Origin of the sequence: Pontibacter mangrovi (assembly GCF_006385705.1) — a bacterium.
Classification (GTDB): Bacteria; Bacteroidota; Bacteroidia; order Cytophagales; family Hymenobacteraceae; genus Pontibacter; species Pontibacter mangrovi.
On sequence record NZ_VFRQ01000017.1, the window covers coordinates 1 to 56423 of the forward strand.

The following is a 56423-nucleotide window of genomic DNA, read 5'->3' on the forward strand; positions in this document are numbered from 1 at the left end:
CTTGTCTTTATAGAAACTGTTCCCCTAGAAATTCGGCTATGCATGCACATAGTTATTATGCACCAAACATTGGGTATCCAATATCGATACTAGTAGATAAACGTCAACAAATGCTTACCTGCACTACATGCGAAACTACTGATTTTTACTTTCCCTACACCATCACCAACTCCTCCTTCATACTTTCCTTCCGTTTCCATGCCAGCACAATGGCCAGCACCACCAGCGCGCGCACAATGGTGAAGATCAACTCGCCGGTTGGCTCCAGGTTGGTGGGGTAGGCCATGTTGGCGAGCAGGTGCAGGAGGATAGCGCCAAGTATACTTCGGTTGGTGTTGTTGTATACCCAGGTGAAGATGAAGGAAAGCGTGATGAGTTGGAAAGACCAGGACCAGAACTGGTAACCGAAGCCTTTGGCGTGCTGCGACGTGCCCTCGATAAAGAACAGCGGCAGGTGCCACAGTATCCAGACAACGCCAAGTATAAAGCTGCCAACTGTGGGGCCATACTTTTGCTGCAGCGGGTCCAGCACGTAGCCGCGCCAGCCCAATTCCTCCGATACCGGCCCAGCCACAAGCATCACGAAGGCAAACAGAAGTATAGCCGAAGGCGAATCAAGGCCGCTGAACAGGCTGGCCACCGGCGGCTGCACGCCTCCGAAGAAAGTATACATGTAGTAGCCCAGCAGGTAGATAGCGGGCATGATCAGCAGGATAACCAGCCACCACACGATACCGACACGTTTCACGCTGAATACCCGGCTCCAGAAGTCACGTTTAGCGGCTGCGTTGCCGTAGCGCTGCACCAGGTAAATGGCCGAAAGCGAAGGCCCGAATGCACCGAGGATCAGCAGCGGCAACATCAGGTTCTCGGGGAGCGGCAGTGCCAGCATGGCGCCCCACACCAGCCACGAAAAGATAAAGCTCAGGGCAAAGAAGCCCCAGATAACGGAGAGGCTGGTTTCTTGTATGGCAGGTTTCTCCATAAAAGTCAGGTTGTGTTGTAAAAGTGATAGAGGAACATTAAAACACAATATAGTAAATATTGTATATACTTCCGCTGCAGCCGCTCTCAAAAACATTATACTCTTAAACAAAGTAGCTTATGGCTATGGAACATCATGTATCTATCTGGCCGGTGCTGGTGCTGGCAATCATTCACTTCTTCGGGACCAGGCTTCGGTTTTTGGCGGGCGTGCCGCGCAGCGTATGGCTTTCCATAGCTGGCGGCGTGTCGGTGGCGTATGTTTTTCTGCACTTGTTTCCGGAGCTAAGCGAGGGGCAGGAGCAGGTTTCTAAGCTTAACTGGGCAGAGAAGTTTTTGAGCCACCACGTGTACCTGATGGCGCTGATAGGGTTGGCCGTGTTTTATGGCCTGGAGCGGATTGTGGTAGAAGAAAAGTATAAGCAACGGAAAGAGGGTACGCAGGAGCCCCCTCATCAGCAGGGCGTTTTCTGGCTGCACATCGGCTCCTTTGCCATCTATAATGCCCTCATCGGGTATATTCTTTTTCAGCGGGAGGAGGGCTCTTTGCAGAACCTGATGTTATTCTCCATCGCCATGGCCCTGCACTTTATAGTAAACGATTTTGGCCTGCAGGAGCACCATCATGACAGTTACAGACGCATGGGCCGCTGGGTATTGGTGGCTGCGCTGGTGGCAGGCTGGGGCGTTGGGTATGTGGTAGAGCTGCCCGAGGCGCTGGTGGTGTTGGTGATGGCCTTCGTGGGCGGGGGCGTGATTATGAACGTGCTGAAGGAAGAACTGCCCGAGGAGCGCGAAAGCCGCTACTGGGCCTTCGCGCTCGGGGCAGGTTTGTATGCTACTTTACTGTTATCTCTGTAGGTGGGTGCAACTGGCCCTCGGTGCGTGCCACCAGCATCGACACGGTAGCGTCGCCGGTTACGTTTACGGTGGTCCGCAGCATGTCCAGCAGCCTGTCGGGGGCAAGTATAAGTGCGATGCCCTCTACCGGAATACCGGCCTGCTGCAGCACGATCACCAGCATAACAGTACCGGCGCCAGGCACAGCGGCAGCCCCGATAGAGGCCAGGGTAGCGGTCATCACAATGCCTAACTGTGCCGTCAGGCTCAGGTCTATGCCATAGGCCTGGGCTATAAACACAGCCGCCACTGATTGGTAAAGGCTGGTGCCGTCCATGTTGATGGTGGCGCCAAGGGGCAGCACAAAGCTGCTGATCTCCTTGTTGATGCCCAGGTTCTTCTCGGCACACTCCATGGTTACAGGCAATGTGGCCGCACTGGAGGAAGTAGAGAAGGCCAGCATCTGGGCTGGAAAAATCCCTTTCAGGAAGTGGCCATACTTTGTTTTGCCGATCGTCACGACCAAAACCGGGTACACCACAAAGATCATCAGGCCCAGGCCAATAGCCACTACCAGGCAGTAATAGCCCAGCACCAGCAGCAGCTCCAGCGCAGCGCTGGGGTCGTCGCCGGCAAACTCCACTACCAGACCTCCCAAAAGGGCAAACACGCCGTACGGGGCCGCCATCATAATAATGTCCACAATTTTCAGGATGGCCATGTTCACGCCCTCAAAGAAGTCGTTTACGGGCTGGGCCTTGTCCGGAGGGATCAGGATGAGGGAGATGCCGAAGAGCAGGGCAAAGAAAATAACCTGCAGCATGCTGCCATTGTCGGTCATGGAGTTGAAGATGTTGCTCGGAACGATATCTATGAGTGGCTGCAGCGGGCCCTGCTGTTCCACAGAGGCCGCATCCGTTGACTTTTGGCTGGTGGTAGAGGCAAACTGCTGCTTAAACTCTTCGCGCTTTTCCGGGGAGAAAGCCTTGCCCGGCTCAAAAGCGTTTACCAGCACCAGTCCCAGTACCACTGCTATCACTGTAGTGGTCAGGTAGAGGGCAATGGTTTTGGAGCCGATGCGCGAGAGCCTGCTAATATCGCTGAGGCTGGTAACGCCCGTGATCAGCGACACCAGCACCAGCGGCACGGCAATCAGCTTAAGCAGGTTGATAAAGATAGTGCCGAAAGGGCTGATCCAGTCTAGGGTAAACTCGACGAGACCCAGGGAACTGGCGAGCATCCCCCAAAGCACGCCTAAGGTCATGCCTATCAGAATTTGCCAGTGTAGTGCTAGTTTCTTCATACGTGGTTAAGCGGGCAGTACGTTTGCCGCAGTAGTAGCGGCCTATCGCACAGTTAGTTAGTGATCAAATCCAACCCTTGCCTTAGTGAAGCAGGCGAAACGGCTAGGTTATGCTTTAGAAGCCAAACGGCTGTTAGGTAAAAATAAGCATAATTAGCCAGTAAGCGCAGCTTGTACCGAAAATATCCCGAATAAAATTGATTTAATCCTGCGTGTGCGACAAGGCCAGGGTGCCAGGGGCGCTAAAACTAGCAAGGCCTTCTCTGCAACTGCAGAGAAGGCCTTGCCTTAATGTTCTAATTTAGCGCAGCACTAGGCTTCGTTCACCACAATCTTTTCGATACGATCGTTGGCACGGATCTGGTCGATCACGTCTTCGCCTTCCACTACTTTGCCGAACACGGTATGGTTGCGGTCGAGGTGGGCCGTGTTTTTGCGGCTGTGACAGATAAAGAACTGAGAGCCACCTGTGTTACGGCCAGCGTGAGCCATGCTCAACACGCCGCGGTCGTGGTACTGGTTCTCGCCTGTCAGCTCACAATCGATCTTATAGCCGGGGCCGCCGGTGCCAGGCACGCCTTTAGCGCCCTCGCGGGTGTTCGGGCAGCCGCCTTGTATCACAAAGTCAGGAATAACGCGGTGGAAGGTAAGGCCGTCGTAGAAGCCTTCTTTGGCCAGTTTTATAAAGTTTTCTACCGTTTTTGGAGCGTCTTTCTCGTAGAACTCAACTTTCATTACTCCTTTGGCGGTATGGATGTCTGCGGTTTTCATGTATGGTTTTGATTTAGTTTACATATTGTACCAGATAACAAAAGTACGCAATTTATAGTTTAAGAGAACAATAAGCAGACCTTACGCAAGGCTGCAAGCAATTACAAACGCGACAACTACGACTATGAAAACACTTAAGCATTTAGCGCTGGCCGTGGCGCTGTGCGGCAGCGCCGCCATGGTAAGCTGCGGCACACGCGACGACAACGCAGCAAACGAGCTACAGGAAGAAACCAAGCCTAACCCAGGAGGGCAGGAAGAAGCGAAAATGACCAACCCGAACACGCCGGGCAAACAGGCAGGAGAGGGCGAGTTGGGCGGCGATCCGGTAGACGCTTCCATGACAGGCGTACAGGTGGGCGGCCAAGAAATGGTGCCTTCTAAAAACATCGTGCAGAACATCAGTTCCGACAGCAACCTGCAAACCCTGGCCGCAGCCCTGCGGCAGGCTGGCTTGGTAAACACGTTAAACGGGAGTGGCCCCTACACCATATTTGCGCCAACTAATGATGCCTTTAAGGCTATGCCGGAAGATGAACTGGAGAAACTGATGGAGGCCAGTAACAAAGACCAACTGGCAGCGCTGCTTAAAAACCATGTGGTGGCCGGCAAACTTACCGCTGCAGACCTGACGGAAGGCACCACCCTGAAAACACTTGGAGGGCAGCAGCTAAACGTAACAGCGAAAGGCGATGACATTATGGTGAACGGCGCTAAAGTGGTGCAGGCAGATGCCATGAGCCAGAATGGCGTGATCCATATAGTGGAGAAAGTGCTGACGGAAGAGAAAATGTAACCAAACTGGTAACCTGTAAAAGCGGCCTGTGCAGCTACCGTAGCGGTTGGCTGCACAGGCCGCTTCTGTTTTTGGGGTTTTTTTAAAAAGGATTAGTGGCCCACACAGAATGCTCCGGTATAAAGCCGCGGTTATCCATCTGCAGCGCACTTTTGATGGCCCAGGCAATCTCCTCGCCGCGCAGCTTGTTGTGTTGGCTCTCGCGCTCCTGCCGGTCCGGCTGGCCAAAGGCGGTAGTTACCTCGCTGGGGTTTATCAGCATCACGCGCACGTTATACTTGCGCAGCTCCGCCTGCCAGCTTTGCGTCATACTTCTGAGCGCCGCCTTGGAGGAGGCATACACAGAGCCGCCTTCATACCCTTTTAGTGCAGCCGTAGAGCCGATGTTGATGATGTTGCCGTAGTTCTGTTTCTTGAAGATCTCCGCAGCACGGCCCGCCATCATGGCCGCCCCAAACACATTCACGCTGTAGATGCGCTGGAAATCCTCCACCGTCAGTTCCTCCACCGGTTTAGAAACCCCGATACCCGCATTGTTGATCAGCACATCCAGTTTGCCGTACTCGTTCAGGAAAGCTTTGAACGTGCGCTTCACATCGTCGGGGTTGGCCACGTCGGCGGTGATGGGCATGGCGCCCAGGTCGCGGGCAGCCTTGTTCGTGCGTTTCTCGTCTCGGCCGGTAATGGCCACGTTGGCTCCTTTCTCTATCAATAGCTTTGCTGTGGCATGGCCAATGCCCAACGTGCCGCCCGTGATCAGGATATTCGCGTTTTCGAGTTTCATAGTATGATTCTTTGGTTCTGAAGTATAAATCCTTGTAACGGAGCGGGTGAGGGATTGGTTAGTGGGTTCATCTGGTGCAAGTATTTATACTTGTGTCTTATCACGATGTTGAGTTTCCCTGAAATGCTTCGGGGCAGGGTAACTCAATTGAATAGTATAGCCATAGCTTATACTTTGGCTATACTTTTAATTGTGATTTTACACTTTCATAGCCACTTTTCCTGCAGCTTCAATCAAGCTATCCTTACTAGCTCCCGTTCATCCTCCAGACTCATTTGCCTTTTGTTTCATCTCATACTTTCTGCCCTCCCAGGCCGGGGGCCTCGTCTTCCCGCATCGCGCTGTGTGCCTGAAGCTGCCTTCGCTCTGCTCCGGCTGCCGCAACCGCGGCACCGCAACATGCACAAGGCGCTCAACCCAAAGGCTGGGATCAGATCCGATAGCCACCGCTGACGCAGCTTAAACAGAATTTCTCTCCTTGGCTAAGGAGGGGCAGGGGTGGTTTGACAGGGTTGGGGTGAGGTAAATTCCCCTCCTCGGAGGGGCTAGGGGTGGGTTTACACCTGCACGCGCTATAAGTGAAGCCATGGATTTATACTTCAGCAACAGGAATTTCAGATTCCCCTCCTTAGCTAAGTCGCTGATCCCAGACTTGTTTCGGGATAGGGGTGGTTGGCCTCGGTAAAAGCCATAGATCTGGTAGCAAAAGAAAAAGGCGCAAAGTATTGCGCCTCTACAAGTATAACTTTCTAACTCCCAAACTCTCTACCTCTCTAACTCCCAAACTACTTCCGGTTGTCCTGGCCGTGCAGCATGCTCAGGTAGCTTTCGTAGCGGCTTAAGGAGATTTCGTTCTGGCGGACGGCCTCGATGATGGCGCAGCCGGGCTCGTTGAAGTGGGTGCAGTTGTTGAAGCGACACTGGTTCAGGCGCTCGCGCATCTCCGGGAAAAAGTGACTCAGCTCCGCCGGCGGAATGTCCACAATGCCCAGCTCTTTGATGCCCGGCGTGTCGATGACGAAGGTTTCCGGATCGATCTCAAACATTTCGGCGAAGGTGGTGGTGTGCACGCCTTTGTCGGAGAAGCCGGAGATCTCGGAGGTTTTCAGTTCCAGGTCGGGCACGATGAGGTTGATGAGCGAGGATTTGCCTACGCCGGAGTGGCCGGAGAGGAGGGTGGTTTTACCGTGCAGCAGCGCCTTTATCTCGTCTATACCCTCGTTGTTCAGGGCCGACACCGCCAGGCTCAGGTAGCCGATCTTCTCATACATGTAGCTGATCTGGCGCTGGTATTCCTTTACATCCTCATCATACAAATCTGTTTTGTTGAAGATGAGCATGGCCGGGATATCGTAGGCCTCAGCCGTAACCAGGAAGCGGTCTATAAAGCCAAAGGAGGTGCGCGGCGACACCAGCGTGACGATGAGCAGGGCCAGGTCCAGGTTGGCGGCGATGATATGGGAGTGGGCGGATTTGTGCGTGCTCTGACGGATGATGTAGTTCTCGCGGTCCTCGATCTTGTAGATCACGGCTGTGTCCTCGCCGGTGGTTTCTACTTCAAACTCCACGCGGTCGCCAACGGCCAGTGGGTTGCTTACCTTCAGGCCTTTTATCTTGAACTTGCCGCGCAGGCGTGCCCGGTGCAATTTGCCATCCTCGTCGCGCACCAAATACCACGATCCCGTCGATTTTACTACTACTCCTTTCATTCCGTCTATTTCAGCAATTGGGTTACGTCGGCCATGATCTTAGCCGTGGCGCCCGCCTGCTCTTGTACGTATTCTTTTTCCTTGTCGGTTATACTTTGGCGCAGCCCCGGCGTGGTGTGCACCCGCTCAAATGCCTGCAGCAGCTCCTCCGCGCTCTGCACCGGAAAAGCACAGCTCAGCGCCACCAAATCCTTTGCCTCCTGAAACTTATCATACTTCGGGCCGAAGAACAGCGGCAGCCCGAACACGGCAGCTTCCAGCGTGTTGTGCAGCCCTTTGCCAAAGGCGCCGCCGATGTAGGCGTAGGTGCCGTAGCTGTAAAGCGAGGAGAGCATGCCGATGTTGTCGATCACCAGCACGTTATACTTGGCCGCGTCTGTTTCAGAGGTCTGCGAGAAGCGCACGGCTCCCTCGCCCAAGCTTTGCATTACCACGTTTATACTTGCCTCGTTCACCTCATGCGGCGCGATGATGAACTTTATACTTGGTTTATACTTTTGGATCAGCGGGAGCAGCACTTCCACATCGGCAGGCCAGCTGCTGCCCACCATAAACACCTCCTGCCCGGCGGCAAAGGCCTCCACCAACGGTATAGTTTTTATACTTGCGGCTGTCTGCAGCACCCTGTCAAAACGCGTGTCGCCGGCGATGCTGGCGTTAGTGATATTTATACTTTGCAGCAGCTCCAGCGAGCTTTGGTTCTGGGTGTAAATGTGCGTGAAGCGGCGCAGGATGTTGCGGTAAAAATAGCCGTAGCCCTTAAAGAACATTTGCTCCGGCCGGAAAATGGCCGAGATAGAAAGTACAGGTATACTTCGCAGCTCCAGCTCCTGCAGGTAATAATGCCAGAACTCATACTTCACGAACACGGCCAGCTTCGGCTGGGTAATCTCTAGGAAGCGTCTGGCGTTGCCGGCGCTATCCAGTGGCAGGTAGAAAATATAATCGGCACCCGCGTAATTTTTGCGCACTTCGTAGCCGGAAGGGGAGAAGAAGGTGAGCAGCACTTTATACTTCGGAAATGCCTCCCGGAACGCCTCGATCACCGGCCGGCCCTGCTCAAACTCGCCCAGCGAGGCGCAATGGAACCACACCAGCGGCGCCTGGTTCTGCTGCAGCGCCTCCTGCAGCCGCTCAAACTGCCGCTCGCGCCCCTGCCGCATCAGCCTGGCCTTCTCGTTAAAAGGCGCTACCAGGGCAATGGCGGTTCTGTAAGCCTTCAGGCCGATGTCGTAGAGTAGCTTCAAAATTTATACTAGGTTGAGACGCTCACAGGTCTAGAAGACGCTGTGAGCGTCTGGTTCTGCTGCAAATATAGCGCTTTGCGTAGGGATAGTTGGTAAGGGAGGTGTGATTACTTGGTGAGTTACTGTTATCTGCTATATTTGGTTAGAAAAACGTATGTTGTAACGTTTAGCAGTTAGTTACCAAGTATAAAAATCATGAAGAAGTGGATGTTTATTATAGCCTCGTCAATTGTGATACTTCATAGTTGTACAAGTGCAGAATCTAAAACAGAAGAAATAGTAAATGAATATCCATCTATAGCTCCTGGTTCTCTCTCTCAACAGTTATCAATAAATGATGCCAAAGAACTTGTTAACATCTACATTGATTCCCTTACAAATTTAAGTGTAGTAACAGCAACCTCGATACAGGAAGAACAGCCTTTTAGAGAAGGATTTGCCTACGGCTATGGAATCTTTGCAGACAAAAAAGACTCTACAAGATACTATCTAATATTAGAAGAAACTGTAGAGACTTCTACAACGAATCCACGACCAAATTGGAAAATTATAGATGCCTTATCTATCTCTAACTGGGCTGATAATCAGATGAACTACAGTCTGAATACAATGTGCAAGGAATCAGAATTTTCTTACTTTACTATCGTAGATAGATATACTGAAGATAAGCCCAAGATATTACACGCTTATCGACTTAACCATAAAAAAGGAAAAATAGAATTGGTAGATAAACCAGTAATCAAATGTGTACAAATCGGGTGTGGTGATGATGAAGATTGTGATTAAAAATGAAATTTGCTAACCACACCTTTACCATAGCTACGCCATGGCAAAGCCCAGTCCGTTAGGTGTAATTTTATGAACCGCAAAAGCCTATTAAACCAACTTGAATTAGCCTACGCTCCTTTGACAGCATACGAATTCGCTATAGTCAAGGACGATAAATTGGTTGAAAGAGCACTTGAAAAAGCAAGCCTATATCTAATTGGGCAAAGACCTGTTATTACTTTTGAGAATTTTATTCCTGACACAGCCATATATCAATTAAACTTTGAAATTCATCAAAGAAACAATCCCAACATATTGAAATGTAAGTTGCCATTTGACCAAGAAGTATTTGGGTTGATGGAGGACAATGTTGTTGATGTGGCATTTAATTATTTAGAAAATTCGACTAAACAGGATAAACTACTGTTCAAAAATATTCATGGCTTCTCCTTAGTTAAGCACAGGCAAGAAGGAAAAGAGTTTATTATTTGGTTTTCCCCAGAAAAGCTTCTCCAGAACTGGTGGAAAGGAAGTATAGATTGTGAAATTGAGGGGGATTGGCAATCCTTTATACAATACAAGGTGCATTATGTTGGAAAAGCAACTAAGCAAAGCATACTAAGACGCCTGACAGGACATTCAACATTTCAAGATATTCTTTCATTAGAATCACCTGTTACTGAAAAACAATTACCAGCAAATGAAATTGTAATCCTTCCTTTTGAGTTCCAAAACAATTTGCAATTTCAATCATTCGGAGATGGAGCTGATGCGAAAGCTATGGTTGCTGCTTTGCTTGGTGAAAATTACCCTCATCAAGAAAAAGTATTTCTTGATGCTGAAAAGGCTCTAATAAAAGCCATGCAGCCAGCATATAATAAGGAAATGTTTAAGAGCTATCCAGTTAGTAAAGACGGACTATACAATGACAATTACGATGCTATTTCATACACATTTATCGACCCGATTGTGTTGCTTTATAACGATGGAGAAATCAAAGGAGGTTTGAACTCGATCGGTGGTGATGCTATCATCATACTTGACAATAGTGACTTTAAGCTTGTGAAGCATGAGTAAAGCTTTACATAACCACACCCATAAGCCAGCTACGCCACCGCAAAGCCAAGTACGTTGTTCAAAAGCCTCTCATACAATACGCACAGCCACTCAACAAAAAATCTACAACATTAAGCCACCCACCTTTCACAATTCTAAATTATAACAAATCCAACTCCTGTCCTTATTTTTGCAGCGCAGAAAGCACCCTAAGATAGTATAGAATTGAGCAAGAGTATAAAGCAGTACAGCGAAACCGATACGCTGCAGAAAGTCATTATCGGGAGGTACGAAAATTACAGCGAGGCGCCGGCTTATGTGGAGCTGGTGAACGAGGATCAGAAGAACGGATTGCCGCCAAAGGAGCAGCTGAAGGAGGAGTTCGACACTTTCCGGCAGGTGCTGACCGAGGCAGGCGTGGAGGTGCTGGTGCCGGATTACGTGGGCAAGTTCGTGTACGACCAACTCACGCCGCGCGACCTGGGCATGGTAATAGGCGAGAAGTTTTTGCTCTGCAACATGGTAAAAAGGAGCCGCCGCTACGAAAGCGCAGGCATTTTTCGCTACCTGCACGACATTCCCGGTCACGAGGCCAACATCATCATCCCCGACTCACCCACCTGTTTTATAGAGGGCGGCGACATACTGGTTGACAAAGGGAATATCTTTGTGGCCGTGTCGCAGCGCACGAACCAGGAGGGCGTGGCTTTTCTGGAGGAGCAGTTTGGCAGTGATTTTAACGTAGTGCCGGTAGAGGCGCGAACCTTGGCAGAAGGCGAGAACGTGCTGCACCTGGACTGCATGTTCAACCCCGTGGGAGGCAAGGCGGCGCTTATCTATGAGGAAGGCTTCAAGCAGGTTCCACGTGAGATTCTGGATAACTACGACCTGATCCGGGTGAACAAGGAGCAGCAGCGGGAGCTGGCCACCAACATTCTTTCCCTATCGCAGGACCGGGTCATCAGCCGCGATCATCCGCTGTGCAAGCCCATCAATGCGGAAATCCGGAAGGCAGGTATAGAGGTAACAGAGATTACCTTTGATGCGGCCCCGGCCACTGGCGGCTCGTTCAGGTGCTGCAGTTTGCCTTTGCTGCGAGGCTGATTCGTGTATAAGTATAAAAAGGAGTTCAGCGGAATATCAAACAAAAGCAATTTTGAGTAGCTTACTCCCTCAAAGTATAAAAGCCATGCCCCTCACCACCCGTCCCATCCAGCCCACCGACAACGAGCCACTGGCATCGCTGATCCGCACGGTTTTCCGGGAGTTCAAGATCGACAAACCTGGCACGGTGTACACCGACCCGACCACCGATGCTTTGTACCAGCTGTTCCAAAACCCAGCCAGCGCCTACTTTGTTGCTGAAGAAGATGGTGTGCTATTAGGAGGTTGCGGCATGTATCCTACCGAAGGTCTGCCTGAAGGCTGTGCGGAGCTGGTTAAGTTTTACCTCGCTGCCGATGCCCGGGGCAAAGGCATTGGTAACAGACTGATGGAGCAAAGTATAAAAGTGGCCCAGGAACTTGGCTATAAGCAGTTATACCTGGAATCGTTCCCCGAACTGGCCAGAGCCGTATCTATGTATGAGAAAGCAGGTTTCCGGCCCTTGCCGCATGCGCTCGGCAACTCCGGCCACTACGCCTGCACCATCTGGATGCTGAAAGAACTATGAGCATAGAACAAGCCTACAACCGTTGGGCCCCGCAGTACGACACCAACAAGAACCGCACCCGCGACCTGGAGGCCGTGGCCCTACGTACCACGCTGGCAAGTATACCTTTCGAGACTTGCCTGGAGATCGGCTGCGGCACAGGCAAAAATACCGAGTGGCTGGTGCGCAAGGCGCTGCACGTTACCGCCGTGGACCTTTCGGGGGAGATGCTGGAGCGGGCCCGAAAGAAGGTAAGCTCCAACAAGGCGGAGTTTATACTTGCCGATATCACCAAAGATTGGAACTTTGTAACGCAGCCCTACGACCTGGTAAGCTTTAGCCTGGTGCTGGAGCACATCGCCGATCTGGATCATACTTTTAAACAGGCGGCGGAGATGCTGAACCATGGCGGGCATGTCTACATCGGCGAGCTACACCCTTTTAAGCAGTACGTTGGCACTAAAGCCCGCTTCGATACGGAGGAGGGGAGGCAGGAGGTGGAGTGCTACGCCCACCACGTCTCGGACTTTGTGCAGGCCGCCAAACAGCACGGCCTGAAGCTGGTAGACCTGAACGAGTACTTCGACGAAAACGACCGCACAGGTATACCGCGCATACTTGCTATACTTTTTCAGAAGATTTAAATCTCGATCCTTTACCTGTAACTATTGCTTCAGGAAACTATAGCCGACACCTGCTCCTATCCATGGCAAAACCGGCAGGTAGGAGTTTGTGATAAGTATAGGCTGCGTGTTGATGTGGTAGAAAAACCCGTTGCCGTCTTTAGGGTAATGCTTAAAACCAAGGTAAAGCGTGAAAGGAACTATTGTAGAGAAGTCCCCTTCGCAGTCAAAACAGTTATTTAGCCTGTTACTGAAATACTCTTTTGTAGTGATAAAACCAGCTAAGCCAAACTCAAACTTATTGTTGCTGCGGCCCAGGTTGGCCCCGACGAACAAGGGCAGTGAGGGAAGCCAATCATCATTGGTGCCCAGTACAGCACCTATGCCCGCACCATAGTGCAGACTCAGTGTTCTATCTGCATTCGGGTTACGCTCATAGAGTACAGCCGCTCCAGCTATGCTTTTGCCCATTAATTCAAAATTTATAGTGTGCCTGGTTTGGGCGGTTGCCCATGAGGCGGCACAGCAAAAGGCGAGCAGGAGGAGGACTTTTTTCACACATAAGTATAGTGAAAATATGTATGAATATAAAGTGTGTGAGGTTACCAGCTATAAACGAGAATAAATATCCTAGTTTTTCCGGGAGGTGCCGGGATAGGGCCAAAACCTTTAGTAAATGCTCTTCCGGACATCCTTGTCCGGAAGCAGACTGCCGAGGATTTCCTAATCCCCGTGTTGCTGTAGAACGCGGACTAAGAAGTCCGCTGCAAACTTGGTTTCGGACAGGGACGTCCGAAACAGCAAAGTTTGGTGAAGCGAGGCACAAGCGGACGCTTGCGCCAGAAATAAACTAGTATAAAAGTATCGCCAAAGTATAAAGTATGACTCGTTGAGCCAGTCGAGTCACAGACTCGACATCATTGGTAGGACACGGGTTGCAAACCCGCGCCAGCGAGAGAAATTCCCCTCCTCGGAGGGGTAGGGGTGGGTTTACACCTGCGTAGGGGCAGGCAATTATCACTTGAATCATAAAAACAAAAAGCCCCGACTTATGCCGGGGCTTTTCTATAATCAAGCTTTTTAAGCTTAGTGCTTTGCAAGGTAGCTAGAAACGCCTTCTTTCGTAGCCTGCATCGCCTCTTTGCCTTCAGACCAGTTGGCTGGGCAAACTTCGCCTTTCTCTTCGAAATACTGCAGGGCGTCTACCATACGCAGGGCCTCGTCGATAGAGCGGCCAAGCGGCAGGTCGTTTACAACCTGGTGACGAACTACGCCTTCTTTGTCGATCAGGAACAGACCGCGGTAAGCAACCGGCTCACCTATGAAAGTAACCTCACCTTCTTCGTTGTAGTCATAATGACCAGCCAGCACGTCGTAGTTCTGGGCGATGGTCTTAGACGCGTCTGCTACAAGTGGGTAGTTAACACCCTCGATGCCGCCCTGGTTGCGCGGCGTGTTCAGCCATGCGAAGTGAGAGAAGTGCGTGTCGGTAGAGCAGCCTACTACGGCTACACCTTTGCGCTCAAACTCTTCCATTCTGTCCTGGAAGGCGATGATTTCTGTTGGGCATACAAACGTGAAGTCCATTGGATAGAAGTAGAAAAGTACGTGCTTCTTGCCAATGTACTGCTCCAGTGAAAAGTTCTCTACAAATTCTCCGTTTTCAACGGCTGTTGCTTTAAAAGAAGGTGCTTTTTTACCTACTAATACTGCCATGTGTTATTTAGTTTTTAGTTTTTGAAAAATCTATTTTGAAACTCGTGTAATGCTGATTTGTTTGTCGGGCTCCACCTTGTTCCCCGTCAGCTGCACCGAAACGCCTTTTATCTCGAAGTTCTCCAGCTTGCGTTTGCTGAAGAACTCTGTCAGCAGCTGCTCCAGCTCCGCATCCTCAAAATCGACGATCTCCTTAGTTTTGCTGCAGAAAATGTGGTTGTGCACGTGCGTGTTGGCGTCGTAGCGCTTGCCGCCCTCCTCTGAGAGCGCCCTTTTGATCAGGCCCCTCTCCACAAAGGTATCCAGCGTTTTGTAAACCGTGCCCAAGGATATACTTGGGTTGGCCGGCTTCAGGCGCTGGTACACATCCTCGGCGGTAGGGTGGTGCCCATGCAGCCCCATCACCGACTCGAACACAACAATGCGCTGGTGCGTGGCTTTGAGGCCACCCTCCAACAGGCGCTGTCGCAATTCGTCTCGTGTCAGGTTTTGCTGCATACCAGATAAGAATGTTTCTTAACTAGGAAAAGTTCCTGCAAAGATAGAAGGAAGTTAGAAAGTTAAAAAGTTAGAAGGTTAGAAAGTTTGGAGTTGGCGTTATATAGCGCAGGCAGCCGCAAGCTAGCACTGAGGTCATACATCCTGGCTCCGGCATACTAGCTGGAAGGTGGTGCGGGTGCGCTGCTCCAGTAGCACCCGCTTGCCCTGCAGTATGCGGTTTATACTTGCGGCATCGTAGTTCTTAACGGTGTACAGGCGCAGTTCCGTGTTGTAGTGTATCACAAACTGGTCGCGCAGCGTCTGGATGAGCAGCTGGAGCTTTTCGGGGTTGTCGTCGGTGCAGATGGAAAAGGAGATGGCCGAGTTCTGCATCAGGTTGATCTTTATCCGCAGCTCCGACAGGGCGTTAAAAATAGTGCCCAGGTTCTTCTCCGAGATAAACGTGAAGTCCTTTACCCCGAACGACACCAGGCACTGCCGCTCTTTAATGATATAGGCCGGAGCCGTTACCACAAAGCGGCAGTCGCAGATCTGGGTGCCCTCTCCCTCCGGGTTCAGAAACGACTTTACGTAGAGCGGGATCTTTTTGGTGGCCAGCGGCTTTAGGGTTTTAGGGTGGATGACCGAAGCGCCGTAGTAGGCCATCTCGATCGTTTCCTGGTAAGAGATCTCCGGGTAGCGCACTGTGTCGGGGAAGTATTTGGGGTCGGCGTTGAGGAGGCCCTCCACATCCTTCCAGATGCTCATGCTTTCGGCGTCGAGGCAGTAGGCAAAGATGGCAGCGCTGTAATCGGAGCCCTCTCGGCCCAGCGTGGTGGTGAGGCCGTTGTTGGTACCCCCCAGAAAACCCTGCGTTATCACCAGCCCCTCCTGCAGCAGCTGGGGCAGGTCGCGCCGGACCAGCCGCTCCGTCCAGGTCCAGTCCACGCGGCCCTCGCGCCAGTTGTTGTCCGTTTGTATATATTTCCTGCTGTCTATCAGATGGTTAACCAGCCCTTGGTCTGCCAGAAAATGGTGCAGAATGGCAGAAGAAAAAAGTTCGCCAAAACTTACCGTTTGATCGTATACCTTATCAAAATTGCTGCCGGAGGCAATGCGCTGCAGCTGGTGGCGCAGCAGCTCAAACAAATGCTCCAGCCGCTGGTGCACAGGGTGCTCTTGCTCCGGAAACAGCTCTTGCAGCACCTGCAGGTGGTATTCTTTCAGTTCAGCAAGGCCGGGGGCCACATCCTGCTGTTGGTATGCCTGCCCCAGCAGGGCCTCCAGCGCGTTGGTGGTTTTGCCCATGGCAGATACCACCACCAGTAACCGCTGCCGGCCACCATGCGTTTGAACGATGCGGGCAAGGTTGCGGAACGCTTCGGCGCTTTTAACGGAGGCGCCGCCAAACTTGAAAACTTTTATCCTTTCTGTACTCATACGTTGGTAAAATTAGGCATCATTCGGAATATAGCCTAAAAACGATATTTTTGTAATAAACTAAACTAATACTAGGTTAAACTCATCTTTATGAACGACAAACTCGGACTGCCTGTAGGCACTACGCTGGACAGGTTTATCATGAGAAAGCAGGAAGACTTCCCCTTTGCCACAGGAGAGCTGTCTCAGCTGCTGCGCGACATTGCCTTGGCGGCCAAGATCGTAAACCGCGAAATTAACCGGGCCGGCCTGCTGGATGTAACCGGTGCCTACGGCCAGCAAAACGTGCAGGGCGAGGACCAGCAGAAACTGGACGTGATCGCAAACATCCGCTTTATACGTGCCCTGCGCAATGGGGGCGAGGTTTGCACCATCGTTTCGGAAGAGGAAGACGACGTGATCCAAACGGGCAACACCAAAGGCAAGTACATCGTGGCCATCGACCCGCTGGACGGCTCCTCCAACATCGATGTGAACGTGTCGATCGGCACGATCTTCTCGATTTACCGCCGTGTGTCGGATAACTGCACCGACGGCACCATGGACGACTGCCTGCAAAGCGGTACGCGCCAGGTGGCGGCGGGTTATGTCATCTACGGCTCGTCTACCATGATGGTGTATACGACGGGCAACGGGGTAAACGGCTTTACCTACGACCTGACGCTGGGCGAGTTCTTCCTGTCGCACCCGAATATCTGCACCCCTAAAACAGGTAACATCTACTCCATCAACGAGGGTAGCTTTAACTCGTTTCCGGAGGGCGTGAAGCAGTACGTGAACTACTGCAAAGACAACAGCTACTCGGCCCGCTACATTGGCTCGCTGGTGGCAGACTTCCACCGCAACCTGCTGAAGGGCGGCATTTACATGTACCCGCAAACGGCCAAAGCTCCCAACGGCAAGCTGCGCCTGATGTATGAGTGCAACGCGCTGGCCTTTATTGTGGAGCAGGCGGGAGGCAAGGCAACCAATGGCTCGCGGCGCATCATGGAGCTGGTGCCAACCGAGCTGCACCAGCGCTGCCCGCTGTTTATCGGCTCTACCGAAATGGTGGAGAAAGTGGAAGAATACCTGAAGGCTGAGGTAGAAGTAAACTAAGCCCGCACCCAACCAAAATCTGGAATTAACTAGCAAAAAAGCATCAAAGGCAGAGGGCCGTTAGCGCCTTCTGCCTTTTTTATGTGCCGTACTTATACCAATATCGACTGAATAATGCGTATGGACCAGCTCAACAGTTTTCTAACAGCCTAGGACCCACCCCTAGCCCCTCCGAGGAGGGGAATCTGCCTGTAGATCTGTAAAAGGTACTGCGCACGAACTAGCTGATAGGGGTATTACACTTGTGGCTTAGCTGCTGTAGCGCAGCCGTATCTCCGTTTTCTGGATTTCCCGTTTGAGTATGAGGCGGGCGATGCGGGTAGCGATGATCTCCTCGTCGGCATCTATCATAGCCTCTTTTACTTTGCGCTCATCCACATCTATGCGGTAGAGGATATGCAGCAGGCGGTTAAAGTCGTGGCGCAGCAACTGCTGCACCAGGTGGGCAATCTTGTACTCCAGTGCCTCAAGGTCGGCGGAGGGCAGCTTCTCTACCTCAAAAATTCGCTGCAGGTGGTTGGTGGTGCCGGTAAGTATGGCAGGGGAGTAAGGCATCTGGCAAAAGTTTATACTTGGTAACTGGGCCGCTGCAGGTATAAAACGGCAGTAGCAAAGGTTTATACTTTTATACCTGTGCGCAAGTATAAAAGTATGGAAGTATCTGCAAATAAAAAGCCCTCCGGCGAGGGAGGGCTTTTCATACTTAGGCTTCTTTTTCAGTTTTCTTCTTAGAAGCCTTTTTCTCGGCAGGGGCTTTCTTTTCAGCGCCTTCCTTGGCCTCAGCCTTTGTCTCAGACTTGGCAGGCTCTGTAAAACCAACATACTGCTTCACTATGGCATACCAGTTGGCCAGCTTCTTCATGTCTGACACATACACGCGGTCCTCATCGTAGTTTGGCAACACGTCGGCCATAAAAGCCTTGTAATCCTCGTTGCTTGGCTTGTCGCCCAGCGGCAGCTTGTCGCCATACTTCTGGTTAACGCGGTCAAACACCTCGGCCAGCGGCACAGTGCCTTCCTCGTCGGTAGTGTAGATCGAAATCTCGTCCAGAAGCGACATGCGGTGGCGCGCCTGCGCTACCAGCGTCTTCGGAGTTTCCTCCAGGCTCTCCATAATCACACCAGTGCGTGTTGGTTTAACTACACGGTACAGGCCGCTCTGGCCAGATACTGCTGCAACTTGTCTTAGATCAATAGGCATAGGTAATATGTCTGTTTCGTTTATAATTTAAATACGATCGGTATGCTGGCGTCTACGCCATAGCCAGGCGATTTAAACCTCAGGAGCTTCACTACCCGCAGCGCCTCCTCGCCGGTGCCGGCACCCGCGTTGCGGAGCACCTTAAAGTTAGAGGTAGAGCCATCCGGGTTAATGGTAAAGCTGATGATGCAGTCGCCCTGCACGCGGTTGCGCTTGGCCAGCATCGGGTACTGCAGCTCTTTGTAAATGGCCTTATACATGGCCTCCTGGCCGCCCTCGTAAAACTCCGCTACCGGCAGCGCCTTGTCCGGCATCCAGGTTACTTCTTCTGCCGTTGCCTGCGCTGTAGCTTTGCTGCCGTCCTGGGCTTTTGCCGTTATGGCCGCAAAGGCAAATAAAATAAACAAAAATGAAATTCTGGTTCTCATAAGGGTAAACATTTAAAATTTCCTACATCACGGGCGTTGCCTCCACACAAATTAAACGTAAACCACACGGCACCTTATTGCGGATGCTGCACCTGCGCGTTCACCCCTTCAATAAAGTTGAGGATCTCGTCGCGGCCGATCTGCTTTTCTGAGGAGGTGCGGAACATCTGTGGCAGCTCTTCCCATGTTTCACGCAGTTTACGCTTCCAGGCTGCTATGGTTGAGTCTGTCTTGATAGAGGACTGCTTGTCCAGCTTTGTAAACGCAATCACGAAGGGCACACCTATGGTGCCAAGGTGGTTTATAAAGTCCAGGTCCTGGGCCATAGGCTCGTGGCGGCTGTCTATCAGCACAAAAACGCAGGTCAGGTTCTCGCGCTTCTGCAGGTAAAAGTTAATCATGCGGCGCCACTCCTCGCGCGAGCTTTTGCTCACCTTGGCATAGCCGTAGCCCGGTAAGTCTACCAGGTACCACTCCTCGTTGATGAGAAAATGGTTGATGAGCTGGGTTTTGCCCGGCTGCCCCGACGTTTTGGCCAGCTTTTTCTGTTCTGTAAGCATGTTGATGAGCGATGACTTGCCCACGTTTGAGCGCCCGATAAAGGCGTACTCCGGCTTGTCTGGCGTGGGGCAGGCCTCCACCTTTGTGTTGCTCATCAAGAACTTGGCTTCTTTTATTACCATGCTGATATCGTTTTTGGTTTGGCGCCGCTAAAGTATAAACTAGCGCCGGGGCCGGCTTCTGCGGGTTAGCGGCCCTTCTGATAAACCCCAAAGATAGCAAATTAATTCGCCATGGCTTTTCTTATAACGCCCAAAGCCCGAAAGCAGTATACTTGGGGCGGCGGCAGGGGCGGCGTATTGGCTAAAGACGGCAGCAGCCGCGATATGAACTTTCAGGCAAAGGAATATTATTATTTGTAAATATTAATATTTGCATATATTTGCCAATTCAATTATTTGTAAATTACTTTATACTTAGCAGTAAAAGCGAAAGCTTGTAAAAGATAACCTTTTACTGCAGGCCAGACGTATGCAAGCCCAAAGTCCGGTAAAGAATATGCATTTAGAGATATACTTTAATTAATATATCTCGTATAGTAGCTGGAGATGGCCTGTACGTTCTACACGAAGCATGCTGTGTCCTGTTTTTTTATTACCACAAACGTTAGGAAGTATAACAAACCCCTTTACACATGAACCACAATTTAGCCAAATCGTTCTCTCGGGGAGCAATGCTGCTGGTGCTGGTGTGCCTTCTGGCTGCCTCTGCCTCGGCACAAAGCACCCGAAAACAAATGCGCACTGGCAATAAGTTTTTCAAAAAGGAAAACTACCGTGCCGCCCTGCCTTACTACGACCAGGTATTGGCAGCGGACCCAAACAACGCCAAAGCCCTTTACTATGCCGGTATCAGCTACCTTACCTTTGATAAGGAGAAGGCTGGTGATTATCTATCCCGCGCCTATGAGCTGAAGCCGAACCTGGACAAAGAGATGGAGTACTGGCTGGGCCGTGCAGACCATATTAACTACCGCTTCGATAGCGCCATCGAGCACTTCGAGAACTATCAGAAGAACATCAGCAAGCGCAACGTAGAGCGCAAGGATGAGGTGGCGCAGCTGATCCAGTACGCTAAAAACGCGAAGAACGAGGTTGCTAACCCGAAAGACGTGTTCGTGAAGAACCTGGGGGGCCACGTGAACACGGCGTTCTCGGAGCACAGCCCGGTGATCTCCTCCGATTACAACTACCTGCTCTACACGTCGCGCTCTGAGGACGCCACCGGTGGCAAGGCTGCGGAAGACGGCGAGTACTTTGAGGATATCTTTGAGACAAGCCGCATTGACGAAGACAACTGGGAGGAGCCGCGCGTAGTGCCAGGCGCCCTGAACAGCCCGGGCCACGACGCCTCGATCCAGCTTTTCGACAACGACACGAAGCTGCTGCTGTACCAATCTGCCAACAACGGCGATATCATGGTATCGGAGCGCCAGCCGGACGGAAGCTGGGGCGCGCCAAAGAGCATCAGCGACAAAGTGAACACCCGTGATTTTGAGTCTGACGCGTACATCACGCCGGACGGCACCACGCTGTTCTACTCTACCAGCCACTTCTCTGAGAACGGTGACCTGGACATCTACATGGTGCAGCGCAACAACAACGGCTCTTGGGGCAACCCTAAAAGCCTGGGCAGAACCATCAACACCAACTATGACGAGGACAGCCCTTACTTGGCATCAGACGGAACATTATACTTCGCGTCACGTGGCCATAACAGCATGGGCGGCTACGACATCTTCTCGGCTAAGTATGACTCTGTGGCACGCCGTTGGGCGCGCCCGGTAAACCTTGGCTCTCCGATCAACACACCGGATGACGATACGTACTATCGCCTGGCTCCGGACGGAAGCTACGCTTACCTGTCGTCTTACCGCATCGGCGGCTACGGCGAGAAGGATATCTACACCATCAACTACATCAAAAACGCTACGGTGAAAGGCCGCGTGCTGGTGCAGGGCGACAGCAGCCTGACGCTGCCGGGTGTAGAGCTGATGTTTAACGGCCTGCAGGCGGATAACCGCCCTATTTCTTACCGTGATGTGAGCAAGCCGGATTCTGCCACGTATAACGTAAGCGTGCTTTCGGGCCGTAACTACCAGGTGCAGCTGTCGATGGACGGCCGTGTGCTGGAGACGCAGGAGTTTGAGGTGCCGGTTGTGCTGGACGATACTACCACTATTAGAAAAGACTTCTTCGTTACCCTGGATGACTCTACCGCAGCGCGCATCGCTGGCCGTGCACCTGCCGGAGAGTATGAGATGGAGAACATCTACTTTGCCACCGACAAGTATGACCTGCGCCCAGAGGCAATGGAGGAGCTGAACCGCATCGCCGAGATCATGAAGGCTAACCCTATGCTGAACATCAGCATAGAAGGCCACACCGACTCGCGTGCTAGCGACGACTACAACATGACGCTTGGCCAGAACCGCGCCGATGCCGCCTTCGATTACCTGGTGAGCCAGGGCATTTCCGCGAAGCGCATGGTGACGGTAAGCTACGGCGAGAGCCGCCCAGCCGTGCCGAACACCTCTGCCGACAACATGCAGCTGAACCGCAGAACCATGTTCAGAGTGCTGGAGCGCGAGGAGATTCAGGGCGGACAGGAACTAGAGCAGTAAGAAGCATGGCCTAAGTGCCGAGAGAACTATACTCCAGAGCAGGCCGGGCACTAGCCCGGCCTGCTTTTTTTATATTTCGGAACATATTCTGCGGATTATAGTTTTAGGTAGAGTATTTTTGCCCCGTTACACATTACATTCCAACCCATGGCGGTAGTACCTTATAAAGACCAGAACCAGAACAAAAAGTCGCAGGTGGCCACGATGTTTAACAACATCGCCGGCAAGTATGATTTCCTGAACCATTTTCTGAGCGCTGGCATCGATATTATCTGGAGAAAGAAAGCTGTGAGCCTGCTGGCCCCCGAAAAGCCGAAGCAGGTGCTGGACATTGCCACCGGCACCGCCGACTTTGCCATCGAGACGCTGCGCCTGAACCCGGATAAAATCACGGGGGTAGACATCTCGGAGGGCATGTTAGCCGTAGGACGGGAGAAGCTGGCCAAGCGCGGCCTCACGAATAAAATAGAACTGAAGTATGGCGACTCGGAAGACCTGCCTTTTGCCGACAATACCTTTGACGCTATAACGGTAGCCTTTGGCGTGCGCAACTTCGAGAACCTGGAGAAGGGCCTGTCGGAGATGCACCGGGTGCTGAAGCCGGGCGGCATGGCCGTGGTGCTGGAGTTTTCCAAGCCGCGCAGTTTCCCGATGAAGCAGCTCTACCAATTTTATTTTAAGAATATACTACCAGTGGTGGGTAAACTCGTTTCTAAGGACAACGCTGCCTATACCTACCTGCCGGAGTCGGTGCAGGCGTTCCCGGATGGTCAGCAGTTCCTGGACATTTACCATAAAGTCGGATTTAGAAACACGAAATGGCATTCACTCACATTTGGCATAAGCTCTATCTACACAGGCAAAAAGTAACCCTTGCCTGCCTATTCATACTTTTCCTGCTAACGGGCCCTGTAGCGCAGGCCCAAAAGATAAAAGCCCTGAACAAGCCCGGCTACGACGAGCGGCCCGTGCACTATGGCTTTTACCTGGCCATGCCGCTCACCAAGTATAACCTGCACCACTCCCAGGCCTATGCCGACCAGCTGAACGGCGGCAGCGACATGTCTATCAGGACTAAAAACGAGATCGGGTTTTATACCGGCCTGGTGCTGAACGTGCGCCTGGCCGATTACCTGGATGGCCGTTTTGTGCCGGGCGTTGGCTTCTATGGCCGCACCATCGAGTTTAAGAACGTGCCCACCAACGTGGAGACAGCCGAGGTGATGAGCGAAACCGTCCCTAACACGATGGTGGAGCTGCCGTTGCTGTTGAAGTATAAAGCCAAGCGCCGCTCTAACATCAGGCCCTACATTGTGGCAGGCATCAAGCCAAGTATAGATTTGGGCAAGGGAAACACCGGAGCCAACGACGAGCTGGCCCTGGAAGTTGAGAAGTATGACCTGGCGCTGGAGTATGGCATCGGCATCGATATCTTCTACCCATACTTTAAGTTTGCCCCGGAGCTGCGCTTCTCGCACGGTTTGATAAACCAGCACAAGCCGGTGGCCAGCAGCATCTACAGCGGCTACATCCAAAAGCTGACTCACCACAACGTTTCACTTATATTCTTCTTTGAGTAACGAAATGAACAGAATAGCACTTGTAACCGGGGCCACCTCCGGTATAGGCCTTGCCACAGCCCTTGAGCTCGCCCACAAAGGATACCGCATCATAGCCACCGGCCGCCGACAGGAGCGCCTGCAGGAGCTGCGGCAGAAGCTGGGCGAGGACAACGTATATCCACTGGTGTTTGACGTGCGCGACAAAGTGGCCGTGATGGAGGCCGTGGCCGCGCTGCCGGATAACTGGCGGCAGGTAGACGTGCTGGTAAACAACGCCGGCAACGCCCACGGGCTGGCACCTATACAAGATGGCGCTGTGGACGATTGGGACGCCATGATCGACATTAACGTGAAGGGCCTGCTGTATGTAACCAAGGCGGTGCTGCCGCTGATGCAGGAGCGGGGCAGAGGGCACATCATCAACATTGGCTCCATCGCAGGCAAAGAGGTATACCCGAACGGCAACGTATACTGCGCCTCCAAACACGCCGTAGACGCACTTTCCAAAGCCATGCGCGTTGATTTGGTGCAGCATGGTATAAAGGTATCGGAAGTGAACCCGGGGCTGGTAGAGACGGAGTTCTCGGAGGTACGCTTTAAGGGCGACACCGAGCGTGCCGCCACCGTATACCAGGGCTACGAGCCGCTGCAGGCCCAGGACATAGCCGAACTGATCGCCTTTATCGTAACGCGGCCTGCCCACGTAAACCTGGCGGAGGTGCTGGTGCTGCCTTCGGCCCAGGCATCGGCTACGCTGGTGGTGAAAGAACAGCAGTAAGCGCTCGCAAAGTATAAAAGTAAAATCCCCGCCTTCTGAAGTATAAAACGCAGAAGGCGGGGATTTTTTTATCGCCGAAGCAGTAGAAACTCTACCTAATCCAGGTAATAGCGCAACAGCCAGCCTTCGGCATCAAAGGTTTGCGCCTGCTGGTCATTATCCAGGTCTACATCAGCTTTTTTGCCAACGTGCAGCGTGTTGCGGTACTCCGAGTCGTGGAGGTGCAGGCGAGCGGCTATGCCGGTATCCTGCGCTTCATAGGTGTCTTCGCCGGCGCCTCCCCATACTTTGATCTTAAGCTTTGGCTTAGCACTGCCGCTAAACAGGAAAATGTCGTCGCCGTTGAGGCCGTAAAGCTCCAGCACCCCGGTTTCGGAAGCACGAACGGTACGCTCATAGAGCAGCTGCTGCACGTCGCCTTCTTTCAGGATCTTATACATCCGCACCAGCACGTCGCCGTTTGGCTGAGAGGTTACCTCAAAGCGCTCGTGCTTATCGGTGCCCACAACCTGCACCTTTTGGGCCAGCGCTTTATAATAGTTGCGGGCCATCTGCGGCAAGTCATCGCGGCGGGCTTTTAGCTTACGGATGGTAGGGGCGGCGGAGAGGGCGGCAATGGTGTCGGGCAGCGCAGTGAATCCCTGTTCAATTACCTCGTCGGTCAGGGCATGCTGCACGCTGTCGGCAATCTCCTGCCAGTCCTGCCACTCCAATTTGGCAAGTATGAGTTCATCCAGGTTGCGGCCGCTGCGGTTAAGTTTTTCGAGGCGGCTGGCGCTAATGCTGCGCTTAAACGACTGGAAGTGCGGCTTGACGCCAAAGCGTTGCAGCAGCCAAAGCACAGGCCCGTCGTCAATGTTGTAGAAGATGTTGTCGCGGTCGCGGGGGATGGCCTCGTAGACGTACGCCTTTTCGGCATACGCTTTCTCGCCCCAGCGCCAGTTGTCCTCGTGGCGGCTCCAGTCCCCGATTAGCATATCAAAAAGGCGGGAACGCAGAAACAGGCGGGCATCAAAGTATGAGTCGTTGTCGGTGAGGCGCTCGGTAATGGCCGAGCGGGAGCTTTTTACGTCAGGCGCTTTGCCCATCGGCCGGTAGTCGGACTGGTCGTCGGTGGGGCGGCGCTCCATCAGGGCCATGGCGCCGCCTATTTCATCCACAAACTCTCCCAAACGCGGGTCGTGGGGCACATACACCAGCTGCGGCTCGAGGTAATTTATACCGATGGCTTTTTCCATGGCAGGGAGCGCGAGCGGGGCATAGGGGTTGGTGGCGGAGGTGGCATCCCGGATAAAATCTGCCAGAAGGCTTTGCTGCAGGCGCTCGGGCAGCGCACTGGCCGGCTCCTTGTCCAGCGACCGCACCACGTACTCGGTGCCGGTGCTGTCTTGCAGGCGCATGTTTATGGTTTGGCGGCTGCCGCCCATCTGCAGCGGCTCCAGCCCGCCGTAGGCGGTGCCGATGTCCAGTACGGGCACTTCTACGGGGGCGGCCCATACCTTGCGGTAGTGCTTGCCAAAAAAGAAAGTATACAGGCGGCTGCGGTCATAGTGCGGCCCTGCGGCCAGCGTAATGGTGCTGTCTCTGTAGTCCGGGGCGATGGGAGAGGTGCGCTGCGGCTTGGGGACCTGCTGCACGCTATGCGTAAAGCGGCCGCTGCAGGCCGCTGCGCCACTGAGTATCAGCACTGAGAAAAAGATATAAACGGGCCTGAGGAATGACATGAGCTTGAGTAGGGTGATGCAATAACTATGAGCAGCTAGTGTTTTCGTAGCGAGTGGTGAGCTTAAAAGCCTTCGCGGTCAAAGGCGTGTACGCGTACATCGCTGGTGCGTTTGTCTTTTGTTTCCGGCCCTTCTTTCAGTTCTGTGCCTCGCTTGGTATCATATACCCAGGTTTTCTTGCCCCAGCCGCCTACCTCCGACTCATCCTCTATCTCATCTTCGCCAAGGCCGCCCACTATCTTTACCTTGATGCCCTTTTTTACCTTTCCGGTTATTTTAAAGGTATCGTCCTCGTCCAGCCCATGTAGGGTGATCAGCTCTGTTTCGGAGCGCTTGAAAACACGGTGGTAGATAACGGCTTCATCTGACTTGCGCCGCACGGTTACCTCTGTCTCCTCGTCGTTCAGGCGCTTTACCTCAAATTCGTCCTCCTGGTCGGTGCCTACCACCAATACCTCCTTTGCCAGAATCTCATAGAACTCAGCGGCGGCTTCGCGCAGTTGGTCGCGGCGGCTGATGAGTTTGTTGCGGGTGCGCTCTCCCTCCAGTTTATATACTTCTTTCGGAAACTGCTGCACTGCCTGCTCTATCACCGGGTTGGTTATACTTTGCTGCAGCTCCACGGCCAGCGAGTCGAACTGCTGGCGTGTTACCTGCGACAGGGCGCGTTGGTCTATAAAGGTAGAGTTGATGGTAAGCGCCTTCACATCGTTAAAATCCTCATCAAAAGACTCAAACTTGCGGATGGCCCAGTTGCGGCTGAAGATCCAGGGAATAATGCCGTCCTGGAAGCGGTAGAAGGCATTGTCGCGGTCCTTCGGGATGGGGTTGTAGTAGTGGTTGCCGTTATGCTCATACTCTGCCCATTCCCACTGGCCCTCATGGCGGTCCCAGTCGTTGATGAACAGGTCGAAGAGGCGGGCGCGGGCAAAGGCTAGCTGGTTTATGAAATGATTGTCCTTCTCAAAGCGCTTAGACAGCATTTTGCCGCTTCCTACAATGTCGGTGGCGTTGCCTGATACTTCGTCCACCATGCGCTCGTCGTTATACTTCTCCTCCAGCATGTATACTTTGTCGCTGGCAATCTCCTCATACTCTCCGAAGTCTGCATCCTGCGGGCGCACGTAAACCAGCTGCGGCGAGGAATGCGGAATATGGGCTGCCTGCGCCATGGGCGGAATGATGAGTGCGCCGTAGGGGTTAGCAGCTGAGATCTGGTCACGGAGAATGTTTGCCACGAAGGTCTTGCGCCATACTTTGGGCAGTACCTCGGAAGGCTCCTTGTCGAGGGAGCGGAGGGCGTAGGTTTTTTCGCCGGGGCCTACCATGGTAAAGCTGGTTGTCTGGAAGCCGCCACCGATCTTCTCTATTTTCAGGCCGCCCCAGGTGGTGTCCATCTCAAACACGGGCATGGTAACAGGTGCATTCCAGAGCGGGCGGTAGTGCTGCCCCCAGAAGAGGCGGTGCAGAAACCCTCGCTTGTAGTGCGCGCCGGCTTTTACCGTTACGCTATCCACTGAGGTGGGCGCATTTTTTAGCTGTTTATATACTTCTTCCTCTACCACGGGTGTCTCCGCGTAGAAGTTTTTCCTGGCACAGCCGGCAGAAGTAATCAGAATAAGGGCAAGTATGGTTTGCCATGCTTTAAACTTCATATATTCCTAAAGCTTTTTTAACTGCTATTAACGTAATGCAGGGATAAAGTTTCAGGTGAACGAAGTATGAATTTTAGGGAAGGTGCCTAAAGTATAAGCCAAACCTAGTTTAGTTACCTCACAGCCTTTGCGATTGGGCGAGGCTTTCGGGTAGGTTGCGGCTGCTGGCGGTAGTACCAGATGACGAAGCCGGAGATAGAAAGTATGCCGGGCATCAAGCCAAAGAAAGCGTAGAGCAGCTGCACGAGAAGTCCGGCAAAGTCGCCGAAGTGGATGGGGTGCAGCGAGGTGAGGAAGCGGTCGAGCAGGGACTGATCGCGGACAAAGTATGGCGTACCCAGCTCGCCGGTGGTATAGTCTGCCTGCAGTTTGCTGTAGAACCTGCCGTAGTAGGAGGGGTCGGAGTGCAGGCGGCCTAGCAACTGTATCTTGCCCTCTTCATTCACCGGGAAGCGGAGGTAGGTGATCTCAAATTCGGGATAAGCAGCGTTAGCCTCCGCCATGGCAGCATCCACCGAGGTGGTGATCTGCGGCACGGCAATTTCCTTTGGCCCGCCTTTGAGAGCCGCGTTTACCACCGTTATGGCCAGCGATAAACCAGTGACGCACATCAGCAGGTTAAAGGCCAGCGCCCACACACCCACCACCCGGTGCAGGCTGGAGAACATACTTCTGCGGCTACTAAAGCTGATCTTCTGCCGGAAGGTGAGCACTTTCAGAATAGAGCGGCGGTAAAGTATAAACCCGGTGATGGTGAGGAAAAGCAGCGCCACCCCCACCAGCAGTACCACGATTTTGCCAGGTGTGCCCGAGAGCAGGTTGTAATGGATGTTAAGCACCACGTAAGCAAAGCGATTGTGTGCCTGCCCCACGGTAGCAAGTTTCTCGCCGGTTTCGGGATGCACGAACAGCCACCTGCGCAGCTGCCCCTGCCGCAACTCGTACAGCAAGGCCTCGCTTGGCGAGGCCGGCAAAGCAGGCACGCGTATGTCCCAGCCCGGGTTCTCGGCCCTTACCCAACTAATTGATTTATCGATGTGCAGGGCCGTGGCAGGCGTTTCCAATCGGGAGTGGCTGGCGAACATCGCATCATCTATCTCATCATCAAAGACAAGTATAACGCCAGAAAGGCTGATAACCAGAACGAACATCCCGGCTATCAGCCCGCACCAATGGTGAATGGAAAAGCTCCGTTTTATGCGTTTCTTCAAAATATTACCACTTATAAGCTGCCCCTAGCTGTACTCTGGCGCCGTTGGCTCTTGTAAAGTTGTCGTCGCGGCCATACCAGTAGGCCTGCGGCAGGTAGTACGCCTTGTCCAACAGGTTCTCCACACCCAGGTTCAGGCTCAGTTTCTCGGTTGCCTGGTAAGAGGCCGCCACATTAAACACATCAAATGCCTTCACCGGACCCTGGCCAGAAGCATATCCTCCGTTGGCATTAAGGGCAAAGCGCTCACGCTCACCGGAGTAAACCCACTGCAGGTTCACGCTCAGGTTGTTTACAGGCTTCAGGTTGAGGTAAGATGTGAACTTAAACGGCGGGATGCGCAGGCTAGTCAGGTATTTGTCCTCGCTGTCGTTATAGTCGCCGTCTCTGTCAATATCAGCCTTGCCTTCGCTGTAAGAGGCGTTGGCCCCCAGCGTGATTTTATCGGAGATGAACAGGTCCACCAAGGCTTCGAAACCTGCCACGCGCTCCGGCGCACGCTCAATCTCGTACACGCCGGCCTCGTTGGCAATCAGGTTGGCGCCCAGTTTGGAAGTGCTGACGAAGTAGGCACCGCTGAAAGAGGCAATGCCGATCTGGCTGTGGAAGCCCGCCTCGTAGTTGTTCACGATCACCGGCTCCAGGTCCATCTGCGAGATAAAGTCCTCTTTGGCGCTGCGCACATAGCGGCCCACATCGATCATAGAGAAACCCTGCGAGTAACTTACGAATGGCTTAAAGTACTCCAGCGCAGAGTAACGCAGTCCAACGTTAAAGGTGTTGGCGTTAAACTTCAGGTTGCCGCCCTGCACGGCGTCGCCGCCAATATAAGCGCCTTTATTCTTGCTGTCTTGCACCATCAGCTGTGTAAAATCATCCACGTCGATAGACACGTTGTCGAAGCGGTAGCCGGCTTTAAAGTTCAGGTCCTGCAGGATGTTGAGTTGCAGCTGCGCGTAAGGCGCCAGGTTCTTCAGGTCTATCTCCGGTACCCAGGTGCGGCCATCCACCAGCGGCTGCGAAGTTACGTCGTTCAGGTAATCGGCGCCATAAATTATACTTCCTTCTACTTCGTTGTTGATTCTGAAAGGCGTGTTCAGGTTGAGGCGTACTCCGTTTTTAGCCGATTTGATGGTAGACTGCCCGCCCTTCTCAAAGTATGGCGTGTAGCCGTAGACAGTATAAAAGTCCTGCAGGTAGGCGCTCAGCTCCACATTGCTGTTTAGGAACAGGTTTTTGCCGATGTAACGCACCTGTGCGTTGTGATTATACTTGGTGCCCTCCGGCTCGCCCTGTACCTCACCTTTCACACCGATGGAGGGGGTAATGCCATACTCACCTTCCTGTAGTACATAGTCAGAGTTCTGGCGGCTGCCGAAGTAGTTATACATGGCCTCCACACGGTGGTCGGAGCTGAAGTTATAGCCAGCCTTGGCAAAGCCGTTGTACATTTTCGTCTCGCCTAGGCCATACACCGGGGAGATCACCTCGCCCTCGCCATCGCGCAGCACACCTGTTTTCTCGTAAGTGCCGCTGGCCACGTAGTCGAAGTCTTTTATTTTTCCGGTGAACTGCTGCGAAATGCGGCCACCCAGCGTCTCATCCGAATGGAAAAGGTTACCTGTGCCGGTGATAGAAGTATAGGCGCTTAAAGGCTTGCTAGTGTTCGGTTGCTTGGTGATGTAGTTGATCAGACCGCCGTCGGCACCGTTGCCATACACGGCAGTGGCGCCTTTCACGATCTCCACGCGCTCAATGGCACTAGGGTCGATGGTGCGCACATCGCGGCTGCCGTTGCGCAGGGGCGTAGACTGCGGAATGCCGTCTACCATGATCAGGGCGTTGCGGCCGCGCAGCGTCTGGCCCACGTTGCTGGTGGTGTTGCTGTTCATAGCCAGACCCGGCACCGTGTTGGCCATGATGTTGCCCAGGTCGGTGCTGATCTGCGACTGCACCTGCAGGGTGCGGGAATCCAGCACGTGTACCGAGGCTGGCGTCTCGTCCAGCGTTTCCACTGTGCGGCTCGCCGACACCACCACCTCATCCAGGGTGCTGGCGCTTGGCTGCAGCGTAAAGCTCAGGTTCAGGTTATCGCCAGCGTTCAGGGTTACCGGCTGCCTTACCGACTTGTAGCCTACTCCCCCCACACGCAAGGTATAGCTGCCGGGCTTGATGTTGCTGATGGTAAACTCTCCGGCGTTGTTGGTGTTGGTGCCCAGCACGGTGCCCTCCAAGGCTACTGTCAGCAACTCCAGCGCCTGCCCATTCTCAGAGCTTACTTTGCCGCTGATGCTGGCATTCTGGCTTTGCGCCTGCCCAGCAGACAAGGCAAAAAGCCACACGATCAGGAGTAGATACTTTTGCATGTATGTTGATTTTTTATTTAGACTGATTATAGATAAGGCAAAAGTAGAAGCTATTCCTGAAGCTGGCAAGTATTATTTAAAATTATTCTAAATAAGTATGCGGCAGAAGTATAAAAAAGGCTAAAAACAGCCGTGCCTGCCACAGGACGCGGCAGGCACGGTTTTCAGAGTATAGATTAAAAGGATGGCAGCTCCTGGCCAGGACCTGCCGGGGTGGTTACAACTTCACAAATTCCACGCGCCGGTTATTAGATTTGGCCTCCGGCGTATTGTTTTTGTCTATCGGTTTAGACTCTCCCAGTCCTTTGGCGGCCAAGCGCTCCGCAGCGATGCCCTGCTCCACCAGGTATGCCTTCACGGCCTCGGCGCGTTGCTGGCTCAGTTTTATATTCGAGTTATCATCGCCGTCGCTGTCGGTGTGGCCCTCTACCGAAAACTTAAGCGATGGCTGCTCCTGCAGCAGTTGTGCTATGCCTGCCAGCGTACCCACCGACTCGGGACGGATGGTAGCCTGGTTCACGTCGAACTTAATGCCGTAGGTCACGATCTTGCCGTCGGCCATCACCTGGTCGTACAGTTTCTTGCCGCCCTGGGCTATCATCACGTTTTTCACCATGGTCGTGGCCTCAATGCGTTTGTCTACCTCTATGCGCAGGCCCGATGGTTTGCCGCTCACGTTCGGGATGTTGATGAGGCGCTGCTCGTCCAGGTATACTTTCATGCTGCGCTTGTTAAACGAGATAGCCACATGCCGCCACTGGTTCTTCACGCCCTTCGCCGCCAGTTCCTCCGACTCGGAGCCAAAGGTTTTAAAGCGCGCCATGTTTGCCCGAATGTCGAGAGCGTTCCAGAAATCACCGTCTAGGGCCTCTTCATACTGGTCTGCATCATTCAACAGGAAGATGTTGTAGGCTACGTTGCCGTTATCAGTCTCAAAGTACAGGTCCATTTCTATGGTAAAAGTTTCGGGTAGCCAGCGCTCGCCTTTTACCAGCGGCTCCACGTCTGTGCCCGTCTGCACCAGGTTAATGACTTTCTCATCTCCAAACATGGCTATCTCTGCGTTGCCATGGTTCAGGTCCCAGCGCGACGGAAATTCGCCAACTTCCTCACCGGCCAGGTTATCTGCAAAAATGATCTTCTCGCCAGGCACAAAATCATACTTCGTCCAGGCTTTCATACTGCCTGCTTCTGCCACCGCGGCACTGCCTCCACCGCCACCGCTGGGAGTTTCTTCTGAGGCTGTAGCGGCCGCGCCGTTTTTCTTCTTGCCATCCAGGGTGTCGTCAATCGTCTTGTCGATCTTCTGATCCATCTTCTGGTTCAGCTTATTCTTGATCTTGTTGCCGATGTTGAACTGGGCATGGGCAGGAACCACACAGAGAGCCAACAGAAAGGCGAAGGCATGCATCAATACTTTTTTCTTCATAGCAATAGGTTTTAAAAACCTAAAAGTATAAATTAATATTTTTAAAGTATAAAATTGTATGTTTTGAGAAACGAATTAAAGCCGCTCTTTAGTGGAAAGTATAAAGTAGAGGGTGAGGCGGCAGTTTGGGCAGGTGTAAGCGGAACGGATTGTAATGTTTGGGAGGAGCAAAGGTAGGGCGAAAGTATAAGAAGTATAAAAGCAAAAGCCCCAGCTGGAGTTAACCAACCGGGGCTTTATGGGAATTATTTATACTTGTATGCAGGTAAGCTTACGCGTTATCAGCTCTGGACATACGGTTACGCTCGTTCTCATCGAGGTAGATCTTGCGCATGCGGATGCTCTTTGGTGTTACCTCCAGCAACTCATCCTTCTGGATGTATTCCATGGCTTCTTCCAGGGAGAACTTCTTGGCCGGCGCGATCTTCACGTTGTTGTCAGAGCCGGAAGCACGCATGTTTGTCAGCTTCTTGCCTTTCTGAATGTTTACCGTGATGTCGTTCTGACGGCTGTGCTCGCCAATTACCTGGCCCATGTACACATCCACGCCCGGATCTACGAAGAACACGCCACGGTCCTGCAGCTTGTCGATAGAGTAAGCTGTACCAGGGCCCTGTTCCATCGAGATGATAGAACCGTTGTTACGGCTAGGGATATTTCCTTTGTGCGGCTCGTAAGCCAGGAAACGGTGGTTCATGATCGCCTCACCGGCAGTAGCTGTCAGTACGTTGTTACGCAGGCCGATCAGGCCACGCGCCGGGATGTTGAACTCCAGGTGCTGCAGGTCGCCTTTTGGCTCCATGATCGTCAGTTCGCCTTTACGCTGCGTTACCAGCTCGATTACCTTACCGGCAGTCTCCTCCGGAACGTCCACCACCATGTGCTCGATTGGCTCATGACGCACACCGTCAATTTCTTTATAGATTACCTGTGGCTGGCCAACCTGCAGCTCATACCCCTCGCGGCGCATGGTCTCGATCAGTACAGACAAGTGCAGGATACCGCGTCCGAACACCAGGAAGGTATCCTCACGGTCGGTTTCCTGCACGCGCAGGGCCAGGTTTTTCTCTGTTTCCTTGAACAAACGATCGCGCAGGTGGCGTGATGTCACGAACTTACCCTCTTTGCCGAAGAAAGGAGAGTTGTTGATCGTGAACAGCATGTTCATGGTTGGCTCATCGATAGCAATACGTGCCAAAGGCTCCGGATTCTCCGCATCAGCAATTGTGTCGCCAATATCAAAGCCCTCGATACCTGTTACAGCGCAGATCTCACCAGCTGATACTTCCTGTACCGTTTTTTTGCCAAGTCCTTCAAACACCTGAAGCTCGGCGATCTTGCCTTTTTTCATAGTACCGTCTGCTTTGCAAAGCGAGATCGGCATACCTTCTTTCAGTGTTCCGCGGTGCACACGGCCAATCGCGATACGACCCACGAAAGAAGAATAGTCAAGCGACGTGATCTGCATCTGCGGGGAGCCTTCACGGTATGGGGCAGCAGGAATCACATCAATGATGGCATCCAGAAGAGGCGTGATGTTGTCCGTCGGCTGCGTCCAGTCGGTGCTCATCCAGCCCTGCTTGGAAGAACCGTACAGCGTCGTGAAGTCCAACTGGTCTTCTGTCGCGTCCAGGTTAAACATCAGGTCGAACACCTGCTCGTGCACCTCGTCAGGGCGGCAGTTCTCTTTATCTACTTTGTTTACCACCACAATCGGCTTTAGGCCAAGCTGGATGGCTTTGCTCAGTACGAAACGCGTCTGCGGCATGGCCCCTTCAAATGCGTCTACCAGCAGCAGCACACCGTCGGCCATCTTCAGTACACGCTCTACCTCACCCCCGAAGTCGGCGTGGCCAGGCGTGTCGATGATGTTGATTTTTACGTCTTTGTAGCGAACCGACACGTTCTTTGAAACGATCGTGATGCCGCGCTCGCGCTCCAGGTCGTTGTTGTCCAGGATCAGGTCGTCGAACTGCTGGTGCTCTGCGAACAGCTTAGAGGCATGGATGATTTTATCCACGAGCGTGGTCTTGCCGTGGTCTACGTGTGCGATGATCGCAATATTCCGGATATTTTGCATTGAATTGGTTTTTCGAGCCGCAAAAGTACTAAAAAGGCTTTAGACTTTTACTAGTTGTCTCGAAATAAACAGGTTATGATTACTTTAATTTACCCCAGATGCACTTTTGGCACAGGTTATGAAGCAAACATTACTTTGTTAAAGTTTGTTTCCTAGGTGGTTATAAATTTAAAAGTGCCGAAAGCCGCCCAAGCTTACGGCCCGTAAGTATGCGTATGAGACTGACACAGATAATTTGCATGGTTCTGCTGCTGAGCTTCTCGGCATGTGCAGAGGAGAGTAAGACAACAGCGCTGAATGCCTCCACCGCCGCCACAGGCGAGGAGCCGCTGAGCGAGGAACTGATAGCTGAGCTGAATGACCCAGCCCTACAGGATACGGTGGTGAAGACGGAGGCGGAGTGGCGCAAGCAGCTGACGCCCGAGCAGTACTACGTGCTGCGGAAGGAGGGCACGGAGCCGCCGTTCAAGAACAAGTATAACAGCAATAAAAAGAAGGGTGTCTATTATTGCGCCGCCTGCGGCAACCCCATGTTCAGCTCCCGCACCAAGTTCGAGTCCGGCACTGGCTGGCCCAGCTTTTACGCGCCCATCTCTAAAAAGCAGGTAAAGGAAGTGGAGGACAGGTCGTTTCCGGGAGAGGTACGCACCGAGGTAGAGTGCGCCCGCTGCGGCTCCCACATCGGCCACGTGTTTAACGACGGCCCCAAACCAACCGGCCTGCGCTACTGCCTCAACTCGGCGGCGCTCACCTTTAAAGAGCAGAAGTGAGGTTAATTGGTTTTTGAATACCCGGACCTGTAGAAACTGTAGTTTAAATGTCTGTTTAACAATTCAGCGATTTAGCCTTTCAACAGTTAATATCTATTAACTAACAAACACCCGCTGCCGTACTTAAATCCTAAACCAAACAGAACAAAACTATGGCAGAGCTACATTCAGAAGCTGATAATATAGAGAACACGGCACAGTGCATTATAGAGGCCTTTAAGAAGTTTGAGGTGCGCGAAGGAAGCGTGCTGCACTACCAGCAGCTGTACCCTTACCTGCAGGAGCGCTACCCGCACTACAAGGATGTGCAGAAAGAGGCAGAGCATCACCTGACAAAGGAAGGCTACGTAAACCCAGCACCCGACGGGCTGATGCTGACGCAGGTAGGCCACGAGCATGTATGGGGCGATAAGTAAGCCTAACAGCTTCTAAAAGAAAGAAATAAGTAGAGGCGCATCTTCATGCGTCTCTTTTTTTGCGCCAAGTTGAGGTTAGGCCGACTCTATCTTACCTGGAAGTATAGCCATAGTTTCTGATAACCAGCAGTATTGGCTGCGTATACTTAAAGTATAATCTGTTTTAAACAGGAGAAGTATAAACAGGAGCTATGAAATCATATAGAAGTATAACGTATAGTATAAGTATGGCAATGGCCGGTTTAGCTGCCTGCACCTCGCTCAGCGAAGGGCAGGAGGGCATGCCGCCTCCCGCGCCTGCAGAGGAGCGGGTAAGGCTGGAGCAGAATCCCAACGCCGCCGTGCGGCAGCGTATGGATGAACAGGCCAGCGAGATAAACCGCAAGCGCAACATTGAGCAGTTCGACCAAAACAAACCCGCCATGACGCCCAACCCCCTTCGGCCGCAGGAGCTGCCGCACGCACCCCAGGATACCTCTAAGCATAATTTAAACCAAGTGTGGCCAACGCAGGTGGAGCCCCAACCCGTAGAGGAGAATTAAAAATCAAAGCGCCGCCTACACTTAACGTATAGGCGGCGCTTTGATGTAGCGTTTGCTTTTATTTCTTCTTCTTTTGAGGCGTGGTGTCTTCCGGTTTCTCCTCATCGCTCAGGTGCAGCTCGTCTGGCTCCAGGTTCACGTACACCTCGTTTTCAGGCGGTGTGTTCCTGGACTCTCTGTCTTTGGGGGTGCCGGGTGGTGCAGGATTTTTGCTTAGCTTTTCTTTGCTGTCGCGCTCGCCCAGGTTGTCGCCTTCCTGCCGGGAGGTTCTGAAGTTATCTTTGTTGTTCATGGATAGGAGGATTATGGTTTCAATAGCGTGGCCAAAGCCCGTAGGCAGGGCCGCATGAGCCCCTGCTCTTGTCGGTGTTTGCCATGTTTTACGGAAAACGACGGTAATTGGCTGTGTCGGTTCGTATAGCACAAGCGGCGGCGGCACAACATTCCGTCGGGTATTTGTATATTTGCTTTCTGAAATAACCAAGATGACAGAGAACCCCAAAAGATATACCGTAACGGCTGCCTTGCCGTACGCCAATGGCCCGGTGCACATTGGCCACCTGGCAGGTGTATACTTACCTGCCGATATTTACGTGCGCTACCTGCGCCTGCAAAACCGCGATGTGAAGTTTATCTGCGGCTCCGACGAGCACGGCGTGCCGATCACCATCCGCGCCAAGAAAGAGGGTATCACCCCGCAGCAGGTGGTAGACAAGTATCATAAACTGATCAAGGAGTCGTTCGAGAATTTCAACATCTCCTTCGACATCTACGACCGCACCTCCTCCAAGATCCACGCCGAGACGGCCGGGGGCTTTTTCAAGAAGCTGTACGAGGACGGTAAATTCATAGAGCAGACCACGCAGCAGTACTACGACGAGAAGGCGCAGCAGTTCCTGGCCGACCGCTACATTGTGGGCACCTGCCCGAAGTGCGGCAACGAGAACGCCTACGGCGACCAGTGCGAAGCCTGCGGCACCTCCCTCAACGCCACCGACCTGATCAACCCGAAAAGCACGTTGAGCGGCGCTGTGCCGGTAATGCGCGAGACAAAGCACTGGTACCTGCCCCTGAACGAGTATGAGCCGTGGCTGCGCGAGTGGATCGTGGAAGGCCACAAAGGCGACTGGAAGCCGAACGTGTACGGCCAGTGCAAATCCTGGATAGACCAGGGCCTGCAGCCGCGCGCCGTTACCCGCGACCTGGACTGGGGCGTGCCGGTGCCGGTAGCCGGTGCCGAGGGCAAGGTGCTGTATGTATGGTTCGATGCGCCGATCGGCTACATCTCTGCCACTAAAGCGCTAACGGATGACTGGGAGAAGTACTGGAAAGACGAGGAGACGAAGCTGGTGCACTTCATCGGCAAGGATAACATCGTGTTCCACTGCATCATCTTCCCGAGCATGCTCAAGGCTCACGGCGACTATATTTTGCCGGACAATGTGCCGGCCAACGAGTTCCTGAACCTGGAGGGCGACAAGATCTCGACCTCGCGTAACTGGGCCGTGTGGCTGCACGAGTACCTGGAGGAGTTTCCGGGCAAGGCTGATGTGCTGCGCTACGTGCTGGCTGCCAATGCTCCTGAGACAAAAGACAACGACTTTACCTGGAAAGACTACCAGGCCCGCAACAACAACGAGCTGCTGGCCATACTTGGCAACTTCATCAACCGTGCCGTGGTGCTCACGCAGAAGTACTACGACGGCGCTGTGCCTGCCCGTAGCGAGCTGACCGACTACGACAAAACCGTGCTGGAGGACCTGCAGGGAATACCGCTGGTGATCTCGACCTACATCGAGCGCTACCGCTTCCGTGATGCCCTGGCTGAGCTGATGAACCTGGCGCGCCTGGGTAACAAGTACCTGGCCGATACGGAGCCTTGGAAGCTCATCAAGACGGATGCCGAGCGCGTGAAGACGATCATGAACATCGCGCTGCAGATATCCGGTAGCCTGGCTATCCTGATGGAACCGTTCCTGCCGGAGTCTGCCGCCAAGCTGCGTACTATGCTGAACATGGCTTTGGGCAACAGTTGGTCTGCCGCCGGTGCCGCAGATCTTCTAAAAGAAGGCCACGTGATTGGCAAGCCGGAGCTGCTGTTCGAGAAGGTAGAAGACGCTGCCGTGGATGCGCAGGTACAGAAGCTGCTGGACACGAAAAAAGCCAACGAAGCGGCAAACGCCGTGGTAGAGCCAGCCAAAGAGGACATCACCTTCGAGGACTTCACCAAAATGGACGTCCGCATCGGCACCATTATAGAGGCAGAGAAAGTAGCCAAGACCAAAAAGCTCCTGAAGCTGAAGATCGACACCGGTATTGATCAGCGCACCGTGGTCAGCGGCATCGCCGAGTTCTTTAAGCCGGAGGAAATTGTGGGGCAGCAGGTAAGCATCCTGGTAAACCTGGCCCCGCGCGAGATAAAGGGCATCACCAGCCAAGGCATGATCCTGATGGCTGAGAATGCGGACGGCTCGTTGGCCTTCGTTCAGCCAAGCAAGGAGATCAAAAACGGCGGAACGGTAAGTTAAAAGTATAAATCATAATAAAGTATAAACCCTCACTTGTCTGTATGGCAGGTGAGGGTTTTTTTAAATATGGCATTGCGCCTCTATACTGTAGCAGCAGTTGTAACCTGCTTTGCGACCCGCTCCCGCTCGATGTGCTGCACCACAAAGTATAAACCCACGGCTGTTATGGTTGCCAAAGCTCCCGTGCACCACCAAAGCGTAGCAAAGCCATACTTAGCGGCAAGCGTGGTGCCCAGGTAAGGAGCTACAACGTGTGCCGCAGCATAAGATATGGTGTACAGCCCCATGTATGCGCCGCGGTTGGCGGGGCCGGAGCGCTCCACAGTGATGGTAGCCATAAAAGGCATGGCCAGAATCTCGGCTATACTGAGCAGCAGCATCGCTAGAAAAAGAATGCTTGGGTGGTGCGTCAGGTTGAGCAGCACGTAAGACACTCCCAATACCAAAACGCCGCCTGTAATGATCCAAGCCTTGCGCGCCCGCTCGCCTATCAGGTACACCACGATCATCTCCAGCAGGAACACAATTAGCCCATTTAAAGCGAGCAAAAGGCCGATTTTGCCTTCCGGCAAAGTATAAACCTGACGGTAGTACAGCGGCAGCGTGGAGAGCAGCTGAAAAAACACCATGGCGAAGAGGCTGCAAAGTACAGCAAACAGCAGAAAGTAACCGTCCCGATAAGGAGAGCGGGTTGGCGCTGTTGCGGGAGTAGTTTCATTTGGCTGCTGTGCAGGCTGGTGCCCCTGCAGGTTCCGGAAGTAGAAATAGAAGAACAGCCCGGCCATAATGCAAGTCAGCCCGTCAGCAATAAACAGCCAGCGGTACGAAACGGCTGCCAGCAGGCCGCCCAGCGCAGGGCCGATAGAAAAGCCCAGGTTCAGGGCCATGCGGTTGAGGGAGAAAGCGCGCGTTACGTTCTCTGGGCGGGCGTAGGAGGCGATGGAGGAGGAGTTAGCAGGGCGCAGCATGTCGTTTACCAGGCTGAGTATAAACACGCCACCCATCAAGGCCTCGAGCTGGCGTAGGCTCAGCAGCATAAAGTATAAACTGCCGCCCAACGTTAGGCTCAGGAACTGCACCTTAAAATGCCCCACCTTATCTGTAAGCCAACCTCCCAGAAACGCGCCGCAGACCGCGCCAAGCCCATACATACTCAGTACCACCCCGGCCTCTTTTAACGTAAAGCCTAACTCCTCTGTCAGATACACGCTCAGGAAGGGCGTCACCATGGCGCCGCTGCGGTTAATCAGCATCACCAGCGACATCATCCAGGCCGGGCGGGAGAGGCCTCCGAAGGCGTTGCGGTAGAGCAGGAGAATACGTTTCATGGCTGTGCCCAGAGGTATGGCTGGCGAAAAGGCAAATGTATACTTTCAGGCGGATATTTCTGTTGCTGCTCACATAAAAGTAAAAGCCCCTCACAAGTATAAGTTGGGAGGGGCTTTGGGAGAGACGCAATACCTTGCATCTCTTTGCTTGCCAGGTAAGGATAACTGATGCCTCCAAAGTAATGCTCTTTCTCCTTTGTGCAAATGGTTACAAAGTATAAGCCAGGAGAACCTTAGTCCCAGATCACCAAACGCGATGATGGGATTCTGTACTTCTTCTTATACTTATCCATATTAAGATATACGGAATTCCAGATGCAAAAAGAGACGCAAGGTATTGCGTCTCTACGTTCTTACTTCGTATTAAACTGGTTCATGGTGCGCTCCAGCCCGATGGTACCGAAGGAGATCACGGAGTCGGCGGCTTTCTCTATCAGCGTTTGCAGTTCCGGCTGCTCATTCTCGCTGAACTTGCTCAGCACATAATCCACCTGCTTGCCTTTGTGGTAATTGTCGCCGACGCCGAAGCGCAGGCGCGGGTAGTTGTTGTGGCCCAGCGTCTGCTCGATGTGCTTCAGGCCATTGTGCCCGCCGGCGCTGCCCTTGGCACGTATGCGCAGCTTGCCAAAAGGGATGGCAATGTCATCTGTGATCACCATCATCTGCTCCGGCGTCAGCTTCAGCGAGTTTAGCCAGTGGCCTACGGCTTTGCCGCTCAGGTTCATGTAGGTGGTGGGCTTTACCAGCACAAAGGTGCGGCCCTTGCTTTTTATCTCGGCTACAAAGGCGTGGCGACCGGAGTCGAAGCTGGCGTCGTGTTTTTTTGCCAGGTAGTCCAGTACCATAAAGCCGATGTTGTGGCGGGTGTCAGCGTATTCAGGGCCGATGTTGCCAAGGCCCACGATCAGGTATTTCATACTTGTATCTTCGGTGGTAGCGGGCGATGCAGGAGCAAGGCCCAGCCACTTTTTTATCTTGTTAATTGTTGAATGGCTCAAGGTCTTGATTGCTGATTATTTACTGTTGATTGTTTGGAACGGATATTATGCAACAATCAGCAACTAACAACCAACCATTAAAACGGCAATTTAACCATTAAACAGTTTAACCATTCATTAAAACAAAAAATCCTGCCCCGCTCGCGGCAGGACAGGACTTTTGAGAATATTCTGAGCTGTGGCTCAAAAAATTACTTTTTACCACCACGAGCTTCTTCAGCCTGCGCGCTCTTAAGGGCACGCGGAATAGTTACTGTAGCGATTGGAGCGCTTGGGTTTGTCAGGATTTCGTAGTTATCCGGCTGGATTTTAGAAACCTTGATAGACTTGCCAAGTTCCAGGTCAGAGATGTTTACCTCTACGAAGTCTGGCAGGTTGGCAGGAAGCGCCTTGATCTTGATAGCGCGCAGCTTAGTAACCAGCTTACCACCGGCCAACACACCAGGAGAAACACCAACGAACTTAACCGGAACGTCAATTTTCACTGGCTTGTCGTCCTGCAGCTCCAGGAAGTCAACGTGCAGCAGCATCTCGTTCACTGGGTGGAACTGAGCATCCTGCAGAACGGCTCTGTAGTGCGTACCTTCAATGTTCAGGTCTACCTCGTGTACCTCTGGCGTGTAAATCAGGTCACGGAACAGGATAACAGGGGCATAGAAATGAACCTGCTCGCCACCACCGTATAGAACGCCTGGTACAAAAGAGTCATTACGCAGTTCTTTGGATTGCTGCTTGCCGAGATTTGCTCTTTTAAACCCTATAATCTCTAACGTTTTCATAAAAATGTTTTTTTAAAATATATTGCTACAAAAGTATAGCCTTGTTTGATTGTTAAATTGTTAAATGATTGATTGTTGTTCGTATAGAGTATAAAAAATCAACAATCATCAATCAACAATTAAATGAATAAGGAACTGATCGACTCGTGGGTTACCACGTTGTTGATCGCTCTGGCAAAAAGGTCTGCGAAAGACAGTACCTTGATTTTAGAGCTTTCCTGGCGCAGCGGAATCGTGTCCGAAACCACCAGCTCTTCCAGCACTGAGTTATCGATGCGCTCGTATGCCGGGCCGGACAGTACCGGGTGCGTGGCAATAGCGCGTACCGATCTCGCTCCTTTCTCTTTCAGCAGCTCCGCTGCCTTGGTGATAGTACCTGCCGTGTCCACCATGTCGTCCACCAGCACCACGTCCATACCGTCCACGTCGCCGATCACCTGCATCGAGGCAATTTCGTTGGCCCGTTTGCGGTGTTTGTCGCAAACAACCATTTCGGCGCCAAAGTTCTTGGCAAAGGCTCTTGTTCTTACCACACCCCCTACGTCAGGCGATGCAAAGATCAGGTTCTCGCCCAGGTTTAGGCTGCGCAGGTAAGGCACAAAAATAGCTGAGCCATCCAGGTGGTCTACCGGAATGTCGAAGAAGCCCTGTATCTGGCCCGCGTGCAAATCGCAGGTCATCAGGCGGTCTGCGCCAACTGATTGTATGGCGTTGGCCACCACTTTAGAGCCAATGGCCACGCGCGGCTTGTCTTTTCTGTCCTGGCGGGCATAGCCATAGTATGGCATTACCACAATTACTTTATGGGCCGAGGCGCGCTTGGCGGCATCCACCAGCAGCATCAGCTCCATCAGGTTATCAGCAGGCGGAAACGTAGAAAGTACGATAAACACCTCTGCGCCACGAACTGACTCATTGTAATGTACGCCGATCTCCCCGTCGCTAAAGCGGGAGATGGTAAGGTCGCCGAGCTTAGTGCCGTAGGAGGCAGCTATTTTCTCAGCCAGGTAACGGGATTCTGAACCAGAGAAGATTTTAACTTGTGGCATAACGGTGCTAAAACTAAATAACGGTTTGTTTGGGTTTAGTTGATTATGCCCGCAAAGCTACCAAAAATACTGATGGGAGCCATTAAATATTTCTGATTTTTAACCAGTTACGGTTGCCTTTAAAGCAAAAAAAGAACAACACCCATCAGCGTGTTGTTCTTTTTTAAGTTGTCCGACCAGGGCTCGAACCTGGACTCTTCTGAACCAAAATCAGACGTGTTGCCAGTTACACCATCGGACAAGCTTCCTACTAAACTCTAGAACTTTCGTCCCTTTGTCGTTTGGTGATGCAAAGATAGAGACACGATTTTAAACTGCAAACAATTGCCGTAAAAAAATCGAAAAAATTAGTCTAAAATCTGCTCCAGCGCCGTGTCATAGTGCTTTTTGGCCGCTGTGATGCCTCCGAAAAGGTCGCCGTCTATGTGGCAGTCGTGGGCGGTAACTTTTCCTAATTTCGTGAAAGCCACACCTTTATTTTGCAACGCATTCTCAAAGTCGCCCTGTTTAGCGGGGGCGACAGAAACCACCACGCGGCTCTGGCTCTCACCGAACAGGTAGGCGTCTTTTCTGAAATTTTTATCTGTCTCGATGTCAAAGCCCAGCTCTTTCGGCATGGCAGCCTCCAGTAGCGTAATGTATAAGCCGCCATCTGCCACATCGTGCGCAGAGTTTACAAGCTTCTGCTTGATCACTTCTTTTACCGCCGCCTGCAGCTTCAGCTCCTCGTCCATGTTAAAGTATGGCGCAGGGGAGAGCTTTACGTTGTGGTACGAGTACAGGTACTCCGAAGAGGCAATGTCGTTCTTGGCCTCACCGATCATATAGATCGCGTCACCGGCGTTCTGGAAAGCCAGCGTCATCTTGTTGTCCTTGTCTTCCAGGATGCCCAGCATGCCGATGGTTGGGGTCGGGAACACAGGCCCTTCGTCGGATGACTGGTTGTAGAAGCTCACGTTGCCGCCTGTTACCGGCGTGCCAAAGGCCGTGCAGGCCTTGCCCATGCCTTTGATGGCGCCCACAAAGTGCCAGTATACTTCCGGCACATACGGGTTGCCGAAGTTAAGGCAGTTGGTGATGGCCACCGGCTCGGCACCGGAGCATACTATATTGCGGGCAGCCTCCGCCACCGCAATGGCACAGCCCTCTTCCGGGTCGGCGTATACGTAGCGGCTGTTGCAGTCCACGGTTACGGCAATTGATTTGTCGGTGCCTTTTACCTTCACGATGGCGGCATCCGAAGGCGCGTTGGTGCTCATGTTGGCCGTGCCCACCATGGAGTCGTACTGGCGGTACACCCAGCGCTTTGAGGCGATGTTCGGGTGCGTGGTCAGGAACTCGGCTACGGCCTGGTAATCCTCCGGCTCCTGCACCTGGTCTATGTTGAACTTCTTGCTTTCGGCAAAGTAGGCCGGCTCGCGCCACTCGCGGTGGTACACCGGCGCGCCACCGCCCAGCACCAGGTCATCGGCAGGTACCTCGGCTACCAGTTCATCGTTCTGGTAATAGCGCAGCATGCCGCCTTCCGTTACCACGCCTATCTGCTCGCAGTACAGATCCCACTTGTTGCATATGTCTTTAATGGTCTGCTCGTATCCTTTCTTCATTACGATGAGCATGCGCTCCTGGCTCTCGGAAAGCAGGATCTCGAACGGCACCATGTTGGCCTGGCGCGTAGGCACCTTATCCAGCCAGATGTCCATGCCGTGCTCGCCTTTGGCGCTCATCTCGGAGGTAGAGCAGGTAATACCGGCCGCGCCCATGTCCTGCATGCCGATTACGTGGCCCGACTGGATGATCTCCAGCGTAGCCTCCAGCAGCAGTTTCTCCTGGAACGGGTCGCCTACCTGCACCGACGGAAGGTCTTTGGCGGAGTCTTCGGTGATGTCTTTAGACGCAAAAGCAGCGCCGTGGATGCCATCCTTGCCCGTGGCAGAGCCTACGATGAACACAGGGTTGCCCACGCCATACGAGGTAGCAGAGGCAGTTTCGCCCACTTTCACGATGCCGGCTGAGAAGGCGTTTACCAGCGGGTTTATGTTGTAGCACTCGTCGAAAAACAGCTCGCCGCCTACCGTTGGAATACCAAAGGCATTGCCATAATCGCCAATGCCTTTTACCACGCCTCTAAGCAGGCGCTGTGTTTTCTCGGAACGTGGGTTGCCGAAGCGGAGCGAGTTAAGCTGCGCGATCGGGCGGGCGCCCATCGTAAAAATATCCCGGTTTATACCGCCCACGCCGGTGGCTGCGCCCTGATATGGCTCGATAGCAGAAGGGTGGTTGTGCGATTCGATCTTGAAGCTGCAGGCATAGCCGTCGCCAATGTCCACGAGGCCAGCGTTCTCTTCACCGGCCTTGGCCAACATGCGTGGCGAGTCTTTGGGCAGGGTTTTCAGCCAGACAATGGAGTTCTTGTAGGAGCAGTGCTCCGACCACATCACGGAGAAGATACTGAGTTCTGTGAAGTTCGGGGTGCGCCCCAGGATTTGCTTGATGCGTTCAAACTCCTCTTCCAGAAGGCCAAGCTTCTGGGCGGTTTCTACGGTAGTGAGTTGTTGTTCCACTGTATGTCAGGCTTATGTAACGGATAAGCAAAAGTAGGAACTTATACTATAAGAGCACAAGCATAAACAGCGGCTTTTTCAGTAGGACGGTAACGCATTCAGTATTATTATACTTTATAATGGATTAAAATGCGGTGAGTTTGCATTATGAGGGACAGTTAGAAATATATATATTTTTGTGCCTTTAAATCGTCACTTCATCAGGATTTATGCGTAAAGAAATCCGCAATAGCTTTTCCTTCTTCTTTTATCGTCAGCTTATGACCACCATCGCAAATCCTGATTTGATAGTAACAACGTGCGGCCGAGAACTGGACCTGAGTAGTACAGAGTTGGTGATCGAGCGCTCTAACAGCTTGTTTAGCTACAACATCCACAAGCTAAAGAGCGGAGAGTATATTATAGCTGAAAAGTTTTATGCCAACCCCTTTAACAACCGCTACATTCTGCTGAACGACGAGCAGATAGAGATGCTGAAGAACCTGTAGCAGCCTGAGCGGCAATTTATTGGTTAAGTGCTTTGCCTGCCTGTTGCTTAAAAAGGAAACGGGTGCGCACAATTCCTTCTTTCTGTGCCGGCTCTTTTTATGAAAGGGCCCGGCTGGCTATACCTGCCTGAAACAGTGGCGCAAAACTTTTTAAACCCCGGCATGGATATAAGAGATTTATCCATTAGTTTTGCACCCTGAAATAACTCCGTTATACTAGTTAATCAATATAAAAAGTCAAATGGCGAATATTGGCAGAATAACCCAGGTTATCGGTCCGGTTGTGGACGTTAGCTTTATGGGTGAAAACTCAAAGCTACCAAATATTTTGGATGCCCTTCAGGTGACGAAAGACAACGGCCAGGTAGTAGTACTGGAAGTGCAGAATCACCTTGGGGAAGACCGTGTACGTACCATCGCGATGGACTCTACAGAAGGCCTTACCCGTGGCGCTGAGGTAGTTGACCTGGGTGGCCCAATCAAAATGCCGACAGGCGAAGGCATCAAAGGCCGTCTTTTCAATGTAATCGGCGAAGCCATTGACGGTATTCCGCAGCCTGTTAGCACAGGTGGTCTGCCTATTCACAGAGCTGCCCCTCGCTTCGAGGACCTGGCTACTTCTTCTGAAGTGCTTTATACAGGTATCAAAGTAATCGACCTGATCGAGCCTTATGCAAAAGGCGGTAAGATCGGTTTGTTCGGTGGTGCCGGTGTAGGTAAAACCGTATTGATCCAGGAGCTGATCAACAACATCGCGAAAGCACACGGCGGTCTTTCTGTATTTGCCGGTGTGGGCGAGCGTACGCGTGAGGGTAACGACCTGCTGCGTGAAATGATCGAGGCGGGTATCGTGCGCTACGGTGCTGAGTTCCTGGAGTCGCTGGAGCACGGCGGCTGGGATCTTTCTAAAGTAAACATGGATGAGCTGAAGGAGTCTAAGGCTACCTTCGTGTTCGGCCAGATGAACGAGCCTCCTGGGGCGCGTGCACGTGTGGCGCTTTCTGGTCTGACGATGGCGGAGTACTACCGCGATGGTGAGCCGGGATCCAGCGACTCAGGCCGCGACATCCTGTTCTTCGTGGATAACATCTTCCGCTTTACGCAGGCGGGTTCTGAGGTGTCGGCCCTTTTGGGTCGTATGCCATCTGCGGTAGGTTACCAGCCAACGCTGGCAACGGAGATGGGGGCCATGCAGGAGCGTATCACGTCAACAAAGCGCGGTTCCATTACCTCTGTACAGGCCGTTTACGTACCTGCCGACGACTTAACTGACCCGGCTCCGGCTACAACGTTTGCCCACCTGGACGCGACTACTGTACTTTCCCGTAAGATCTCTGAGCTTGGTATCTACCCTGCGGTAGACCCTCTGGACTCTACGTCGCGTATTCTGACGCCGGACGTGGTAGGCGATGAGCACTACAACACCGCGCAGCGCGTGAAAGAGATCCTGCAGCGCTACAAAGAACTTCAGGATATCATCGCCATCCTTGGTATGGACGAGCTTTCTGACGAGGATAAACTGGTTGTACACAGAGCGCGCCGCGTGCAGCGTTTCCTTTCTCAGCCATTCCACGTAGCAGAGCAGTTCACAGGCCTGAAAGGTGTACTGGTAGACATCAAAGACACCATCAGAGGCTTCAACGAGATCATGGACGGTAAGTATGACCACCTTCCGGAGTCAGCCTTCAACCTGGTAGGTACCATTGAAGACGCTGTGGCCAAAGGTGAGAAGATGATGGCTGAAGCAAAATAAGTTGAAATTAGTTACGAGTTACGAATTCCGGGTTTCGAGTTGGCTTTATGCGGCTCATAACCCGGAACTCGAAACTCTAAACTCATAACTAATAAAAATGTATTTAGAGATAATCACACCTGACAAGAAGGTTTATGCCGGTGAGGTAGAGGCCGCTCAGTTCCCGGGAGCCAACGGCTCGTTCGAGGTGCTGGACTCCCACGCCCCGCTCATCAGCACCCTTGACAAAGGAAGCATCCGTATCACTACCAACAAAGGGCAGGAGTTCTTTACCGTGGACGGTGGTGTGGTAGAAGTGCTCAACAACAAGATTATTGTACTGGCTGAGTCTGTAACAGAGTAATAGTCCGTAACAAAGTATAAACCAAGGCCTCCTGTTCTTCGTGAGCAGGAGGCCTTGGTGTTTTAGAAGTATACGTATGAGACTAACCTGACCCACTCATGCGTTTGTGCAGTTAACAATCCTTCACTTCTAAAATATTGAGACTCCAAATTTATTTGACAGCAGACTGTTGAGCTCCTCAAGGTCCGCCATTAAATCTTGTTGGCTTTGCGTGAATGATGACTCAAGCTTGTTTTTCTGAAGCATGTTTTTCAATTCGGCCATTTTAAAGTAAAAAGACTTAGATTTTAGTTCTAGCGGTAGCATCGCTAGCTTCTTTTCCAGGGCAAGCTTTTTTTGCTTAACCACCTCGATTATTTCAATAGCCGAATCAAAATCCAATTCCTCTTGTTCCTGGGATATTAAAAGACCGCACTTGAAGTTGGCGCACTGTTTTGGTCTCCTGGAGTAAATACTGCAGCCTTCACAAAAATTATAGTTGGTACAGGGTTGAAGAAAAACGCCCTCACCATTTGTATTCTCTATTTCAATTAATTCTTTCAGTACAGGCAACTCCTCACGACCGATCTGCACAAACCCGATCACGGTGCCGTCGCAGCAGAAACCACAAGACAGGCAAATATTTTTTGAATCACTCACTTTTTCTGTATTAAAACCCCATCAAGGTTCGATATAAAACCAAGACCTCCCACTCAATCTTTACAATATAAGAATTCCTCCTTACTTTTAGCCATACTTATACTTTTGCATCATGCCGAACATCCACCCGAAAACCACGCCGATCTACCAGACTTCTGTATTTACCTTTGATGACCTGAACGAGCTGGAGCTATACTTTGGGCAGCCCGGCCAGAGCTATATGTATACCCGCTACGGCAACCCCAACTCCGATGAGCTGGCGCAGGAAGTGAACAAGCTGGAAAACGGGGCAGGGGCAGTGGTTACCTCCTCGGGCATGTCGGCGATACTGGCGGCTATACTTACTGTTTGCAAGGCCGGCGACCATGTGCTGTGTGCCGAGGAGATATACGGCGGCTCGTCTACGCTGCTGGCGCAGGAGCTGACGCGCATAGGCATGGAGGTGGCGTTTGTGCCTTCGGCGGAGATGTATACTTTGGATAACCACGTGCAGCCCAACACTCGCCTGCTGCTGGCCGAAACCATGAGCAACCCGCTGCTGCAGGTGCTCGACATAGCCAGGCTGGCGCAGGAAACAAAGCGCCAAAGTATAAAGCTCGTCATCGACAATACCTTTGCCTCGCCTATACTTACCAAGCCGCTCACGTTGGGTGCCGACATCGTGATCCACAGCGTGACAAAGTACCTTTCCGGGCACAGCGACGTGACGGCTGGCGTGGTGGTTTGCAGGGAGCAGGAGGAGCTGCAGCGGGTGCAGAAGGTCATGATGGTGTATGGCCTCAACCTAAGCCCTTTTGAAGGCTGGCTGGCAGCGCGCGGCCTGAAGACGCTGCGCCTGCGCATGAAGCAGCACAGCAGCAATGCCCTGCAACTAGCCCAGTACCTGCAGCAGCACCCGAAGGTGGAGAAAGTATGGTATCCGGGCCTGGAGGAGCACCCGCAGCACGAACTGGCAAAGCAGCAAGGGCAGGGGCTGTTCGGCGGCATGCTCAGCTTTCGGATAAAAGACGAGACAGAGGCTGTGAACCGCTTTATGCGGGCGCTGCCAAGTATACCATTCGCCCCGTCTTTGGCAGGCGTGAACACTTCTATTTCCCACCCGCTGGGTACTTCCCACCGCTCCCTTACGGCGCAGCAGCAGCAAAAGCTGGGCATAACGGTGGGCGTTATCCGGTTTTCGGTGGGGATAGAGGAGCCTGAGGAGCTGATAGCAGAGCTGGAAACGGCGCTGGCACAAGTATAAAATATTGGCTGCAGAGGCTACACAACCACTTGTAGCCCCTGCCTCCAATGCCTTTTAGCGTTTCCTAAAGCCACTTAGCTCTACCTTGTACAGGTTTTTGTCAGTGTCGTGGTAGATGCTGTAAAAGTTGGGGTATACTCCCGGCGGGTCCCAGCGCTGCGGCTGTTTAATAGGGGCCGTCATATCCACATTCTCCGTAAAGAAGCTCAAGGCAACCATAGGCTCATAAAACGTTACCTTTCCATCATAAGACCCATAGATGAAGGTGTGCGTAAAAGGCTGCCCGTGTAGCTCGGGGCTGGCGCTGTCTACCCAATGCATGCCCATAAAAGGCACGGCTCCGGCTGGCACGTATCCTGCAGGCAGGTAGGCAGGGTCCGGAAAATTGTTGAACTCTTCTGTATTCTCCGGCAGAATCGCCAGCCGTTCCTGGTTGGTGATCTTATAAAAGTGGAAGTCGAAGTGCGGCACATCATAAATGCCTGGCGGCTCATGCCCCTCCGGCATGTAGTCCAGCATAATTAGTTTGGTTGGCATGGCAGGCACCGAAGCCGGCAGCGGTAAAATAACATCCTGCATTTCGTTTGGCAACGACTTCATGGCATCCTCCGATATGGCAATACCCAGCGAGATAAGCCTGCTGCCCGATACTTCGGCGTAACTTTGCGCATAGCCGCCGCCAAAGCTAACCCGCTGGCCATACCTGGTGGTCGTCATGTCAAAGTCATCGTCGTCTACGCAGCCGGAAAACACCAGCACCGACAACGAAAAGATGGTAAGGATAAGTTTTTTCATAGTTAACACAGCGCTCGTTTGGTACATAAATAAGTAAAATAATACTTAGCAAAGTAACTTTTTTGGCAACATGTGTGGGGGTTAATCCATGAGAAAAAAGAGGAGGTTGATGCCAGATGAACAGGTATACTATCTACAGCGGTTGGGTACGGGAGGTGTTGTTCAGCGTCTGCAAAACAGAAGAAGAACTGCGGAAGTTACTGAAAGTGGCGCGCCTGAAGCCGGAGGTCCTGCATATGCCTTCGGGCCAGCTCGCGCCTGAAACGGCAGAGCAGCTACTGAAGGCGGCGCAGCGGCAGGCGGGGGAGGAGTGCGTAGGGCTAGTGTGCGGGCAGAAAGCCAGCGTGCCGCTCTGGGATATAGTGGGCTGGCTGATGCAAGTCAGCCCGACCCTGGAGGTCGCTTTTGAAGGGCTTTGCCAGTACCACCGGTGCTTTTCCCACTCCATCATGTTTAGGCTGAGTGAGAGGAATGGCTGTGTTGTGCTGGAACTGCAGCCGGAGCCGGACTGGCAGGAAATGTACCCAGTATCGTGCAGGCAGGTGGTGGAGCTCAATCTGGCGGCAGCCCTGCACTTTGCCTCGGCGCAGCTGAAGCAGCCGGTAAGCCCGCAGCTGGTAACGATAAGCTTCCCTAAACCGCCCCAGCCCTGGCAGTATGAGTCGCGCCTGAAATGCCCGCTAAAGTTTGGTACCGATGTCTGCAGCATCCATTTTAAGCCACATGAGGTTAGGAGGCCTTTAGCGGGCTACAGCGCCGCCATGTATAGCCTGGCCAAAAAACTACTGGATGATATGCTGCAGCCAAATTATGATGTCACCAGTTTTATAGAGGTACTGCGAAGAGAACTGCAGGAACGGATCCGGGAGAACGGCCCCTGCACGATTGTGCCTGTGGCCGATGCGCTTTGCCTTTCGGTGCGGTCGCTGCAGCGGAGGCTGAGCCAGCAGGGCACCAGCTTTCAGAAGGAGGTGGAGGCGCAGAAAAAACAGGTGGCGCAGCGGCTCATACAGGCAAACCGCTACAACGTATCGGAAGTGGCGGGTATGCTCGGCTACAGCGATTGCAGCGCGTTCAGGAAAGCGTTTCGGAAGTGGACAGGCTATAATCCCAAAGCCTTTGCCCTGCAGCGCCAGCCTTAGCTCGGCTCCAGCAGTCGCTTCAGGTGCTTCACTACTTTATCCAGGTCTTCCTCTGTCAGGCTGCTGCCGCTGGGTAGGCAGAGGCCCCGTTCAAAGAGCCTTCCGCTGAGGTTGTTGCCCACGTAAGGGTGGTGCTCGAAAAGCGGCTGCAGGTGCATGGGCTTCCAGAGCGCGCGCGTTTCGATGTTTTCCTCCTCCAGGGCCAGGCGTATACTTTCCGGCGTGTGCGGATCGGGCAGCAGCACGGTGGTAAGCCAGCGGTTCGCGAAGCAGGCTTTCGGCTCAGCCACAAACTCCAGCCCCTCGATATGCCCCAGCTGCTGCCTGTAAACCTGAAATATGTCGCGGCGCTGCTTCATGCGCTTCTCCAGCACCTCCATTTGGCCGCGCCCAATGCCGGCGCTGATGTTGCTCATGCGGTAGTTATAGCCCATTTGGGAGTGCTGATAGTAGGGGGCCGGGTCTTTGGCCTGCGTAGACAGGAACCGCGCCTGCTCCACCAGCTGCTCCTCCTCCGAAATAAGCGCGCCGCCCCCGGAGGTCGTGATGATCTTGTTGCCGTTGAAGGAGAAAACGCCCACACGCCCAAAGGTACCCACCTGATGGCCACTGTAGCGCGAGCCCAGGGCTTCGGCGGCGTCCTCCACTACCGGTATGCCATGCTCCTCCGCAATGTTCATGATCTCCTTCATTTTGGCAGGCATGCCGTAGAGGTGCACCAGCATAATGGCTGCGGGGCGCTTGCCCAGGCGCAGGCGGTCGGTAATGGCCTCGTGCAGGGCCTCGGGGCTCATGTTCCAGGTTTCCGGCTCACTCTCCACAAACACAGGAGTCGCGCCTAAGTATAAAATGGGGTTGGCAGAGGCCACAAAGGTAAAGGTAGAGCACAGCACCTCGTCGCCGGGTTTTACGCCTACCACCTGCAGGGCCAGGTGCAGCGCGGCGGTGCCGGAGCTAAGGGCCACGGCGTGGCGGGCGTTGGTGTGCTGGCAGATGTCGTGTTCAAAGCCAGCCAGGTTAGGGCCGGCGGTGGTTACCCAATTATCCTCAATCGCTTTTAAAGCATAGTTTTTCTCGTGCCCGCCCATGTGCGGCACCGAAAGGAAGATACGTCCAGGCCTGTAAATCATATTCGTGTTGGTGAGGTGGGGGCGCTGTGGCTGCAGGTCCCCGGATTCAGATGCTATCATACGGAACAGCCGCTTTTTAGGCTGCCTCTGCTTCTAAGAGCATGTTTAAAGTTCATCCTTTGTGCTGAAAATCGCTCAAAACGGAACCCGGCTTCCTGATTTTTCTCGCCACGTAGCGCTGCTATGCGGCTCAAAAAACACTTCGCCAGAACCCATCTTGAACAATTTTCGCTTACAAAAACGAAATTTAAACAAGCTCTAAAAGGCACTGTGTTCCTGTGGATTAATATACAGGTTTTCTACAAAGAATAACAGTTTTGTCCTATACTTTTTCAGAAAGGCCGGCGCTGCTGCAGCCTTTTCAGCGTAAATTCATAGATTGCAACCTTTAAACGCAACCTGTCAGACGATGCTAGACTTCCCGAACGCCAAAATAAACCTGGGCCTGTACATTACCGAAAAGCGGCCAGACGGCTTTCATAACCTGCAGTCGTGCTTTTACCCGGTGCGCTGGTGCGATGCGCTGGAGGTGGTGCCAGCAGAGAAACTGCAGTTTGGCATGACCGGTCTGCCGGTGCCGGGCAACCCGGACTCAAACCTGTGCCTAAAGGCGTACAACCTGCTGCAGCAGGACTACAACCTGCCGCCGGTGCACCTGCACCTGCACAAGGTGATACCCATGGGCGCCGGCCTGGGCGGAGGCTCTTCGGATGCCTCTTTCACGCTTCGCCTTTTAAGCCAGTTGTTTGAGCTGAACCTGCCTGCCGATACGTTGGAAAGTTATGCCCGCCAACTGGGCTCTGACTGCGCTTTTTTTGTGCAGAACAAGCCGGTTATCGCTACGGAGCGCGGCGACGTGTTCGAGCAGATCGACCTGAACCTGAGCGGTTATACTTGTGTGGTGGTGTACCCGGGCCTCCATATTACCACCGCCGAGGCCTACGGAAGTATAAAGCCTCAAAAAGCAACCTGCGACATGCCCATGCTGCTGAAACAGGACGTGGAAGTATGGCGCGAGGTGCTGAAGAATGATTTTGAGGAGGCCCTTTTTCCGAAGTACCCGGAGCTGCCGCAGCTAAAGGAAAAGCTATATGGGTCAGGTGCCGCCTATGCCTCCATGACGGGCTCAGGCTCGGCGGTGTACGGCATTTTTAAAGAAGCGCCCGCTGGCTTAGTCTTTCCCGCTCACTACGCTGTCTGGCAGGGGCTGCTGTAGGCGTTTTCTGCGGCGTTTGTCCAGCGTTTCCAGCACGGGGTAAATAAACACGCTGAGCAGGATAACGGCGGCCCCCACGTAAAAACCGCGCGACATCTGCTCGCCCTCATTAAAGATAAACCAGGCCAGCACAATGCCATACACCGGCTCCAGGTTCACGGTCAGGTTTACAGTATAGGCCGAGATGCGCTGCATCAGGCGCACAGAGGCAGTGTAGGCATACACGGTACAAGCCAGCGCCAGCACCAGCAGGTACACCCAATCCATACTTGTAAGGGCAAAGTTCAGGCTGCCGCCCTCTGCCAGGTAAGCAGTATAAACCGGAAAGAACAGCACCGTGCCCAGGCAGGCGCCGGCCATCTCGTACATGGTGATGGTAGTGGAGGGTATCTTCTTTACCAGGTTGGCGTTCAGGATGGTGAAGATGGAGCCGAGCAGCGCCGCCCCAATGGCCATGCTGATGCCCAGCACGCTGTCGAAGCTGGTTTCGTGCTGGAAGATGATGTACAGGCCCATGATCACGAGCAGGGCCAGGAAAATCTCGTGTGGCTTAATTTTACCCTTGTTAAAGAGAGGCTCCAGAAAGGCTGTCCAGAGGCTGCAGGTAGCCAGGCCCACCAAGGTGATAGACACTGATGCCACCCGGGCCGCCGCAAAGAACAGGATCCAGTGCGCTGCAATCACAAAACCGATCAGCACGAGTTGCAGGGCTATTTTACGGCCCATCCAGAGCGGTGCGCCGCGGCGGTACACAATGGCGGCCAGGGCCAGCGCTGTAATAAGAGTGCGCAGCGCCACCAGTTCCACTGCCGGAATGGTGATGAGTTTGCCAAGTATGGCCGTAAATCCCCACAGGAAAATAACGAAGTGGAGCTCCAGAAAGTCTTTGAAACGTGGCATCTAGCGCGGTACGTAACGGTACAATAAAAAACCTATGCCTGTAAATACGATGGTCGGAATCCAGGCGGCAATCTGGGGCGCAATATCGCCCACCTGTGCCAGGCTCCGGCTCGTGATCACGAAAATGATAAAGATGAAGGCCAGCAAAAAGCCCAGCGCGATCTGGAAGCCCACGCCACCGCGCGCCTTGCGGGCGCTCACGATCACGCCGATCACGGTAAGTATAACGATGGCAAACGGGTAGCTGAAGCGCTCATACTTCTCTATCAGGTAAATCTCGATGTCATCGGCGCCGCGCGATACCTTCTCTTTGATATAATCGTTGAGCTGCGGCAGCGTCAGGGTCTGCTCCAACTTGTAGGTGCTCTCAAAGTCCTTTGGCCACAGGTTAAGCGTGGTATCCAGGTTAGCGCCCTTGTAAATAGTTTCCTTTTCGCCGTCGAAGGTGCGTAGCGTGTACTGGTTGATGTGCCACTTCTCTTTCTCATCGTCCCAGGAGATGCTGCTGGCGCTCAGCTTCTGGCTTAGGTCCGTGTCTGTTATTTTCTCCAGGGCAAAGTTGTAGCCTATGTGTGCCGAGTTGTTGTAGCTCTCCATGTACACATAAGTCTCCGGCCCGATCTTGATGTGGATGTTGCGGCTGTCGTAGGTGAAGGGGCTCTTGATATACTTTACCTCAAAAGCCACCCGCTCCTTGTTCGCCAGGGGGTTTACCCACCCGATCAGCACAAAGATCATAGCCCCGATAAGCGAGGAGCCCATGATGTAAGGCACCAGAAACCGCCGGAAGCTAACGCCGCTGCTCAGGATGGCTACAATCTCGGTATGCGAGGCCAGCTTGGCCGTAACGAAAACCGTGGCGATAAACACCGTGATCGGGCTAAGCATGTTGGCGTAAAAAGGCACCAGGTTGAGAA

The 56423-nt window shown here is 52.9% G+C and carries 54 protein-coding genes and 1 tRNA gene (1 of these 55 running past the window's edge); 23 read left to right on the forward strand and 32 right to left on the reverse strand.

Features of this window, described 5'->3' with window-relative positions; all coding sequences use genetic code 11:
• Positions 1-154: 154 nt before the first annotated feature.
• Positions 155-985, reverse strand: a complete 831-nt coding sequence (locus tag FJM65_RS19760) for a type II CAAX endopeptidase family protein (protein WP_181163812.1) — start codon at positions 983-985, stop codon at positions 155-157.
• Between the two features lie 125 nt (positions 986-1110).
• Here FJM65_RS19760 and FJM65_RS19765 point away from each other — a divergent pair, with 125 nt between their 5' ends.
• Positions 1111-1845 carry a hypothetical protein gene (locus FJM65_RS19765; RefSeq protein WP_140623849.1) on the forward strand — a complete coding sequence of 245 codons (735 nt, stop codon included), beginning with the start codon at positions 1111-1113 and terminating at the stop codon, positions 1843-1845.
• Here the strand turns inward: FJM65_RS19765 and FJM65_RS19770 are convergent.
• Both FJM65_RS19770 and FJM65_RS19775 read right to left on the reverse strand, forming a co-directional pair.
• Positions 1823-3127, reverse strand: a complete 1305-nt coding sequence (locus tag FJM65_RS19770) for a dicarboxylate/amino acid:cation symporter (RefSeq protein ID WP_140623851.1) — start codon at positions 3125-3127, stop codon at positions 1823-1825. The two genes, FJM65_RS19765 and FJM65_RS19770, sit on opposite strands and share 23 nt — an antisense overlap.
• Positions 3128-3439: 312 nt before the next feature.
• Positions 3440-3898 (reverse strand): peptidylprolyl isomerase, encoded by a 459-nt coding sequence (locus FJM65_RS19775; RefSeq protein ID WP_140623853.1) that lies wholly within the window; start codon positions 3896-3898, stop codon positions 3440-3442.
• Positions 3899-4022: 124 nt separating this feature from the next.
• Between FJM65_RS19775 and FJM65_RS19780 the strand changes: the two genes are divergently transcribed.
• Complete coding sequence (locus FJM65_RS19780; RefSeq protein ID WP_140623855.1) at positions 4023-4694, forward strand: fasciclin domain-containing protein; 672 nt, start codon at positions 4023-4025, stop codon at positions 4692-4694.
• 82 nt (positions 4695-4776) lie between these two features.
• Here FJM65_RS19780 and FJM65_RS19785 read toward each other — a convergent pair whose 3' ends face one another.
• The 3 genes from FJM65_RS19785 to FJM65_RS19795 form a co-directional block, all read right to left on the reverse strand.
• The gene (locus tag FJM65_RS19785) at positions 4777-5478 is read right to left on the reverse strand and encodes an SDR family oxidoreductase (protein ID WP_140623856.1); all 702 of its coding nucleotides are present in this window, start codon (positions 5476-5478) and stop codon (positions 4777-4779) included.
• Between the two features lie 785 nt (positions 5479-6263).
• Positions 6264-7187, reverse strand: a complete 924-nt coding sequence (gene rsgA, locus FJM65_RS19790; RefSeq protein ID WP_140623858.1) for a ribosome small subunit-dependent GTPase A — start codon at positions 7185-7187, stop codon at positions 6264-6266.
• Between the two features lie 5 nt (positions 7188-7192).
• Complete coding sequence (locus FJM65_RS19795) at positions 7193-8434, reverse strand: 3-deoxy-D-manno-octulosonic acid transferase (RefSeq protein ID WP_140623860.1); 1242 nt, start codon at positions 8432-8434, stop codon at positions 7193-7195.
• A gap of 195 nt (positions 8435-8629) precedes the next feature.
• On the opposite strand from FJM65_RS19795, the gene FJM65_RS19800 reads away from it, so the two are divergent.
• From FJM65_RS19800 to FJM65_RS19820, 5 genes are all read left to right on the forward strand, one after another.
• Complete coding sequence (locus FJM65_RS19800; protein WP_140623861.1) at positions 8630-9220, forward strand: hypothetical protein; 591 nt, start codon at positions 8630-8632, stop codon at positions 9218-9220.
• Positions 9221-9292: 72 nt separating this feature from the next.
• Positions 9293-10279, forward strand: coding sequence for a hypothetical protein (locus FJM65_RS19805; RefSeq protein WP_140623863.1), 987 nt, complete (start codon positions 9293-9295; stop codon positions 10277-10279).
• 204 nt (positions 10280-10483) lie between these two features.
• The gene (locus FJM65_RS19810; RefSeq protein ID WP_181163813.1) at positions 10484-11362 is read left to right on the forward strand and encodes a dimethylarginine dimethylaminohydrolase family protein; all 879 of its coding nucleotides are present in this window, start codon (positions 10484-10486) and stop codon (positions 11360-11362) included.
• Between the two features lie 52 nt (positions 11363-11414).
• The gene (locus FJM65_RS19815) at positions 11415-11930 is read left to right on the forward strand and encodes a GNAT family N-acetyltransferase (protein ID WP_239023035.1); all 516 of its coding nucleotides are present in this window, start codon (positions 11415-11417) and stop codon (positions 11928-11930) included.
• Complete coding sequence (locus FJM65_RS19820; RefSeq protein WP_140623867.1) at positions 11927-12553, forward strand: class I SAM-dependent DNA methyltransferase; 627 nt, start codon at positions 11927-11929, stop codon at positions 12551-12553. Before FJM65_RS19815 ends, FJM65_RS19820 begins: the two co-directional genes overlap by 4 nt.
• A gap of 21 nt (positions 12554-12574) precedes the next feature.
• Here FJM65_RS19820 and FJM65_RS19825 read toward each other — a convergent pair whose 3' ends face one another.
• The 4 genes from FJM65_RS19825 to FJM65_RS19840 all read right to left on the reverse strand — a co-directional run bounded on the left by FJM65_RS19825 (position 12575) and on the right by FJM65_RS19840 (position 16168).
• Positions 12575-13003 carry a hypothetical protein gene (locus FJM65_RS19825; RefSeq protein ID WP_140623868.1) on the reverse strand — a complete coding sequence of 143 codons (429 nt, stop codon included), beginning with the start codon at positions 13001-13003 and terminating at the stop codon, positions 12575-12577.
• A 615-nt stretch (positions 13004-13618) separates the two neighbouring features.
• Entirely contained in the window at positions 13619-14248 is a 630-nt protein-coding gene (locus tag FJM65_RS19830; protein ID WP_140623870.1) for a peroxiredoxin, read from the reverse strand.
• A gap of 30 nt (positions 14249-14278) precedes the next feature.
• Entirely contained in the window at positions 14279-14746 is a 468-nt protein-coding gene (locus tag FJM65_RS19835) for a Fur family transcriptional regulator (RefSeq protein WP_140623872.1), read from the reverse strand.
• Between the two features lie 135 nt (positions 14747-14881).
• Positions 14882-16168, reverse strand: a complete 1287-nt coding sequence (locus tag FJM65_RS19840; protein WP_140623874.1) for an aspartate kinase — start codon at positions 16166-16168, stop codon at positions 14882-14884.
• Positions 16169-16258: 90 nt separating this feature from the next.
• Between FJM65_RS19840 and fbp the strand changes: the two genes are divergently transcribed.
• Positions 16259-17266, forward strand: a complete 1008-nt coding sequence (fbp, locus tag FJM65_RS19845) for a class 1 fructose-bisphosphatase (protein WP_140623876.1) — start codon at positions 16259-16261, stop codon at positions 17264-17266.
• Positions 17267-17515: 249 nt separating this feature from the next.
• Here fbp and FJM65_RS19850 read toward each other — a convergent pair whose 3' ends face one another.
• The 4 genes from FJM65_RS19850 to yihA form a co-directional block, all read right to left on the reverse strand.
• Positions 17516-17821, reverse strand: coding sequence for a hypothetical protein (locus FJM65_RS19850; protein WP_140623878.1), 306 nt, complete (start codon positions 17819-17821; stop codon positions 17516-17518).
• Positions 17822-17969: 148 nt separating this feature from the next.
• Positions 17970-18467, reverse strand: coding sequence for a DUF5606 family protein (locus FJM65_RS19855; protein WP_140623880.1), 498 nt, complete (start codon positions 18465-18467; stop codon positions 17970-17972).
• Positions 18468-18487: 20 nt separating this feature from the next.
• On the reverse strand, positions 18488-18895 hold the full coding sequence (locus FJM65_RS19860) for an energy transducer TonB (RefSeq protein WP_140623882.1): 408 nt from the start codon (positions 18893-18895) through the stop codon (positions 18488-18490).
• Between the two features lie 74 nt (positions 18896-18969).
• Entirely contained in the window at positions 18970-19578 is a 609-nt protein-coding gene (gene yihA, locus FJM65_RS19865; RefSeq protein ID WP_140623884.1) for a ribosome biogenesis GTP-binding protein YihA/YsxC, read from the reverse strand.
• A gap of 111 nt (positions 19579-19689) precedes the next feature.
• Between yihA and FJM65_RS21670 the strand changes: the two genes are divergently transcribed.
• The 5 genes from FJM65_RS21670 to FJM65_RS19885 all read left to right on the forward strand — a co-directional run bounded on the left by FJM65_RS21670 (position 19690) and on the right by FJM65_RS19885 (position 24419).
• Positions 19690-19818, forward strand: a complete 129-nt coding sequence (locus FJM65_RS21670) for a hypothetical protein (protein ID WP_262710955.1) — start codon at positions 19690-19692, stop codon at positions 19816-19818.
• A 272-nt stretch (positions 19819-20090) separates the two neighbouring features.
• Positions 20091-22079 carry an OmpA family protein gene (locus FJM65_RS19870; RefSeq protein ID WP_140623886.1) on the forward strand — a complete coding sequence of 663 codons (1989 nt, stop codon included), beginning with the start codon at positions 20091-20093 and terminating at the stop codon, positions 22077-22079.
• Positions 22080-22226: 147 nt separating this feature from the next.
• Positions 22227-22949 (forward strand): bifunctional demethylmenaquinone methyltransferase/2-methoxy-6-polyprenyl-1,4-benzoquinol methylase UbiE, encoded by a 723-nt coding sequence (gene ubiE / locus FJM65_RS19875; RefSeq protein WP_140623888.1) that lies wholly within the window; start codon positions 22227-22229, stop codon positions 22947-22949.
• Positions 22898-23659: a type IX secretion/gliding motility protein PorT/SprT gene (gene porT, locus FJM65_RS19880; RefSeq protein ID WP_140623891.1), complete on the forward strand. Its 762-nt coding sequence runs from the start codon at positions 22898-22900 to the stop codon at positions 23657-23659. Before ubiE ends, porT begins: the two co-directional genes overlap by 52 nt.
• A gap of 4 nt (positions 23660-23663) precedes the next feature.
• The gene (locus FJM65_RS19885; RefSeq protein ID WP_140623893.1) at positions 23664-24419 is read left to right on the forward strand and encodes an SDR family NAD(P)-dependent oxidoreductase; all 756 of its coding nucleotides are present in this window, start codon (positions 23664-23666) and stop codon (positions 24417-24419) included.
• 95 nt (positions 24420-24514) lie between these two features.
• Here FJM65_RS19885 and FJM65_RS19890 read toward each other — a convergent pair whose 3' ends face one another.
• The 6 genes from FJM65_RS19890 to typA all read right to left on the reverse strand — a co-directional run bounded on the left by FJM65_RS19890 (position 24515) and on the right by typA (position 34883).
• Positions 24515-26143: a hypothetical protein gene (locus FJM65_RS19890; RefSeq protein ID WP_140623895.1), complete on the reverse strand. Its 1629-nt coding sequence runs from the start codon at positions 26141-26143 to the stop codon at positions 24515-24517.
• Between the two features lie 62 nt (positions 26144-26205).
• Positions 26206-27798 carry a hypothetical protein gene (locus FJM65_RS19895; protein ID WP_140623897.1) on the reverse strand — a complete coding sequence of 531 codons (1593 nt, stop codon included), beginning with the start codon at positions 27796-27798 and terminating at the stop codon, positions 26206-26208.
• 113 nt (positions 27799-27911) lie between these two features.
• Complete coding sequence (locus FJM65_RS19900) at positions 27912-29009, reverse strand: PepSY-associated TM helix domain-containing protein (RefSeq protein ID WP_140623899.1); 1098 nt, start codon at positions 29007-29009, stop codon at positions 27912-27914.
• Between the two features lie 4 nt (positions 29010-29013).
• The gene (locus tag FJM65_RS19905; RefSeq protein ID WP_140623901.1) at positions 29014-31374 is read right to left on the reverse strand and encodes a TonB-dependent receptor; all 2361 of its coding nucleotides are present in this window, start codon (positions 31372-31374) and stop codon (positions 29014-29016) included.
• 217 nt (positions 31375-31591) lie between these two features.
• Complete coding sequence (locus FJM65_RS19910; RefSeq protein ID WP_140623903.1) at positions 31592-32803, reverse strand: OmpA family protein; 1212 nt, start codon at positions 32801-32803, stop codon at positions 31592-31594.
• 271 nt (positions 32804-33074) lie between these two features.
• Positions 33075-34883, reverse strand: a complete 1809-nt coding sequence (typA, locus tag FJM65_RS19915; protein ID WP_140623905.1) for a translational GTPase TypA — start codon at positions 34881-34883, stop codon at positions 33075-33077.
• Positions 34884-35098: 215 nt separating this feature from the next.
• Here typA and msrB point away from each other — a divergent pair, with 215 nt between their 5' ends.
• The 3 genes from msrB to FJM65_RS19930 all read left to right on the forward strand — a co-directional run bounded on the left by msrB (position 35099) and on the right by FJM65_RS19930 (position 36611).
• Positions 35099-35653, forward strand: a complete 555-nt coding sequence (gene msrB, locus FJM65_RS19920) for a peptide-methionine (R)-S-oxide reductase MsrB (protein WP_140623907.1) — start codon at positions 35099-35101, stop codon at positions 35651-35653.
• A 152-nt stretch (positions 35654-35805) separates the two neighbouring features.
• Complete coding sequence (locus FJM65_RS19925; RefSeq protein ID WP_239023036.1) at positions 35806-36069, forward strand: hypothetical protein; 264 nt, start codon at positions 35806-35808, stop codon at positions 36067-36069.
• A 191-nt stretch (positions 36070-36260) separates the two neighbouring features.
• On the forward strand, positions 36261-36611 hold the full coding sequence (locus tag FJM65_RS19930; RefSeq protein WP_140623909.1) for a hypothetical protein: 351 nt from the start codon (positions 36261-36263) through the stop codon (positions 36609-36611).
• Positions 36612-36669: 58 nt separating this feature from the next.
• Here FJM65_RS19930 and FJM65_RS19935 read toward each other — a convergent pair whose 3' ends face one another.
• On the reverse strand, positions 36670-36903 hold the full coding sequence (locus tag FJM65_RS19935; protein WP_140623911.1) for a hypothetical protein: 234 nt from the start codon (positions 36901-36903) through the stop codon (positions 36670-36672).
• 193 nt (positions 36904-37096) lie between these two features.
• Between FJM65_RS19935 and metG the strand changes: the two genes are divergently transcribed.
• Entirely contained in the window at positions 37097-39139 is a 2043-nt protein-coding gene (gene metG, locus FJM65_RS19940) for a methionine--tRNA ligase (protein WP_140623913.1), read from the forward strand.
• A gap of 80 nt (positions 39140-39219) precedes the next feature.
• On the opposite strand, the gene FJM65_RS19945 is transcribed toward metG, so the two are convergent.
• From FJM65_RS19945 to purL, 6 genes are all read right to left on the reverse strand, one after another.
• Positions 39220-40467 carry an MDR family MFS transporter gene (locus tag FJM65_RS19945; protein ID WP_140623915.1) on the reverse strand — a complete coding sequence of 416 codons (1248 nt, stop codon included), beginning with the start codon at positions 40465-40467 and terminating at the stop codon, positions 39220-39222.
• Between the two features lie 353 nt (positions 40468-40820).
• Complete coding sequence (gene pth, locus FJM65_RS19950) at positions 40821-41384, reverse strand: aminoacyl-tRNA hydrolase (protein ID WP_140623991.1); 564 nt, start codon at positions 41382-41384, stop codon at positions 40821-40823.
• A 272-nt stretch (positions 41385-41656) separates the two neighbouring features.
• A complete protein-coding gene (locus FJM65_RS19955; protein ID WP_140623917.1) occupies positions 41657-42244 on the reverse strand; it encodes a 50S ribosomal protein L25/general stress protein Ctc in 588 nt (195 codons plus the stop codon).
• Between the two features lie 119 nt (positions 42245-42363).
• A complete protein-coding gene (locus FJM65_RS19960; RefSeq protein ID WP_140623919.1) occupies positions 42364-43293 on the reverse strand; it encodes a ribose-phosphate pyrophosphokinase in 930 nt (309 codons plus the stop codon).
• Between the two features lie 168 nt (positions 43294-43461).
• Positions 43462-43534, reverse strand: a tRNA-Gln gene (locus tag FJM65_RS19965).
• 106 nt (positions 43535-43640) lie between these two features.
• Positions 43641-45857 carry a phosphoribosylformylglycinamidine synthase subunit PurL gene (purL, locus tag FJM65_RS19970; RefSeq protein ID WP_140623921.1) on the reverse strand — a complete coding sequence of 739 codons (2217 nt, stop codon included), beginning with the start codon at positions 45855-45857 and terminating at the stop codon, positions 43641-43643.
• Positions 45858-46117: 260 nt separating this feature from the next.
• On the opposite strand from purL, the gene FJM65_RS19975 reads away from it, so the two are divergent.
• From FJM65_RS19975 to atpC, 3 genes are all read left to right on the forward strand, one after another.
• Complete coding sequence (locus FJM65_RS19975; protein ID WP_140623923.1) at positions 46118-46345, forward strand: hypothetical protein; 228 nt, start codon at positions 46118-46120, stop codon at positions 46343-46345.
• 241 nt (positions 46346-46586) lie between these two features.
• The gene (atpD, locus tag FJM65_RS19980; RefSeq protein WP_140623925.1) at positions 46587-48098 is read left to right on the forward strand and encodes a F0F1 ATP synthase subunit beta; all 1512 of its coding nucleotides are present in this window, start codon (positions 46587-46589) and stop codon (positions 48096-48098) included.
• A gap of 97 nt (positions 48099-48195) precedes the next feature.
• Positions 48196-48441, forward strand: a complete 246-nt coding sequence (gene atpC, locus FJM65_RS19985) for an ATP synthase F1 subunit epsilon (protein WP_046310612.1) — start codon at positions 48196-48198, stop codon at positions 48439-48441.
• Between the two features lie 129 nt (positions 48442-48570).
• On the opposite strand, the gene FJM65_RS19990 is transcribed toward atpC, so the two are convergent.
• On the reverse strand, positions 48571-49080 hold the full coding sequence (locus FJM65_RS19990) for a YkgJ family cysteine cluster protein (protein ID WP_140623927.1): 510 nt from the start codon (positions 49078-49080) through the stop codon (positions 48571-48573).
• A gap of 112 nt (positions 49081-49192) precedes the next feature.
• Between FJM65_RS19990 and FJM65_RS19995 the strand changes: the two genes are divergently transcribed.
• A complete protein-coding gene (locus FJM65_RS19995) occupies positions 49193-50323 on the forward strand; it encodes a trans-sulfuration enzyme family protein (protein ID WP_140623929.1) in 1131 nt (376 codons plus the stop codon).
• Between the two features lie 54 nt (positions 50324-50377).
• On the opposite strand, the gene FJM65_RS20000 is transcribed toward FJM65_RS19995, so the two are convergent.
• On the reverse strand, positions 50378-51118 hold the full coding sequence (locus FJM65_RS20000) for a hypothetical protein (protein WP_140623931.1): 741 nt from the start codon (positions 51116-51118) through the stop codon (positions 50378-50380).
• A 116-nt stretch (positions 51119-51234) separates the two neighbouring features.
• On the opposite strand from FJM65_RS20000, the gene FJM65_RS20005 reads away from it, so the two are divergent.
• Positions 51235-52260, forward strand: coding sequence for an AraC family transcriptional regulator (locus FJM65_RS20005; protein ID WP_140623933.1), 1026 nt, complete (start codon positions 51235-51237; stop codon positions 52258-52260).
• Here the strand turns inward: FJM65_RS20005 and FJM65_RS20010 are convergent.
• Entirely contained in the window at positions 52257-53450 is a 1194-nt protein-coding gene (locus FJM65_RS20010; protein WP_317131349.1) for a DegT/DnrJ/EryC1/StrS family aminotransferase, read from the reverse strand. The genes FJM65_RS20005 and FJM65_RS20010 overlap by 4 nt on opposite strands.
• A gap of 349 nt (positions 53451-53799) precedes the next feature.
• On the opposite strand from FJM65_RS20010, the gene ispE reads away from it, so the two are divergent.
• Complete coding sequence (ispE, locus tag FJM65_RS20015) at positions 53800-54606, forward strand: 4-(cytidine 5'-diphospho)-2-C-methyl-D-erythritol kinase (RefSeq protein ID WP_140623935.1); 807 nt, start codon at positions 53800-53802, stop codon at positions 54604-54606.
• Here the strand turns inward: ispE and FJM65_RS20020 are convergent.
• Positions 54562-55506 (reverse strand): DMT family transporter, encoded by a 945-nt coding sequence (locus tag FJM65_RS20020; RefSeq protein WP_140623937.1) that lies wholly within the window; start codon positions 55504-55506, stop codon positions 54562-54564. The two genes, ispE and FJM65_RS20020, sit on opposite strands and share 45 nt — an antisense overlap.
• On the reverse strand, positions 55507-56423 hold the 3' portion of the coding sequence (locus FJM65_RS20025) for an LptF/LptG family permease (RefSeq protein ID WP_140623939.1). Its footprint extends 160 nt past the window's final position; only the last 917 of its 1077 coding nucleotides appear in the window; its start codon lies beyond the right edge, outside the window; the stop codon is at positions 55507-55509.

Bases quoted from the DNA above. Each gene is read 5' to 3' on its own strand.
- FJM65_RS19805 (WP_140623863.1), top strand. From the start codon at position 9,293: ATGAACCGCAAAAGCCTATTAAACCAACTTGAATTAGCCTACGCTCCT.
- FJM65_RS19820 (WP_140623867.1), top strand. From the start codon at position 11,927: ATGAGCATAGAACAAGCCTACAACCGTTGGGCCCCGCAGTACGACACC.
- FJM65_RS19925 (WP_239023036.1), top strand. From the start codon at position 35,806: ATGGCAGAGCTACATTCAGAAGCTGATAATATAGAGAACACGGCACAG.
- FJM65_RS19800 (WP_140623861.1), top strand. From the start codon at position 8,630: ATGAAGAAGTGGATGTTTATTATAGCCTCGTCAATTGTGATACTTCAT.
- atpD (WP_140623925.1), top strand. From the start codon at position 46,587: ATGGCGAATATTGGCAGAATAACCCAGGTTATCGGTCCGGTTGTGGAC.
- FJM65_RS19850 (WP_140623878.1), bottom strand. From the start codon at position 17,821: ATGCCTTACTCCCCTGCCATACTTACCGGCACCACCAACCACCTGCAG.
- FJM65_RS19830 (WP_140623870.1), bottom strand. From the start codon at position 14,248: ATGGCAGTATTAGTAGGTAAAAAAGCACCTTCTTTTAAAGCAACAGCC.
- FJM65_RS19945 (WP_140623915.1), bottom strand. From the start codon at position 40,467: ATGAAACGTATTCTCCTGCTCTACCGCAACGCCTTCGGAGGCCTCTCC.
- FJM65_RS20005 (WP_140623933.1), top strand. From the start codon at position 51,235: ATGAACAGGTATACTATCTACAGCGGTTGGGTACGGGAGGTGTTGTTC.
- FJM65_RS19960 (WP_140623919.1), bottom strand. From the start codon at position 43,293: ATGCCACAAGTTAAAATCTTCTCTGGTTCAGAATCCCGTTACCTGGCT.
- FJM65_RS19760 (WP_181163812.1), bottom strand. From the start codon at position 985: ATGGAGAAACCTGCCATACAAGAAACCAGCCTCTCCGTTATCTGGGGC.
- FJM65_RS20020 (WP_140623937.1), bottom strand. From the start codon at position 55,506: ATGCCACGTTTCAAAGACTTTCTGGAGCTCCACTTCGTTATTTTCCTG.
- FJM65_RS19765 (WP_140623849.1), top strand. From the start codon at position 1,111: ATGGAACATCATGTATCTATCTGGCCGGTGCTGGTGCTGGCAATCATT.
- pth (WP_140623991.1), bottom strand. From the start codon at position 41,384: ATGAAATACCTGATCGTGGGCCTTGGCAACATCGGCCCTGAATACGCT.
- porT (WP_140623891.1), top strand. From the start codon at position 22,898: ATGGCATTCACTCACATTTGGCATAAGCTCTATCTACACAGGCAAAAA.
- rsgA (WP_140623858.1), bottom strand. From the start codon at position 7,187: ATGAAAGGAGTAGTAGTAAAATCGACGGGATCGTGGTATTTGGTGCGC.
- FJM65_RS19785 (WP_140623856.1), bottom strand. From the start codon at position 5,478: ATGAAACTCGAAAACGCGAATATCCTGATCACGGGCGGCACGTTGGGC.
- FJM65_RS19895 (WP_140623897.1), bottom strand. From the start codon at position 27,798: ATGAAGTTTAAAGCATGGCAAACCATACTTGCCCTTATTCTGATTACT.
- metG (WP_140623913.1), top strand. From the start codon at position 37,097: ATGACAGAGAACCCCAAAAGATATACCGTAACGGCTGCCTTGCCGTAC.
- atpC (WP_046310612.1), top strand. From the start codon at position 48,196: ATGTATTTAGAGATAATCACACCTGACAAGAAGGTTTATGCCGGTGAG.
- FJM65_RS19855 (WP_140623880.1), bottom strand. From the start codon at position 18,467: ATGCCTATTGATCTAAGACAAGTTGCAGCAGTATCTGGCCAGAGCGGC.
- FJM65_RS19935 (WP_140623911.1), bottom strand. From the start codon at position 36,903: ATGAACAACAAAGATAACTTCAGAACCTCCCGGCAGGAAGGCGACAAC.
- FJM65_RS19870 (WP_140623886.1), top strand. From the start codon at position 20,091: ATGAACCACAATTTAGCCAAATCGTTCTCTCGGGGAGCAATGCTGCTG.
- FJM65_RS20000 (WP_140623931.1), bottom strand. From the start codon at position 51,118: ATGAAAAAACTTATCCTTACCATCTTTTCGTTGTCGGTGCTGGTGTTT.
- FJM65_RS19840 (WP_140623874.1), bottom strand. From the start codon at position 16,168: ATGAGTACAGAAAGGATAAAAGTTTTCAAGTTTGGCGGCGCCTCCGTT.
- FJM65_RS19825 (WP_140623868.1), bottom strand. From the start codon at position 13,003: ATGGGCAAAAGCATAGCTGGAGCGGCTGTACTCTATGAGCGTAACCCG.
- typA (WP_140623905.1), bottom strand. From the start codon at position 34,883: ATGCAAAATATCCGGAATATTGCGATCATCGCACACGTAGACCACGGC.
- FJM65_RS19955 (WP_140623917.1), bottom strand. From the start codon at position 42,244: ATGAAAACGTTAGAGATTATAGGGTTTAAAAGAGCAAATCTCGGCAAG.
- ispE (WP_140623935.1), top strand. From the start codon at position 53,800: ATGCTAGACTTCCCGAACGCCAAAATAAACCTGGGCCTGTACATTACC.
- FJM65_RS19910 (WP_140623903.1), bottom strand. From the start codon at position 32,803: ATGAAGAAAAAAGTATTGATGCATGCCTTCGCCTTTCTGTTGGCTCTC.
- FJM65_RS19860 (WP_140623882.1), bottom strand. From the start codon at position 18,895: ATGAGAACCAGAATTTCATTTTTGTTTATTTTATTTGCCTTTGCGGCC.
- FJM65_RS19905 (WP_140623901.1), bottom strand. From the start codon at position 31,374: ATGCAAAAGTATCTACTCCTGATCGTGTGGCTTTTTGCCTTGTCTGCT.
- FJM65_RS20010 (WP_317131349.1), bottom strand. From the start codon at position 53,450: ATGATAGCATCTGAATCCGGGGACCTGCAGCCACAGCGCCCCCACCTC.
- FJM65_RS19835 (WP_140623872.1), bottom strand. From the start codon at position 14,746: ATGCAGCAAAACCTGACACGAGACGAATTGCGACAGCGCCTGTTGGAG.
- ubiE (WP_140623888.1), top strand. From the start codon at position 22,227: ATGGCGGTAGTACCTTATAAAGACCAGAACCAGAACAAAAAGTCGCAG.
- FJM65_RS19930 (WP_140623909.1), top strand. From the start codon at position 36,261: ATGAAATCATATAGAAGTATAACGTATAGTATAAGTATGGCAATGGCC.
- FJM65_RS19885 (WP_140623893.1), top strand. From the start codon at position 23,664: ATGAACAGAATAGCACTTGTAACCGGGGCCACCTCCGGTATAGGCCTT.
- yihA (WP_140623884.1), bottom strand. From the start codon at position 19,578: ATGGTAATAAAAGAAGCCAAGTTCTTGATGAGCAACACAAAGGTGGAG.
- FJM65_RS19775 (WP_140623853.1), bottom strand. From the start codon at position 3,898: ATGAAAACCGCAGACATCCATACCGCCAAAGGAGTAATGAAAGTTGAG.
- FJM65_RS19975 (WP_140623923.1), top strand. From the start codon at position 46,118: ATGACCACCATCGCAAATCCTGATTTGATAGTAACAACGTGCGGCCGA.
- fbp (WP_140623876.1), top strand. From the start codon at position 16,259: ATGAACGACAAACTCGGACTGCCTGTAGGCACTACGCTGGACAGGTTT.
- FJM65_RS19995 (WP_140623929.1), top strand. From the start codon at position 49,193: ATGCCGAACATCCACCCGAAAACCACGCCGATCTACCAGACTTCTGTA.
- msrB (WP_140623907.1), top strand. From the start codon at position 35,099: ATGAGACTGACACAGATAATTTGCATGGTTCTGCTGCTGAGCTTCTCG.
- FJM65_RS19770 (WP_140623851.1), bottom strand. From the start codon at position 3,127: ATGAAGAAACTAGCACTACACTGGCAAATTCTGATAGGCATGACCTTA.
- FJM65_RS19780 (WP_140623855.1), top strand. From the start codon at position 4,023: ATGAAAACACTTAAGCATTTAGCGCTGGCCGTGGCGCTGTGCGGCAGC.
- FJM65_RS21670 (WP_262710955.1), top strand. From the start codon at position 19,690: ATGGCTTTTCTTATAACGCCCAAAGCCCGAAAGCAGTATACTTGGGGC.
- FJM65_RS19890 (WP_140623895.1), bottom strand. From the start codon at position 26,143: ATGTCATTCCTCAGGCCCGTTTATATCTTTTTCTCAGTGCTGATACTC.